The 56,041-nt window shown below is 52.3% G+C and carries 59 protein-coding genes and 1 pseudogene (1 of these 60 cut by a window edge); 15 read left to right on the plus strand and 45 right to left on the minus strand.

The window, feature by feature from the left end:
- Positions 1–231: 231 nt before the first annotated feature.
- The 14 genes and pseudogenes from FYJ52_RS06150 to rlmD form a co-directional block, all read right to left on the minus strand.
- Positions 232–1,221: an SIR2 family NAD-dependent protein deacylase gene (locus FYJ52_RS06150; RefSeq protein ID WP_154576356.1), complete on the minus strand. Its 990-nt coding sequence runs from the start codon at positions 1,219–1,221 to the stop codon at positions 232–234.
- Positions 1,222–1,298: 77 nt separating this feature from the next.
- Positions 1,299–1,919, minus strand: coding sequence for a 4Fe-4S binding protein (locus FYJ52_RS06155; protein WP_154576357.1), 621 nt, complete (start codon positions 1,917–1,919; stop codon positions 1,299–1,301).
- Positions 1,920–2,006: 87 nt separating this feature from the next.
- Positions 2,007–2,780: a nuclear transport factor 2 family protein gene (locus tag FYJ52_RS06160; protein ID WP_154576358.1), complete on the minus strand. Its 774-nt coding sequence runs from the start codon at positions 2,778–2,780 to the stop codon at positions 2,007–2,009.
- Positions 2,781–3,272: 492 nt separating this feature from the next.
- Positions 3,273–3,860, minus strand: a complete 588-nt coding sequence (locus tag FYJ52_RS06165; RefSeq protein WP_154576359.1) for a LysE family transporter — start codon at positions 3,858–3,860, stop codon at positions 3,273–3,275.
- 94 nt (positions 3,861–3,954) lie between these two features.
- On the minus strand, positions 3,955–4,914 hold the full coding sequence (locus FYJ52_RS06170; RefSeq protein ID WP_408003705.1) for a LysR family transcriptional regulator: 960 nt from the start codon (positions 4,912–4,914) through the stop codon (positions 3,955–3,957).
- Between the two features lie 353 nt (positions 4,915–5,267).
- Positions 5,268–5,471, minus strand: a complete 204-nt coding sequence (locus FYJ52_RS06175; protein WP_154576360.1) for a hypothetical protein — start codon at positions 5,469–5,471, stop codon at positions 5,268–5,270.
- An 11-nt stretch (positions 5,472–5,482) separates the two neighbouring features.
- Complete coding sequence (locus tag FYJ52_RS06180) at positions 5,483–5,686, minus strand: hypothetical protein (protein WP_408003706.1); 204 nt, start codon at positions 5,684–5,686, stop codon at positions 5,483–5,485.
- Positions 5,686–5,835, minus strand: coding sequence for a hypothetical protein (locus tag FYJ52_RS10215; protein WP_268892587.1), 150 nt, complete (start codon positions 5,833–5,835; stop codon positions 5,686–5,688). The genes FYJ52_RS06180 and FYJ52_RS10215 overlap by 1 nt, the downstream gene beginning before the upstream one ends.
- Before the next feature lie 21 nt (positions 5,836–5,856).
- Positions 5,857–5,937 (minus strand): annotated as a pseudogene (locus FYJ52_RS10220) (aldo/keto reductase); the annotation flags it as partial.
- Between the two features lie 44 nt (positions 5,938–5,981).
- Positions 5,982–6,317 carry an aldo/keto reductase gene (locus tag FYJ52_RS10225; protein WP_268892584.1) on the minus strand — a complete coding sequence of 112 codons (336 nt, stop codon included), beginning with the start codon at positions 6,315–6,317 and terminating at the stop codon, positions 5,982–5,984.
- On the minus strand, positions 6,292–6,738 hold the full coding sequence (locus FYJ52_RS10230; protein ID WP_268892585.1) for an aldo/keto reductase: 447 nt from the start codon (positions 6,736–6,738) through the stop codon (positions 6,292–6,294). Before FYJ52_RS10230 ends, FYJ52_RS10225 begins: the two co-directional genes overlap by 26 nt.
- 385 nt (positions 6,739–7,123) lie before the next feature.
- Positions 7,124–8,071, minus strand: a complete 948-nt coding sequence (locus FYJ52_RS06190) for a hypothetical protein (protein WP_154576361.1) — start codon at positions 8,069–8,071, stop codon at positions 7,124–7,126.
- A gap of 222 nt (positions 8,072–8,293) precedes the next feature.
- The gene (locus FYJ52_RS06195) at positions 8,294–9,304 is read right to left on the minus strand and encodes a Fic family protein (RefSeq protein ID WP_154576362.1); all 1,011 of its coding nucleotides are present in this window, start codon (positions 9,302–9,304) and stop codon (positions 8,294–8,296) included.
- Between the two features lie 7 nt (positions 9,305–9,311).
- Positions 9,312–10,691: a 23S rRNA (uracil(1939)-C(5))-methyltransferase RlmD gene (rlmD, locus tag FYJ52_RS06200; protein ID WP_154576363.1), complete on the minus strand. Its 1,380-nt coding sequence runs from the start codon at positions 10,689–10,691 to the stop codon at positions 9,312–9,314.
- Between the two features lie 145 nt (positions 10,692–10,836).
- Here rlmD and FYJ52_RS06205 point away from each other — a divergent pair, with 145 nt between their 5' ends.
- Entirely contained in the window at positions 10,837–11,796 is a 960-nt protein-coding gene (locus FYJ52_RS06205; protein WP_154576364.1) for a DUF3089 domain-containing protein, read from the plus strand.
- A 130-nt stretch (positions 11,797–11,926) separates the two neighbouring features.
- The gene (locus FYJ52_RS06210) at positions 11,927–12,334 is read left to right on the plus strand and encodes a BMC domain-containing protein (RefSeq protein ID WP_154576365.1); all 408 of its coding nucleotides are present in this window, start codon (positions 11,927–11,929) and stop codon (positions 12,332–12,334) included.
- 64 nt (positions 12,335–12,398) lie between these two features.
- On the opposite strand, the gene FYJ52_RS06215 is transcribed toward FYJ52_RS06210, so the two are convergent.
- The 6 genes from FYJ52_RS06215 to FYJ52_RS06240 all read right to left on the minus strand — a co-directional run bounded on the left by FYJ52_RS06215 (position 12,399) and on the right by FYJ52_RS06240 (position 17,694).
- A complete protein-coding gene (locus tag FYJ52_RS06215; protein WP_154576366.1) occupies positions 12,399–12,569 on the minus strand; it encodes a DUF362 domain-containing protein in 171 nt (56 codons plus the stop codon).
- Positions 12,570–12,665: 96 nt separating this feature from the next.
- Positions 12,666–13,877 (minus strand): PSP1 domain-containing protein, encoded by a 1,212-nt coding sequence (locus FYJ52_RS06220; RefSeq protein ID WP_154576367.1) that lies wholly within the window; start codon positions 13,875–13,877, stop codon positions 12,666–12,668.
- Positions 13,867–14,850: a DNA polymerase III subunit delta' gene (holB, locus tag FYJ52_RS06225; RefSeq protein ID WP_154576368.1), complete on the minus strand. Its 984-nt coding sequence runs from the start codon at positions 14,848–14,850 to the stop codon at positions 13,867–13,869. The genes FYJ52_RS06220 and holB overlap by 11 nt, the downstream gene beginning before the upstream one ends.
- Positions 14,843–16,264, minus strand: a complete 1,422-nt coding sequence (locus tag FYJ52_RS06230) for an aminotransferase class I/II-fold pyridoxal phosphate-dependent enzyme (protein WP_154576369.1) — start codon at positions 16,262–16,264, stop codon at positions 14,843–14,845. The genes holB and FYJ52_RS06230 overlap by 8 nt, the downstream gene beginning before the upstream one ends.
- On the minus strand, positions 16,261–16,968 hold the full coding sequence (locus FYJ52_RS06235) for a dTMP kinase (protein WP_154576370.1): 708 nt from the start codon (positions 16,966–16,968) through the stop codon (positions 16,261–16,263). Before FYJ52_RS06235 ends, FYJ52_RS06230 begins: the two co-directional genes overlap by 4 nt.
- Positions 16,969–17,040: 72 nt before the next feature.
- Positions 17,041–17,694 (minus strand): HD-GYP domain-containing protein, encoded by a 654-nt coding sequence (locus FYJ52_RS06240; protein ID WP_154576371.1) that lies wholly within the window; start codon positions 17,692–17,694, stop codon positions 17,041–17,043.
- A 167-nt stretch (positions 17,695–17,861) separates the two neighbouring features.
- On the opposite strand from FYJ52_RS06240, the gene ybaK reads away from it, so the two are divergent.
- Both ybaK and FYJ52_RS06250 read left to right on the plus strand, forming a co-directional pair.
- A complete protein-coding gene (gene ybaK / locus FYJ52_RS06245; protein ID WP_235901555.1) occupies positions 17,862–18,359 on the plus strand; it encodes a Cys-tRNA(Pro) deacylase in 498 nt (165 codons plus the stop codon).
- Positions 18,360–18,395: 36 nt separating this feature from the next.
- Positions 18,396–18,572: a hypothetical protein gene (locus tag FYJ52_RS06250; RefSeq protein ID WP_154576372.1), complete on the plus strand. Its 177-nt coding sequence runs from the start codon at positions 18,396–18,398 to the stop codon at positions 18,570–18,572.
- Between the two features lie 76 nt (positions 18,573–18,648).
- Here FYJ52_RS06250 and FYJ52_RS06255 read toward each other — a convergent pair whose 3' ends face one another.
- Entirely contained in the window at positions 18,649–19,608 is a 960-nt protein-coding gene (locus tag FYJ52_RS06255; protein WP_154576373.1) for a homoserine O-succinyltransferase, read from the minus strand.
- A 156-nt stretch (positions 19,609–19,764) separates the two neighbouring features.
- Here FYJ52_RS06255 and FYJ52_RS06260 point away from each other — a divergent pair, with 156 nt between their 5' ends.
- Positions 19,765–20,460: a lysozyme family protein gene (locus tag FYJ52_RS06260; RefSeq protein WP_235901556.1), complete on the plus strand. Its 696-nt coding sequence runs from the start codon at positions 19,765–19,767 to the stop codon at positions 20,458–20,460.
- Positions 20,461–20,499: 39 nt separating this feature from the next.
- Here the strand turns inward: FYJ52_RS06260 and ftsH are convergent, their stop codons facing one another.
- A complete protein-coding gene (gene ftsH / locus FYJ52_RS06265) occupies positions 20,500–22,374 on the minus strand; it encodes an ATP-dependent zinc metalloprotease FtsH (protein ID WP_154576374.1) in 1,875 nt (624 codons plus the stop codon).
- 168 nt (positions 22,375–22,542) lie between these two features.
- On the opposite strand from ftsH, the gene larC reads away from it, so the two are divergent.
- Together larC and FYJ52_RS06275 are read left to right on the plus strand one after the other, a co-directional pair.
- Positions 22,543–23,871 (plus strand): nickel pincer cofactor biosynthesis protein LarC, encoded by a 1,329-nt coding sequence (gene larC, locus FYJ52_RS06270; protein WP_154576375.1) that lies wholly within the window; start codon positions 22,543–22,545, stop codon positions 23,869–23,871.
- The gene (locus tag FYJ52_RS06275; RefSeq protein ID WP_154576376.1) at positions 23,868–24,635 is read left to right on the plus strand and encodes a metallophosphoesterase; all 768 of its coding nucleotides are present in this window, start codon (positions 23,868–23,870) and stop codon (positions 24,633–24,635) included. Before larC ends, FYJ52_RS06275 begins: the two co-directional genes overlap by 4 nt.
- Positions 24,636–24,709: 74 nt before the next feature.
- Here FYJ52_RS06275 and FYJ52_RS06280 read toward each other — a convergent pair whose 3' ends face one another.
- Entirely contained in the window at positions 24,710–25,057 is a 348-nt protein-coding gene (locus tag FYJ52_RS06280) for an ArsR/SmtB family transcription factor (RefSeq protein WP_154576377.1), read from the minus strand.
- Positions 25,058–25,198: 141 nt separating this feature from the next.
- Between FYJ52_RS06280 and FYJ52_RS06285 the strand changes: the two genes are divergently transcribed.
- Entirely contained in the window at positions 25,199–25,399 is a 201-nt protein-coding gene (locus FYJ52_RS06285; RefSeq protein WP_154576378.1) for a hypothetical protein, read from the plus strand.
- A gap of 11 nt (positions 25,400–25,410) precedes the next feature.
- On the opposite strand, the gene FYJ52_RS06290 is transcribed toward FYJ52_RS06285, so the two are convergent.
- From FYJ52_RS06290 to FYJ52_RS06310, 5 genes are read right to left on the minus strand one after another with little or no spacing between them, the layout of a single operon-like run.
- Positions 25,411–25,971: a 4'-phosphopantetheinyl transferase family protein gene (locus FYJ52_RS06290; protein WP_154576379.1), complete on the minus strand. Its 561-nt coding sequence runs from the start codon at positions 25,969–25,971 to the stop codon at positions 25,411–25,413.
- Positions 25,972–25,980: 9 nt separating this feature from the next.
- Complete coding sequence (locus FYJ52_RS06295; RefSeq protein ID WP_154576380.1) at positions 25,981–26,310, minus strand: arsenic metallochaperone ArsD family protein; 330 nt, start codon at positions 26,308–26,310, stop codon at positions 25,981–25,983.
- Positions 26,310–27,269, minus strand: a complete 960-nt coding sequence (locus FYJ52_RS06300) for a 3'-5' exoribonuclease YhaM family protein (protein WP_154576381.1) — start codon at positions 27,267–27,269, stop codon at positions 26,310–26,312. Before FYJ52_RS06300 ends, FYJ52_RS06295 begins: the two co-directional genes overlap by 1 nt.
- Before the next feature lie 20 nt (positions 27,270–27,289).
- A complete protein-coding gene (locus FYJ52_RS06305; RefSeq protein ID WP_154576382.1) occupies positions 27,290–27,691 on the minus strand; it encodes a secondary thiamine-phosphate synthase enzyme YjbQ in 402 nt (133 codons plus the stop codon).
- Complete coding sequence (locus FYJ52_RS06310; protein WP_235901557.1) at positions 27,688–28,689, minus strand: NYN domain-containing protein; 1,002 nt, start codon at positions 28,687–28,689, stop codon at positions 27,688–27,690. Before FYJ52_RS06310 ends, FYJ52_RS06305 begins: the two co-directional genes overlap by 4 nt.
- A gap of 147 nt (positions 28,690–28,836) precedes the next feature.
- Between FYJ52_RS06310 and FYJ52_RS06315 the strand changes: the two genes are divergently transcribed.
- Positions 28,837–29,529: a ferredoxin--NADP reductase gene (locus tag FYJ52_RS06315; protein ID WP_154576383.1), complete on the plus strand. Its 693-nt coding sequence runs from the start codon at positions 28,837–28,839 to the stop codon at positions 29,527–29,529.
- A gap of 136 nt (positions 29,530–29,665) precedes the next feature.
- On the plus strand, positions 29,666–30,499 hold the full coding sequence (locus FYJ52_RS06320) for a 5'-methylthioadenosine/adenosylhomocysteine nucleosidase (RefSeq protein WP_154576384.1): 834 nt from the start codon (positions 29,666–29,668) through the stop codon (positions 30,497–30,499).
- 145 nt (positions 30,500–30,644) lie between these two features.
- Here the strand turns inward: FYJ52_RS06320 and FYJ52_RS06325 are convergent, their stop codons facing one another.
- From FYJ52_RS06325 to FYJ52_RS06380, 12 genes are all read right to left on the minus strand, one after another.
- A complete protein-coding gene (locus tag FYJ52_RS06325; RefSeq protein WP_154576385.1) occupies positions 30,645–31,358 on the minus strand; it encodes a flavin reductase family protein in 714 nt (237 codons plus the stop codon).
- Between the two features lie 113 nt (positions 31,359–31,471).
- Positions 31,472–33,736 (minus strand): formate C-acetyltransferase, encoded by a 2,265-nt coding sequence (gene pflB / locus FYJ52_RS06330; RefSeq protein WP_154576386.1) that lies wholly within the window; start codon positions 33,734–33,736, stop codon positions 31,472–31,474.
- 71 nt (positions 33,737–33,807) lie between these two features.
- Positions 33,808–34,545: a pyruvate formate-lyase-activating protein gene (gene pflA / locus FYJ52_RS06335; RefSeq protein WP_154576387.1), complete on the minus strand. Its 738-nt coding sequence runs from the start codon at positions 34,543–34,545 to the stop codon at positions 33,808–33,810.
- A gap of 208 nt (positions 34,546–34,753) precedes the next feature.
- Positions 34,754–35,455 carry a Crp/Fnr family transcriptional regulator gene (locus FYJ52_RS06340; RefSeq protein WP_154576388.1) on the minus strand — a complete coding sequence of 234 codons (702 nt, stop codon included), beginning with the start codon at positions 35,453–35,455 and terminating at the stop codon, positions 34,754–34,756.
- 103 nt (positions 35,456–35,558) lie between these two features.
- The gene (locus tag FYJ52_RS06345; RefSeq protein WP_154576389.1) at positions 35,559–36,059 is read right to left on the minus strand and encodes a MarR family winged helix-turn-helix transcriptional regulator; all 501 of its coding nucleotides are present in this window, start codon (positions 36,057–36,059) and stop codon (positions 35,559–35,561) included.
- A 148-nt stretch (positions 36,060–36,207) separates the two neighbouring features.
- Positions 36,208–36,780 carry a cysteine hydrolase family protein gene (locus FYJ52_RS06350; protein WP_154576390.1) on the minus strand — a complete coding sequence of 191 codons (573 nt, stop codon included), beginning with the start codon at positions 36,778–36,780 and terminating at the stop codon, positions 36,208–36,210.
- Positions 36,781–36,791: 11 nt separating this feature from the next.
- Positions 36,792–37,658, minus strand: coding sequence for an HAD hydrolase family protein (locus FYJ52_RS06355; protein ID WP_154576391.1), 867 nt, complete (start codon positions 37,656–37,658; stop codon positions 36,792–36,794).
- Positions 37,659–37,753: 95 nt separating this feature from the next.
- Positions 37,754–39,949, minus strand: a complete 2,196-nt coding sequence (locus tag FYJ52_RS06360) for an RICIN domain-containing protein (protein ID WP_154576392.1) — start codon at positions 39,947–39,949, stop codon at positions 37,754–37,756.
- A gap of 175 nt (positions 39,950–40,124) precedes the next feature.
- Entirely contained in the window at positions 40,125–40,685 is a 561-nt protein-coding gene (rbr, locus tag FYJ52_RS06365; RefSeq protein ID WP_154576393.1) for a rubrerythrin, read from the minus strand.
- 168 nt (positions 40,686–40,853) lie between these two features.
- Positions 40,854–42,026 carry a S1C family serine protease gene (locus FYJ52_RS06370; protein ID WP_154576394.1) on the minus strand — a complete coding sequence of 391 codons (1,173 nt, stop codon included), beginning with the start codon at positions 42,024–42,026 and terminating at the stop codon, positions 40,854–40,856.
- Positions 42,027–42,060: 34 nt separating this feature from the next.
- Entirely contained in the window at positions 42,061–42,849 is a 789-nt protein-coding gene (locus FYJ52_RS06375; protein WP_154576395.1) for an MBL fold metallo-hydrolase, read from the minus strand.
- Positions 42,850–42,956: 107 nt separating this feature from the next.
- Positions 42,957–44,228, minus strand: a complete 1,272-nt coding sequence (locus FYJ52_RS06380) for a UDP-N-acetylglucosamine 1-carboxyvinyltransferase (RefSeq protein ID WP_154576396.1) — start codon at positions 44,226–44,228, stop codon at positions 42,957–42,959.
- Positions 44,229–44,490: 262 nt separating this feature from the next.
- On the opposite strand from FYJ52_RS06380, the gene FYJ52_RS06385 reads away from it, so the two are divergent.
- Both FYJ52_RS06385 and FYJ52_RS06390 read left to right on the plus strand, forming a co-directional pair.
- On the plus strand, positions 44,491–45,561 hold the full coding sequence (locus FYJ52_RS06385; protein ID WP_154576397.1) for a DnaD domain protein: 1,071 nt from the start codon (positions 44,491–44,493) through the stop codon (positions 45,559–45,561).
- On the plus strand, positions 45,527–46,501 hold the full coding sequence (locus FYJ52_RS06390; protein WP_154576398.1) for an ATP-binding protein: 975 nt from the start codon (positions 45,527–45,529) through the stop codon (positions 46,499–46,501). The genes FYJ52_RS06385 and FYJ52_RS06390 overlap by 35 nt, the downstream gene beginning before the upstream one ends.
- Before the next feature lie 303 nt (positions 46,502–46,804).
- Here the strand turns inward: FYJ52_RS06390 and FYJ52_RS06395 are convergent, their stop codons facing one another.
- From FYJ52_RS06395 to FYJ52_RS06415, 5 genes are all read right to left on the minus strand, one after another.
- On the minus strand, positions 46,805–47,845 hold the full coding sequence (locus FYJ52_RS06395) for a threonine aldolase family protein (RefSeq protein WP_268892586.1): 1,041 nt from the start codon (positions 47,843–47,845) through the stop codon (positions 46,805–46,807).
- Positions 47,846–48,133: 288 nt separating this feature from the next.
- Positions 48,134–49,966: a vWA domain-containing protein gene (locus FYJ52_RS06400; protein WP_154576399.1), complete on the minus strand. Its 1,833-nt coding sequence runs from the start codon at positions 49,964–49,966 to the stop codon at positions 48,134–48,136.
- A gap of 29 nt (positions 49,967–49,995) precedes the next feature.
- Positions 49,996–52,872 (minus strand): InlB B-repeat-containing protein, encoded by a 2,877-nt coding sequence (locus FYJ52_RS06405; protein WP_205960783.1) that lies wholly within the window; start codon positions 52,870–52,872, stop codon positions 49,996–49,998.
- A 4-nt stretch (positions 52,873–52,876) separates the two neighbouring features.
- Positions 52,877–53,731: an AP2 domain-containing protein gene (locus FYJ52_RS06410; RefSeq protein ID WP_154576401.1), complete on the minus strand. Its 855-nt coding sequence runs from the start codon at positions 53,729–53,731 to the stop codon at positions 52,877–52,879.
- 202 nt (positions 53,732–53,933) lie between these two features.
- On the minus strand, positions 53,934–54,554 hold the full coding sequence (locus FYJ52_RS06415; RefSeq protein WP_205960784.1) for a recombinase family protein: 621 nt from the start codon (positions 54,552–54,554) through the stop codon (positions 53,934–53,936).
- Positions 54,555–54,703: 149 nt separating this feature from the next.
- Here FYJ52_RS06415 and FYJ52_RS06420 point away from each other — a divergent pair, with 149 nt between their 5' ends.
- The 3 genes from FYJ52_RS06420 to FYJ52_RS06430 form a co-directional block, all read left to right on the plus strand.
- Positions 54,704–55,201, plus strand: a complete 498-nt coding sequence (locus FYJ52_RS06420; protein WP_154576402.1) for a methylated-DNA--[protein]-cysteine S-methyltransferase — start codon at positions 54,704–54,706, stop codon at positions 55,199–55,201.
- Positions 55,202–55,268: 67 nt separating this feature from the next.
- Positions 55,269–55,646, plus strand: a complete 378-nt coding sequence (locus FYJ52_RS06425) for a hypothetical protein (protein ID WP_154576403.1) — start codon at positions 55,269–55,271, stop codon at positions 55,644–55,646.
- 9 nt (positions 55,647–55,655) lie between these two features.
- Positions 55,656–56,041: the start of an ABC1 kinase family protein gene (locus FYJ52_RS06430; protein ID WP_154576404.1), read on the plus strand. 1,255 nt of this gene lie beyond the right edge of the window; 386 of the gene's 1,641 nt are visible here — the first part of the coding sequence; its start codon is at positions 55,656–55,658; its stop codon lies off the right edge, out of view.

Genomic DNA, 56,041 nt, shown 5'->3' on the forward strand with positions numbered 1-56,041 from the left:
TTACTGAATGCATGGCCTGTTTCTATTATTGCTATTTTACCACGGTTGTATGGCAACAGGTGAAAAATGATTGCGATAATAAACAAAGCCTAGAGCGTTTGCCCTAGACTTTGTCTACAGTCTGAAATGCCCCTAAACCATAATGGCTTAGGGGCATTTTATTGGGTTGTCGCTCCCCACCGCCGCTTGATGGCAGTGTGGGCGCCTGATTTTTCTTTTAAAGCCCTTTTGTTATTTCATCTTCATCAACACATCACCAATGTCCCCATCAATGCAGATGCTTCTGTTTGCAATCTCGCCCGGACAATACGCCTCGCCATAATTGATGCAGGCATATACTGCTTTCTCATTTTTAAACGTCATCTGCCAAAACGGATATTTCACAATAACAGGCGTGTTGGCGCCCACGCCAAGTTTCAGATAAAGCACATGAAGGTGCTCAGTCTTAAGCAGAAAATCCGCATATGCCGCGGACGCGCTGTGCCACCCTTCATCCTCGACAAAGGAATCATCCGCACGAAGATTCATCGTCACATCCGAATCATCGTCCGGACATTTCGGAATGAGAGATGCCGGGATCTTCATTTTCAGTTCACCACTTTCAGGAACCTGAAACCATCCATTCTCGTCCTGTGTGAACCCTTGTGCTTCCATTGCTTTCATGACCCATTCTTCATTATCATAGGTTTTCTGCACAGACGGATTGACGCTCTGAAAAAGGCCATAGTCTCCTTGGGTGTAGAACAGTCGCTTTTTATCAAAGCCTGCTCTCTGAAACTGGTGATCCACATTCGTTGTAACAACAAAATAATCCTTATCTTTCACAAGTGAGCGCAGCTCCTGATAGACAGGCTTCGGCGCATCAATATATCGGTTGTAATAGATATGCCTTGCCCACCACGCCCAGCGTGTTTGTGCATCGGGGAAGGGATAGAACCCGCCGGAATACATATCCCGGATGCCGAAATGCTCCTTGAAATCTGAGAAATACCGATCAAACCGCTCTCCGCTATAGGTCAGTCCGGCAGAAGTGGAAAGTCCGGCACCCGCTCCGATCACGATCGCATCTGCCGCTTCGATCTCTTTCTTTAATCTGGCAATTCGTTCCGCCTTAGAGCCTGTTCCCAATGACATATTTCTGCTGAAATACCGCACCGCACTGAGTCCCTTCTGAATGCTCTCCAGATAGCCGTTCGGCATTTTATCGTATATGTTCTTCATAATATTTTTTGTCCTCTTTAAATTCCTCTACGAGGTGATCCAGGCGCTGCTCCTGTGTCATTGTCTCGTTCATGCTATTACCTTCTTTCCACCGCACCTACAGGACATGCCGTCACGCAGTTCCCACAATGCAGACAGTGTGCCTGCTCGATAACATAGGGAATACTGTCTGTCATGATACAGTTCTGCGGACAAACCGCTGCACAGCTTCCACAGCCAATACATGTGCCAGTAATAAAATATCCCTCTGCCTTTTTCTCCACGCCTCCAAAGGTAAAGGAGTCACGCTCTATCGGTTTCTTTGAAAGATCAAACCACTCCCCACTGCCCGCATAGATTTGAAAAACGGTCAGCGCCTGCATAGACTCCTCTGTGGGATATATCTTGCGCATATACGGATTTTTCTCGAACAGTTCCGGAATCTTATTGTATCCAAGCTCCCGAACCTTTCCACGGATAGACACAGCCACACTGCTCATGGTATCCTCACCCTTCATCGCAGTCAGGGCAAGAAACCCTCTTTTCTTCAAACGGTCGTAAAAGCCTTTGCCTTTTGCCGTAAGGAAATACAATCCCTTTTCATCACTGTCCATCATATCGATTGCTGCCGTCACCGGGAGACCTTCGTCATCAACGGTGGCCACAATCGTCCGATGGATTTCATTTGCGATATAGTCAAGATAATCTTTTGCTTCCATGTTCAATGCCTCCCTAGAAAAGGACTCCGGAACAGTCTGCCCCGGCTATCATGTTACATCACACCCGTTATAATTTTAACGGTTATATTAGAATTTGCCGTTCTGGTTCTGCCAGGTCGCTTTGTCAGCAATGGTTTCCATGACATCCCAATGCTCTGCCACCTTGCCGTTCTCAATTCTCCACAGATCGTAGTAAGAAGTAGGCGCCCCGCCAAAGGTACCTTCGGAAACAGCCAAGACATAATTGCCTTGTGCAAGAACCTGATGGATATTGTCATAGATCATCTGAATGCCCTGCTTACCAAGCGCTTCAAGCGCAGCACCGAGACCGGAAAGGCCATCGGCAATTCCTGTGTTGTGCTGAATGTAGGTGTCACCATCAAAGTATGAAGGTGTCTTTTCAGGCGCTTTGCCCTGCATGACATCATGAAGGAAGTTCTTGATGATCTCACGGTTTTCCTCCGTCTTATCGAGGTCTTCCAACGAGTCGTAACCGTCAACCTGCGTATGACCGGAAGGATTAGGCGCAGCCTTGTCAGCGATATTATCCCAATGCTCTGCAATCTTGCCGTCTGCATCGAAGCGGAAGATGTCAAAAGCGACCTGCTCACCGGCTCCTGCAAAGTTATAGATCGTCTGCAGGAATACCTTGTCTCCGTCCTCGAAAACGCGGATATTATTGACTGTGGTCTTTACAGGAGCAGATGCAAGGGAAGCAACGCTGCCCACGAAAGCCTCAGCGCCTGTGCCATAAGCGAGGTTGTGTTGAATGTAGCCGGGAGCAAGAAGTTCCTTTGCTTTTGCGGTATCACCGCTTGCGAATGTGCCGATGAGCGCCTGTGCCTTTTCTTTGTTTGTCATGGTTGTATCCTCCTTAAAAATCTGTAATTGGTCTTCTAAATGTAACTGTCATTATTTCATCTGATGGCGTTAGTATAACACGTTGTAGATGTAATGTCCATAGTTATATCAAAATTTTTTCATAAAAATTCCGGACACCCTTTTAGCATCCGGAATATATATTTAATTCTGACATCTATCTCGCAGCCACAACTCCCTAACATCCAACTCGGCAACGGGGCATATTGACATCTATCGTGCCTTTTTCAGTATTCAGCCCTTTTGCGTTTATCACGAGAGGTATATCGTATGTTTTCGACTGTTGGCCGTGTATAAGATTGTAGTGCCACAGAATACAGCTGCAATATTTAAAGCTATCCGTTGTCTTTACTCGGTTACGGCAGCATTGTTCTTCAGGATTTCTTCATTGAAATCAAAGCATAAGAAAGGCTCCCCGCCGCCGACGTATTTGCCGGAAGTGAGGAGCCTTGGTCTGTTTATGAAACTGGAATTTTACACTCGCAACATACTCCATATGCATTCAAGCAAAGTCAGTGCCAGAATGATATTGATAATCTGGTAATGCTTTATGTAGAATTTCTGTATCAGAAGTCCGGCACCGATCCAAGTTGAAGTTGCCATCGTCCCGATCGTTGCGATCAGAAGTTCAAACCCGATCAGCGTCCACAATGCCTTATTGTATGGCGTGATAAACCCTGTCAGCGCTGTGATTCCGAACATATAGATCTTGATATTTACAAACTGCAGCAGGAAGCCTTTCATGAAAGATGCGGAACCCTGCTCTTCGCTGACTTCAGGCTTGCTTATGGCAATATGGATCGCAAGCCAAAGGATGTAAGCAGCTCCGATATACTTCATGACCCGCAAAGCATTAGGAAGAAATGTCCCTACTCCGTACACAAAAACGGCACAGATAATCTGAACCACATAGTACCCTGTGAATATTCCTAAAAAGAGCGGTTTCCCTTTCTTCCACCCATAATTGGTCACTGTATTGAGTGCCAGTATGTTACCAGGCCCCGGTGTAAATGCATTTACAATCGCATATACTAAAAAATTAGTCAGCACATATCCCGGCATAACCAAATCTCCTTTCGCAGCATTGATGTTATCATACCGCAAAACGGAGATTTATAGGTAACACTTATTTTATATGCTTTGTCATAGTTCCTATCTATGTTTGTTGCGGAGCATATTTTTTCAATGCATCCACATAGATCGATCCAAGTTCAGACAGAGTCTGACCCTTACAAAGCACATATCCAATATGCATTTTCTCCTTCTCTGCAAGCGGCACTGAAACAATCTGCCGTCCCTGCAGATATTTCGGAAAGATTCCGCTTGATATGGTATATCCGTCAAGTCCAATCATCAGATTTACGATGGCCGCCCGGTCGCTGACACGGATCTCCTTCTCCGAAAGCTCCGTGCTGAACGGTTCCTCGGAGAAATCCGCTGACTCGTAGCTTCCCTGAAGAAAATTCAATCTCGGATAGGCCTGCAGGTCTTTCAGCGTGACAGATTTATTCCCGGCCAGAGGGTGCTTTGCCCGAAGAAATACATGCGGATCAGCAGAAAACAATTCATAAAAACTAAGCCCCATCTCATCCATCGTTTTTTTTAGAAATGTCTTATTTCTGTCGCACAGATAGATAATACCCAAATCACAGAAGCGATTCTTCACATCTTCTAATATCTGGTGAGTCTGGGTTTCATTAAGGATAAACTCAAATCGTTCCTGCCCAAACTTCTGAACCATTTCAACAAATGCATTTGCTGTGAAAGTGTAATGCTGGGTTGATACACAGAAGCGCTGTTTTTCCGGCTTACTCAATATGAAGCGGTCTTCCAGAAGATTCATCTCCTGTATCACCTGCCTCGCATATCCAAGGAATTCTACGCCTTCTTTCGTCAATGCAATACCGCTGCGGTTTCTTGTGAATATCCCGAATCCTACTTCTTTTTCCGCTTTCTTCAATGCTGCTGATAAACTTGGCTGAGAAATATGAAGTTGTTTTGCCGCCTCCGTGATAGAACCGATCTCCGCGACAGCGACGATATATTTTAGAAATTGAATTGTCATAATCTCACCTTGCAAATACCTACTTACCACACTGACATCTAAAGCATTCATTCAGCCCTATCCAGCTTGTGTCCATGAGAAAATCCGGGAAATACAACACTTTTTTCGGCGTTCAGTCCTTGACCCTCGTCATCAGTACCACGGTTTCAATATGCGCCGAGCTTAGCGTATAAATATCACCAATTTCCGCCCGTCAAAGGGAAATGGTCAATGCAAAAATAGGCGATTTTTTACACTTGCCTACGACTTCGGAAAATGGTCGAAGGGCCGGGATTCCGCTTATAATCAAAGTTAGTTTAACACAGATTCCGAGCTGTCTCCACCCAATATAGGCGCACTTGATTGATGGGAGATGACGTCTCGGCCCTATAGTTTTTTGCCATCATAAAATAACCTCAGCCATTTTATCGCTCGGAAATCCCTGTATTCTGATTGTTGTACTGCTGTTCTTTATCTTCACTATCATTCGGTTCCGTATCGGTATCCACCCGATCTGAGGCTTGGGCAGGTGTGCTCTCTGTAGTTTCTTTCACGGAACTGCCGCAGGCTGTCATGCACAGGAGCATTGCAACAGCAAGCATCCCTATGAATAACGTCTTTATCTTCATTATCATCACTCCTATTTCAGTCTGCTGTAATCTTCATCAGACACCGGCTCCAGCCACTCGGCACTTGTATCCTCAATAATACACTTGGTTTTGACATCTATCGCATCTTCGTTCCATACCTCTCCGAAAAGCACATCATCGTTAAGGTGTGCGAACATCGGCGCAAAGTCTCCCAGCTGCGCTCTTCCCGCTGTCTGTACGATTTTCTCGCTCATTATTTTTGCCCTCCTATCTTCTGATCTCCCGTGGACCATACATGTTTTTCCTTAGCTGCTGCCGGCTTGTTCTGTGCCATCACGCCAGCCAGAGGGTGCGGTACATAAGGTTCTTCGAGATATGTAATTTCTTCTGCGGTTAAATTCATGTCCACCGCCTTTGCCGCTCCTTCGATATGGTGAAGTTTCGTAGCTCCGACTACCGGAACTGTGACCTTCGTAAGAAGCCACGCAAGGGATATCTCCGTCATGCTGACATCGTGCTTTTCGGCAAGTTCCGCCACACGGTTTATGATCAGATTATCCTGATCTGCCGTGCATCGTATTTGAATTTTGCATAGGTATCTTCTGCGGCGCGCTTCGTGTCACCGTCTCCCGGCTTTCTGGAAAGCCTGCCGCTTGCCAATGCACTGTATGGTGTAAGGGCGATATTCTCTTCCTCACAATATGGCACCATTTCCCTCTCTTCCTCACGGAAGATCAGATTGTAATGTCCCTGGATGGATATGAACTTTGCAAAGCCTTCTTTCTCAGCCAGCGCATTTGCTTTTGCAATCTGCCATGCAAAGCAGTTGGATATACCTATATATCTTGCTTTTCCAGCTTTAACGATACGATTCAATCCGTCCATGATATCGTAAATATCCGTCTGCCAGTCCCACATATGATAGATATAGAGATCCACCATAATCCATACCGAGATTTTTAAGGCTCGTGTCGATCATGTTCTCTATATGCTGCTGACCTGAAATTCCCTGTTCTATCTCTTCGGGCGTTCTCGGCAGGAACTTTGTGGCAATGACCACATCCTCGCGCTTTGCGAAATCCCTGATCGCTCTTCCGACATACTGCTCACTGGTTCCGCTCTGATAGGCTATGGCCGTATCATAAAAATTCACTCCAAGTTCAAGCCCACGTTTAATGATCTCTCTGGAATGCTCTTCATCGATCGTCCAGCTGTGCTGCCCTCTTGCAGCATCGCCGAATCCCATACAGCCCATGCAGATACGGGATACTGTTAGGTCTGAATTTCCAAGTTTTGTATATTTCATTATGTTGCACTCTCCTTTTTCTTATATTTGATCAGCAGCATGGCAAAATTGCCTCCTGCCGCTATAACCGCTCCTACAAGGAAGCAGTAAATGTTATCTTTTCCAAGGGACATGACCGCTGCTCCCAAAGCAACAGCAGCAGCCGATATGGCAATATCCTGTATGCCAAATCTGTATCTTTCTTGATAATAAATACTGCCCGAATAGATTGAGATAAATCATAACCACCGGCTCAGCCGGTGGTTCTTTGATTCTCCTCGTTCCTCTTGTCGAATCCTTTGCTAAAGCATTACAAAACAAACTGGATGCCGCCTGTAAGGTACAGGTCAGCATCCAGTTGTTAAATGGCGCCGCTAGTCAATGTGTTCAGGATTCTGGGGACCTCTCATTTTCCTGTTTGTTCTTTTCTCATCATATCGCGGGCTTTCCAAATCGCATTCCAGTCCGTCTCGCCTTCATCCGTAAGGCCATTTTCTTGCGCATATTCATGGTTGTTAGACCATGTACTGTTCAAACCAAAAGAAACCTCCGAAAGACCACCTCCGGCAAAAGTGACATATACGTTCTGTCCATTTGCTAATTTGCCGAGATCTTTTACAGCACCGTTGTTTTTGGGCCAAGGATTATCCGCTGCAACCACAATGACAGCTTCTCCAACCGGGTGATTATTCGGCTTGTATTCAAGCTTCCACTTCACGCTATTGATCTGCTCCACGCTCCAATCGCTTGATGTCCAGTCATCCGGCACATCAATATAGAAATAGTCGTTGCTGTAAGCGTGCCCACTCGAAGATGCAGCTGTTTTTTCAGCCACCGCATCATCTCTGCGTGTCTGCGCTTTTTTCTTGAGCGTATTCAATTTAGAAGTGCTGATTCCGCTGTCTTTCGCCGCATCGCAGGCTTTTTTGATTTCTTCGTCCGTCACTTTTTCTGCGGCAATCGGTGAGATTGTGATTTCCGACTTAACTGAAACTTTGCCGTCTTTGGAAATGCTGGTATCTGTGCTTGCGCCATCGACATTATATATTGTCCCATCTTTTGCAATAGGAGAATGGCTCACGGTGAACGTGTATTTTCCAGGTTTAAGTGCAATATCAGATGACGATGTGCCGCCATAAAAAGACTTGTTAACAGCGTTCCCCCGGACATCCTTCCCTTTTACGCGTATGGGAATTTTCGTCCCCTGCTTCGTATCCAGCCCTTCTGCGTTGATCACGAGGGGGACACTGTAGGTTTTCGACTGCCGACTGTGTATATACCAGATTGCACCGCAGCAGAGTACAGCTGCCGCTATCACGGCCACTATGATTTTTATATTTCTGCTTCCGTTCACTTTTGCTTCCTCTCTATGCTTTTATTTATGATTATATCACATATACGCGGAGATTTATAGTATCTCTATTCGTACTCTATCTGCCAAAACGTCATCCAATACGCCACCATTTGGGCGTATTGGCGTTTTGAATCGTAAATTTCGTTCACTTTTCCCGTGTCATCAGCGCCACGGTTTCAATATGCGGCGTCTGGGGAACATGTACACGCACTGCGCAGAATGTCAAACTCTTGGTTTTACGACTTCCCAATGACCGTAGCGTTTCCCGCCAACACGTGCAATAAGACCCTGCTCCTGAAGTTGCTTCATGTATTTTTGAACAGATCGGTAAGAAATTCGTAATTGTTTTGCCAGATCTCGCTGTGTAATTTTCGGATTTTCTTTCAGGACTGCCATTATTCTATCTGCCAAAACATCATCCAAAACATCATTTGGCTGATGTTTTGGTGTTTTGGAACTTTGAGTTTCTCCGACCACAGTCGTTTCTTTTAACGTATCTAAAATGATATTAAGCATCAGTTCTACAAAAGCCGCACTGTCTGCTTCTCTGTCGGCCTGTCCGAGCGCGTGATAATATGCCTGCTGACGATTTCGTATCAGTTCTTCAATCGGCAGCCAGTAAAAGAGTTCATTCCATTTGCCGAGCAGCATGCTGTGCCACATTCTGCCTATGCGCCCATTGCCGTCCGCAAAAGGATGAATAAACTCAAATTCATAATGAAAGACCGCACTCTTGATCAGCGGATGCATTTCCGATGCCTGATACCAATCGAATAAATCTTGAATTTCTTTGGGGACCAAGTCTGCGGGCGGTGCCATGTGGACTAAAGTTTCTCCGTCAAATATGCCAACACCTCCCGTCCGAAATCTGCCGTTTTCAGAAATCAAATCCTGCATCATCACTTTATGGGCTTTTAATAAATCTTTGACTGAAAATGGGTTCAGCGCGAGCATCATCTCATAAGCGTCGTAGGCGTTTTTGACTTCCCGGATTTCATTTGGATTGCCGAGAATGCGTTTACCATCCAGAATAGCCGTCACTTGATCCAAGGAAAGTGAGTTGTGCTCAATCGCTAACGAAGAATGAATGGTTTTGATTCTGTTTTCCCTTCTGAGATGCGGATTCAGGCTGCCACGTGACAGCACCGTGATGCGCCCGACTTGTTCGCTGATTTCGGCCAGCCGGTTGACAATTTGATCTGTCATATGAAAGGGTGGCTTGTATGTGCTCATTTTTCGTTCACTTTTTCCGTGTCATCATCGCCACGGTTTCAACATGCGGCGTCTGCGGAAACATGTCAACGCACTGGACGGTTTCAACGGTATAGCCAGCGCGGACGAAAAAAGGCAGATCTCGGGAGAGGGAGCTGGCCTTGCAGGACACGTAAACAAAAACTGGCGGTGCAAAGGAGAGCACATCGCCCATGGCCTTGGGCTGGATGCCCTCCCGGGGCGGATCGAGGACGATGACGTCCGGTTTTTCCGAAAGTTTACCCACCTCAGTTTTGACGTCCCCGGCGATAAATTGGCAGTTGGTCAAGCCGTTGGCGGCGGCGTTGACTCTGGCCGCCTCGACGGCTTCGGGAATCAATTCGATGCCGACAACTTTCTCGGCAAAGGGCGACAAAATCTGGCCGATGGTCCCGACGCCGCAGTACAAATCAAACAGCACAGGCTTTTTCGCCATCCCGGCCGTTCCCTGGCGGACGGCGTCGCGCACAGCGGTGTAAAGCACCTCAGCGCCCCGAGTATTGGTCTGGAGGAAGGAGAACGGGGTAATTTCAAAATCGACGTCGAGAATGCGGTCGTGGATGACGCCGTCGCCGAAAAGGATTTTCATGGACTCCGCCTTGGCCACGTCAGCGACACTGTCGTCAAGGCTGTGGATCACCGTCGCAATGCGCCCCTCTAATTTTAAGTCAAGGAGCGTTTTTAAATAGCCGGCTTCGTCGATTTCGCCCTGGGTCGAAGTAATCAGATTGACCATGATGTCGCCGGTGGCGGTCCCCCGGCGCACGACGAGATAGCGCAGTACCCCTTCGTGGCTGCGCTTGTGATAATAGGGTACCCCTTGGAAAAAATCCCGGGTTGCAGCGACGATGGCGCCGAAATCTCGATGGGCGAGCACACAGGCGTCGGCATCCAAAATATTATAGAAATGGCCCTTCTGGTGAAAACCTAAGGTCAGCGGCCCACCAGGTTCGCTGTCGCCGAAAGAAAATTCCATTTTATTCCGGTAGCCGAACACGTCAGGGCTTTCGATCGGCGGCAAATGGGTAAAGCCTTCGACGCCGGCCTGATCGAGCAAATCCATCACCCAACCGTCCTTGACCGCGAGCTGCGCGTCAGCCGGCATCGTCTGATAGCTGCAGCCGCCGCATTTCCCAAACACTGGGCATTGCGGTGCGAGGCTGTCCGGCGCCTCAGACACCACTGCCAGCATCTGGCCCTCCGCTTTGCCGCGGCGCTTCTTTTTAATGCGCACCTTCAAAGTCTGGCCGGTCACCCCGCCCTTCACGCTGCACGGGATCGTGCCGTCGCCGTTGGGAAGTTCGCCAACCCCCTTCCCCGGATACACCATCCGGTCGATTTTCAATTCGACGATGTCGCCTTTTTTCATCGCATTTCTCCTTTTTACGTCACATGATTTTATCTGCTATTATACCAAGAATGCCACGACCTTTAACATCCATATCGGCAAAATTGTGATAAAATAATAAAAATAACTTGTGTCCGACAGATCTAAGAATGTGAGGTGCTGCATCATGAATCGACAATCTGTTCCGTCACCCGATTACAGCCAGGACGACGCCTGGCTCTTAAAACCCGATCCGCCCGTTTCCGCCGTCGACGTCTTCTACATCATCCCGACGGAATATCACCGCAGCGGCGAGCCGCCCGTCTGCGTCATGACCGACACCGAGGTCCGGCGCCTCGGCATGCGTCATCTCCAGCACAAGGCTTCCGCCTTCTTCCCGTCGGGTAACGTCTACGCGCCCATGTACCGCCAGAGCAACGTCGAATGTCTCGTCGGCGCTGCCAAAAGCCCGCGTCTGCGCCGAGCTCTGATCGACGGACCCGTCGCGTCCATTGGCGCCGCCTTTGACTATTATATGACCCATCTCAACGGCGGCCGGCCTTTTATTCTCGCCGGCCATTCCCAGGGCGCGCTGATGGCAAAGTTTCTCCTCGAGTCGGTCTTTGTCCGCCATCCCGAATACCACGATCAGCTCATCGCCGCTTACCTGATCGGCTTCAGCATCACCCGGTCTGAGCTCGCGCAAAATCCCCACCTGCGTTTTGCGACCGGCCCCGACGACACGGACGTAATCATTTCTTACAACACCGAGGCTCCGGGGGTGACAGCCCGCAACATCACACTGATGCCCGACGCGCCGTGCATCAACCCGGTGAACTGGCGCACCGACGCGGTGCCGGCGCCGTCCAGCGAGAGCCTAGGTGCCCATCTGGTCCGCTTTAGTCCCATTGGCCGCCTTTGCGGCGCGGCCGACCGGCCGGGCTACGCCGACGCGGCGGTCGATCCAAAACGCGGCGTTGTCGTCTGCACCACCGCCAATCCCGACGACTTCCGCGTCATCGGCGACGAGGGTGATTATTTTCCAAAAGGGGTGCTTCATACCGGCGACATCCCCTTGTATTATTACGACCTCCGCGCCAACGCGCTGACCCGGGCTGCGGCGTGGCTGAACGCTCATCGCCGATAGCCCCGCGGCCGGGATAATCTGTAAAATTTCGGTAATAGGCAAATTATTGTCTTTATTCTGCAATGAAATCGTGTTATATTCTAAATAGGTTATTCCGCACGAAAATCCATTGATGAAATGAGGCAGATTCATGGCTGATATCAATCAAATTACACAAAATCACGACAGCGACGCGCTGAAAACCAACGACGGGAAACTGCGTATTATTCAGGAAACCGTCCCTGGCAAACAGGTCACGCTGGCGCACATTATCGCCGGGCCTGAAGCGATCGTCTACCAAAAACTCGGTCTGAACCCGGCCGTGGACTATTCTCAGGCCGCCATCGGCATTTTAAGCATGACGCCCTACGAAATCGCGATCATCGCGGGGGATCTTGCCTGCAAGACCGCCCACGTCGATATCGGATTCATCGACCGTTTTAGCGGCACGCTGATTTTTACCGGCCGCATTTCCGACGTCACCTCCGCTGTCAAAGCGATCCTCAATTATCTGAAAAACAAATTGGGCTTCACGATTTGCGACATCACGAAGACCTGATTTCAGACAATAAAAAAACTTCCCGAAATCGGGAAGTTTTTTTATGCTTCAAAATCAGTTTCGATTATTCAGCAGGAGCAATTGCGCCCATCGGGCACTGATCTGCACATGAACCGCAATCGATGCAGGTATCTTCGTCGATCACGTACGGTGTTCCTTCAGAAATTGCTTCAACTGGGCACTGATCTGCGCATGCGCCGCAGCCAATGCAGTCATCAGAAATATGATATGCCATGATACGTCTCCTTTCAGCTCTTTCTTTGATACAGTTTTATTATACTCCTTAAGCGTTTTAAATCAAGTTCTTTTCGATTTTTTCTCATCCCAAAAATCAGGATTTCCCGCTCTGGCCATTCCCCTCGCGCTTCGGCGCATTTTGGGCTTCGCGGCTCTTGTCGCCGCCCTTCGCCTTGCCTTGACGGTTGTTATGCTTGCGGCCGCCGCGATGGCGCCGCTTCCGATGGCGGGGTTCCCGGCTGCCGTCGCCCTTTCCGCCGGATTTGTCTTCGTCGGCGCCGCCGCGATTCTGGGACTTCGCAGCTTTGGACGAAGCGTTTTTATTTCTGGTGTGCTTTCTGTTCGGTTTGTTGTGTGCCGGTGCGGCTTTTTCGCCGCCTTCAGCCTTGCCTTCCTCTGCGGTGGTTTTGCTATTTTCGCCCTTCTGCTGCTCTTTTTGGCGTTCTTCTTTTTCCCGTTGCTGGCGGCGGTTATTGGCAAGTACGTGCTTGTCGCCGGACTTCACCACTTCGTCGACGCCGAAGGTCTTGATTTCCGTTTCATCGTCGTCGGTCTGCATTTTGACCACAACCTTTTCCTCGAGGACGTTGAGCCGATAGACCTGTCCCTCGCCTTCGGGCGTCGTCACCCAATTGCCGACCCGCGGCATTTTGCGGGTCACCTCGTGATAGAACGGGTCCTCGTAGGTCAGGCAGCAGAGCAGCCGCCCGCAAACGCCGGAAATTTTCGTCGAGTTCAAAGACATGCCCTGTTCCTTGGCCATTTTGATCGAGACCGGACGAAAATCGCTCATCCAGCTCGAGCAGCAGGTGGTGCGGCCGCAGATGCCCAAGGTGTGAAACATCTTCGTTTCGTCCCGGACTCCGATCTGCCGCAGCTCGATGCGCAGATGGAAGGTCGAGGCCAGATCCCGAACGAGCTGTCTGAAATCCAGACGGCCGTCTGCCGTAAAGTAGAAAATCGCTTTCCGGTGGTCAAAGGTGAATTCGACGTCGACCAAATGCATGTCCAGATGATGGGTTTGGGCCCGGTCTTCAAAAATCTGGCGGGCCTGATTTTCCTTTTCCAGCAGCGACGCGTGGGTGCGTTCGTCCTTTTCCGTCGCCACCCGTTTGACCGGCTTGAGCGCGCGCTTAAACGTCGCGTCATCGATGTCCCGCGGTCCGACGACGACTTCGCCGTACTCGATGCCCTGGGCCGTTTCGACGACGACGTGGTCGTGGAGGGCTAAAGCCAGCTCGCCGACCTTAAAATAATAAATCTTCGCAGCGGGGCGGAACCGCACCCCGACAATCTTAATTTTCATTGGCATTCTCCTGTATTTCAGCAATCTGCAGCAGCGCCGCCTCCCACTGGAGGCGCGGATTGGCGTTGGTGCCCAGACGCCGGCACAGCCCTTCGGCCACCTGAGCCATAGCGGTGAGGGCCCCGGCATCCGACTGTGCCGCAATCTGTGAGGCCGAGCCGCCCGAAGGCTGGCCCGCCTTTTCGGCGGCTGCCTCGACAAGCACCCGCATCAGCCAATTGGCTGCCTCAAGACTTTTATGTTTATCCTTGCCGGCTTTTTCGGCAAAATCGAAAATCGGCATGGGGTTGTGTCTCAGTATATCATAAATCACCGGGAGCAATTCGGTTTTTATCGGCTGCCCTTCGTCGGACAACGTCAAGGCCAGGGCCTGTCCCGGCAGGCCCCCCGCAGTGGGCAGCACGTCTTCCTGCTGTTCAGGGGTCAAATCGATGTCGTGGGCTGCCAGCACGTCGAGGATTTCCCGATCGGTCAGCGGCTCCAGCGGCAGCTGCTGACAGCGGGAGCGGATCGTCGGCAAAAGCTTCCGCGGGTTATCCGCCGTCAGGATGAAGACGTTGCCCGGCTCCGGCTCTTCCAAGGATTTGAGCAGCGCGTTCTGCGCGTCCGCTGTCATCCGTTCGGCATCCTCGATGAGACAGACCCGGCCGCCGCCCTCGAGGGGACGGGTCCCCATCACCGAGATCAACGTGCGGACCTGATCGATTTTGATGGCACCGTTCTCCGGCGGCGCGATGACAAGATAATCGGGATGGGTGTCCGATTCAAAATGCCGGCAAGACGGACAGAAACCGCAGGGGCGGTTGTCCGGCGCCGCGGTGCAGAGGACCGCCTTGGCAAAACCCCGGGCGAGACTGCGCTTTCCGATGCCTGCGGGGCCGGTGAATAAATACGCATGGCTGACCTGATCGGCGGCGACGGCCCGGCTCAAAAGCTGCCGCGCCCGGCTTTGTCCCACAATTCCTTCAAACATCCTGCTCTCCTTTATTCGATTTGTGATTGAATGCCAGCACTTGAATCTGATCCTGTTCGACCCCGAGCACCGGCACGCCCTGACGCACCAGGGCTGTAAGGGCCGACACCATGTCTGGGCTCAGCGTATCCCCGGGGAGCGCGGCCGGCACACCCGGCGGATAAGGAATCAGCATCTGGCCGGCGATTTGTCCAGCCGCCTGGGTGAGCGGGCAGGACCGTTTCGGCAGATCGGCCGCGCGCCAAAAGGGGACACGCTGATTGAAACGCCCGGCGGACAAAGTCGCCATTTGAACCGGCGGGACAGGGTTCTCCGGCGCCGGACCGTTGACCCGGGCCATCGCCTCTATCAAATTGCCGAGGTCCTCCGCTGTCGTGCCGATGCCGGTCATCGCCAGAAGAATCTCCGGTGTTTCCATCTCGAAATACAGGCCGTACCGCTCCCGCAGGGTTTGGGCGATGGCGAGGCCCGAGCCGTCCCGGACGCCAAAGACCCATTTGCTTTTGTCGTAAAGGGACGCGGGGCCGTCGATCAAAAATAAATTGGACGCCGGGTCTGAAAACCGCTTGACTGCCCAATCGTGCGCCTCCGCAATCGCATGAAACACCCGCTCACTTGCCTCAGCCCCTTCGACGACCGCAGCTTCGATACCGGCCATGAGCAGGTAACTCGGGCTGGAGGACTCAATTTGACTCAGCCAGTCGGAGATGCGCCCGCTGTCAATGCGCTCGCTGCCGATGAGCAGCACCGAGCCCATCGTCGGTGCGCCGAGGATCTTGTGGGTGCTCGAAACGACGACGTCGGCGCCGCAGTCGAGCGCGGCCCGCGGCCCGCCGTTCCAAAAAGCCAGATGGGCCCCGTGGGCTTCGTCGACAATCAGCCATTTTCCGCGGCGGTGGAGCGCTCCGGCGATGGCCGCAGTATCGCTGACGGTGCCGTAATAAGTGGGGCTCGTCAGAATCATGCCGCAGATTTCAGGATCTCGATCGAGAGCGGTTTCGACCGCTTCGACACTCACCGATTTTGGAAACCAGGGTTCGTGCGCGAACGCCGGATCGATAAAATGTCCCGAAAGCCGGCCGATGTGCATCGCTGCAAACACCGAGCGGTGCGCGTTGGTCGGGATGAGCACCCGGCCTTCAGGCCCCGCGCCGGCGAGCAGCGCGGCGAGAATCCCCGCGGTCGTGCCGCCGACAAGGAGACGGCTCTCCCGCGCGCGGTAGAGTGACGCGATGACCCGCTGACTTTCGGCGATGACCCCCTGAGGATCGTGAAGGTTATCCGCGCCGGGAATCTCGGTGATGTCTTCAGCGAAAATCCGATGTCCCCGTCCCTTGTGGCCGGGCATGTGAAAACGCAGGCGGTCGCGGCCGGCGTTATCCCGGAGCATATCGCCAATGGGCGTGCGGCTCATGGGTTGCCCTCCCCTTGAAGGGCGTCAAGCACCGCCGCCGTGATTTCTTCGCCGATGTCGTCGACGCTGCGCAGCTGTCCGCTGTTGTCCAGACAGTGGACGATGCGCCAATGGCGCTCCTGAGCGAGGGCCCGGGCACAGGCCGCTGAGCGTTTCAAATAGTCGGCATCCCGCTCGTGAATGTCCTTGTCGGCGGCTCCGGTGATTTTATTGGCCCGGTCCGCCATGAGCTGTTCACTGACAGTCTCCGGCATGTCGAGAAAAAAGACGAGATCGGGACGCGGCAGGCCGAGCAGATGGTATTCGTAATCCTCGAGCCAGCGGACGAAGGCGTCCCGCTCAGCCGCATCCGCGATCTTCCCGGCTTGGTGCACGAGGTTCGACGTGGTGTAGCGGTCGGCAATGACGACGCCGCCCCGGGCGAGAAACGGGCCGGTCTCCTCCTGATAAGAGGCGTAGCGGTCCGCCGCAAAAAATGTGGACGCGATGTAGGGACTCACGGCGTCAGGGTCGCTCCCAAAATCCCCGGCCAGATAATGCCGGGCCATGGCCGACGAATCCTTTTCGTAGCGCGGGTAGGACACCCGAAGCACCGGCACCTGCCGTGCAGTCAGTTCCCGGGCCAGCCGCTCGGACTGGGTCTGCTTGCCTGTGCCGTCGATGCCTTCGATAACGATTAATCTGCCGTTTCGTTCTGTTTTCATGGTGCCCCTCCTGCAATTTTCTCTATTATAACAAAAAAAGACAGCAGGGTTGATGCTGTCTGTACAAAACCGTTAAAAACTGAAATGATGGGATTCGATGATATCCAGCTGACGGACCAGCTGCTTTTCCATGAGCTCCTCTGTCGTGCCTTTGACGAAAATCTCAACAATGTCCGGATCGAAAAACGTCCCGGAATAGCGCTTCAGCGCGTCGAGGCTTTCCTTGATGGTCCGCTGGTACATCGGGCCGCCGGCGTTTTCCCTGAGCCGTGTGTAGACGTTGGCCACGGCGCACACCCGGGCCAGCAGCGGAATATCACGTCCGGATAGGCCGTCGGGGTAGCCGCTGCCGTCGAAGCATTCGTGGTGAAAGAGCACGATTTCTTCAGCGGCGGCGCAAAACATCCGCGCGTCCGGCTCGATTTCGGCAATCTGCTGAAAGACACCGGTTCCGTAATCGACGTGGGCCATCATCAGAAGCTCCTGATCCTTCGTGTAAATCGTCTGCTCTGCCATCAGGTCCTGATCGAGAAAAGCCTTGCCGATATCGTGATAATCAAAAGGGGACAGATGGTGCCACATCAGCTCGGATTCAAGATTCTCTTTTCCCATCAGCCTGAGAATGATGCGCATGTACTGCCCGGTCACCATGTTGTGGTAAGCTTCCTGCCGGGGCAGACGCATCATCACTTTTTTCAGCATGGTCTCGCCTTTTGATGCCGTCATAGGGGTTCCCCCTTCCTTTCATTTCTTTTCCCTTGTATATGATTGCGTTACTCTTTTTAATTTCACCTATATTATACAACACCCTCTCCGAAATCAATGTAGAAAAATTTACACAATAGGAATAAATCTTGTGATATAATGCCATCAAAAATAACGAGGAGGCAAAAATGGCAAAGAAAAAACATAAAAAAGACCCACAGAAAACCAATGTCATGCGGATCCTCGAACAAGCGCACTTGACGTACGATCCCAAATACTACGACGCGGCGGACGGCAACATCGACGGCGTGTCCGTGGCTGAAAAAATGGGCGAAGACCCGGACGAAGTTTTCAAGACCTTGGTCTGCCGCGGACATTCCGGCGAATTCAAGGTTTTCGTCGTACCGGTTGCTGAAGAGCTGGATTTAAAAAAGGCGGCCCGAGCCGCCGGCGAAAAATCCGTCGAAATGATCCACCAAAAAGAGCTTCTGCCCAACACCGGCTACATCCACGGGGGCTGTTCGCCCGTCGGCATGAAAAAACTTTACGCCACGGTGATCGACGCTTCCGCCGAGGATCAGGATATCATTTACGTGTCGGGCGGCAAAATCGGCACCCAGGTCGGCGTCGACCCGAAGGCCCTGGCTGCGTTTATCGGCGCGTCCTTCGCCGATATCACCCGCTGATACTGCAACCCGCGACACCCACACAAAGGAGAACCCATGAGCAAATCATCCCTTTCTTCCGGCCGTCCCCACACCGACGCTTATTACAGCACGCTGGACGCGATTATCCGGGACATCAACCACAAACTGCCTGACGAAGACATTCACGACGGCGAAACCCTCGAGCGGCTGCTGGACGACGTGCTGATGCACTTCAAGTACGAAAGCTTCTAAACTGACATTGAAACCACTAAAAAAACCGCATTCTCATCCATTTTAGAATGCGGTTTTTAATTGCGCTACGCGGTTTTTATTTCTGCTCATCGGCGCAGCAGGTGTAGCTGTCGGCCTCGATCGGGGCAATCTGTGTCAAATCGTAAGGCGTTTCCTGGTACATGAAATTGAGCCAATTGGTGTAAAGGCAGTTGGACGTCGCGCGCCACAACAGCATCGGCTCCTTCGACGGGTCGTCGTTAGGGTAATAATTCACCGGAAGATCCGGATGTTCGCCGCGGGCCACGTCCCGTTTGTATTCCGCGTCCAGTTCCATCCGGTCGTATTCCGAATGTCCGGTGATGAAAATCTGCCGGGACGAGTAGGCGAGAATCACCGTCGGCCCAACCTCGTCGCCCTCCGCGCAGACGTAAAGCTCCGGATTGTCGGCGACGGCTTTTTCGTCGATGCCGGTGTAGCGGGAATGGGGCATATAAAAATAATCGTCCATGCCGCGCATCAGCATTTTCTTCCGGTGGACGACCCGATGGCGGTAGACGCCCGAGAGCTTTTTCGGCAGCATGTATTTCTCGACGCCGTGGTGGTAATACAGTCCGGCCTGGGCGCCCCAGCATAAATGCATCGTCGTAAACACGTGAGTCTTGGACCATTCGAAGATTTCGACCATTTCCGGCCAATACTGCACTGCTTCGAAGTCCATTTTTTCAATGGGCGCACCGGTGATGATCAGTCCGTCAAAATACTGATCCTTCAAATCCGAAAAGGTTTCGTAAAATTTATTGAGATGGGAGGCCTTCGTGTGCTTTGCTTCCCAGGTCTCGGTCTTCATCAATGTAATCTGGGTCTGAATGGGGAAGTTGGACAGCACCCGCAGCAGATCCAGCTCTGTCGCTTCCTTCAGCGGCATCAGGTTCAGGATGCAGATGTTCAGCGGACGGATTTCCTGAGTATGCGCCCGGCGCTCGTCCATCACGAAAATATTTTCCCCTTCGAGAATCTTTTTCGCCGGCAAATCATTTTGAACTAAAATCGGCAAACGTGCTCCCTCCTTTTCATACATTTTTACAACTTGCGTTTGGCTTTTATCTTACCACAAATTAAAACCTACGGACGATTATTTTAAGTTTAAGCATTCAACATTAGAATAAGAGACATTCCGAAAGGGTTCGGAATCCAGAATGAGAGGTTTAATTTGAAATTATTTCAGCCGAAACATAAAATGAAAACAAAACGAAGGCCGCTGACCAAACGGGGTCGGCGCATCCGCACCGGGATTGTTTTTCTCGCGGTGATCGTCGGGCTCATGGCTTTTTGGCAGTACGGTTCGCTGGAATACCTCCTCGACACCAGTGCCCTCCAAGGCAAGCGCACGACACGCCACGTCCGCCAGTACCGCGCGACGATTCAGAAATTCACGAAGCGCTCCGGCATCGCCCATTTCGATCCCGTCATTGAAGCCATCATGATGCAGGAAACCAAAGGCTACGGCACCGACCCGATGCAGGCCAGCGAGTCGCCGATGAACACCTATTACAGCAACGCGCCCAACGCCATTCAGGATCCGAAATATTCGATCAAAGTCGGCGTCGAGCATTTCGCCGACTGCCTGAAGGCGGCCGGCTGCACCTCTCCGTCCCAGCGCAGAAAACTGATGCTGGCGCTCCAGGGGTACAATTTCGGCAACAACTACATCCAATGGGCGCAAAAAAATTACGGCGGCTATTCTGAAACTAACGCCAAAATATTCAGCGCGCGGATGCAGGCCAAGCTCGGGTGGAGCGCCTACGGCGATCCGGCCTACGCCAAGAAAGTCATGGCGTATTACGACTACAACCGCACGGCGGCCTCCGCCAAATTTTTCCAAAAATTAGAGAACCTCGGCCTTTAAAGAGCCAAGGTTCTTTTTTTTTGTTTTGATATTTTAATTTTACTCAGCCACCGCTGCGAGACCCGCTTCGTCGGTGAGTTCTCCTTCGTTCTGGTATTTCGCGAGGAAGGCCATGAACTCGTCGCCGGTGATGGTTTCCTTGTCGTACAAGTACATCGCGAGCTCGTCGAGCACCTTGCGGTTGGCCTGAAGCAAGTCGACCGCCTTCTGGTGGGACGATTTGACGAGATCGACGACTTTTTCATCGATCACTTTCTGGGTATCCGCCGAGCAGGCCAGCGAGGTATCGCCGCCGAGATAGGCGTTTTCGACCGTTTCCAACGCCACCATATCGAAGGTGTCGCTCATCCCGTAGCGGGTGATCATCGCCCGGGCCATCCGGGTCGCCTGTTCGATATCGTTGGAGGCGCCGGTCGAGACCGAACCGATGGCCACTTCTTCAGCGGCGCGCCCGCCGGTGAGGGTGACGATTTTTTCGGTGAGCTCTTCTTTGGACATCAGGTTCTTTTCCCCTTCTTCCACCTGCATGGTGTAGCCGAGGGCCCCCGACGTTCTCGGAATGATCGTGATTTTCTGAACCGGTGCTGACTGGGTCTGGAGGGCCGCCACGAGGGCGTGGCCCGTTTCGTGATAGGCGACGATCTTCTTTTCTTTCGGCGAGAGGATCGCGTTCTTTTTCTGATAGCCGGCGATGACCACTTCGACACTTTCTTCAAGGTCGGACTGGTTCACGGCCTGGCGATGCCCGCGGACTGCGCGCAGAGCCGCTTCGTTAATGATGTTGGCCAGCTCTGCCCCGGAAGCACCGACGGCCATGCGGGCGATGGCGTTGTAGTCAATGCCCGGCATCGTGCGGATTTTCTTCGCGTGGACTTGGAGAATGGCTTCCCGACCTTTGAGATCCGGCAGGTTGACCGGCACACGGCGGTCGAAACGCCCCGGCCGGGTCAGCGCCGGGTCCAGAGATTCCGGACGGTTCGTCGCCGCCAAAATGACGACGCCGTTATTTTCTTCGAAGCCGTCCATTTCGGTGAGCAGCTGGTTCAGCGTCTGTTCCCGTTCGTCGTTAGAGCCGGAGAATTTGCCGCCGGCACGCTTTTGGCCAATGGCGTCAATTTCGTCGATAAAGACGATACACGGCGCCTTTTCTTTCGCCTGGCGGAACAGGTCGCGAACCTTCGAGGCCCCCATCCCGACGAACATTTCGACGAATTCCGACCCAGAAATCGAGAAAAATGGGACGTTGGCTTCGCCGGCGACTGCCTTGGCGAGCATGGTCTTCCCGGTTCCCGGAGGGCCTACGAGGAGTACGCCCTTGGGCATGGTCGCGCCGATGGCCGCGTATTTCTTTGAATTGTGCAGGTAGTCGACGATTTCGGACAGATTTTCCTTCGCTTCATCTTCGCCGGCGACATCCGAAAAGTGAATTCCCGCTTCAGATGGGACGTAAACCTTGGCATTGCTCTTGCCGAGCCCGAAGCTCATCGAGTTGGCGCCACCGCCCATTTGATTGATCATCCGGCGGTTCAGCCAGCGGCCGAGGAGGATGAAAATCACAATCGGCAGGACCCAATTGAGCAGGAAGGAGACGATCGGATTGCTCGTCGAGCTGATGTTCTGTCTGAAATTGGCGCCGGCTTTGTAGAGCCGTTCGGTCAGCTGCGGATCGTCGACCTTGGTGGTTTTGTAAGTCTGGGTTTTCGCCTTATTGGTAAAAACGATTTGCTGATCCTGAATTTCGACATCGCCGATGTTCTTCTTCTCTGTCATCGACATGAATGTATTGTAATTGACGCTCTTGGTCTGCCGCTGATTCATCAGCGGCGCTGCCAGCAGGTTGAACGCGATAATCGCGATCAGCACGAGCAGGTAGTAAAAGATCATCGGGCGTCTGGGTGATTTGACCTCTTTCATCTTTTTATCCTTTCTTGATATTCTTTATTGTCGATTATTTGACGCGCCTATTATAGCAATTGCCATCTTGGTTTATGCTTAAAAAAGGGAAACGCATTGCGCCGATTTCTCTCAATTGATAAAATTATTGTAAAGCAATCGATACTCAAGACGAAAAGAGGGACATTTATGGCAAAGCAACTTTATTTTGAATGCAGCTCCGGCATTTCCGGGGACATGGCTGTCGGCGCGATGCTCGATCTCGGTGCCGACCGCGAAATCCTCCAGCAGGTGCTCGACAGCCTGCCGCTGGACGGCTACGCTGTCACCGTCGGCCGCCGAGCCATTGCAGGAATTGACGCCTGTGATTTTGACGTGAAACTCGACGCCCCCTACGAAAACCACGATCACGACATGGCCTACCTCTACGACGACGGCAGCGAGCATGCCCATCATCACGGCCACCACAATCACGATCATGATCACCACGGCGATCACGCTCATCATCACGGCCACCAGCACCGCACGCTGGCCGACGTCAAAGGAATTTTAGACGGCGCCACCATGACTGACGGCGCCCGTGCTCTGGCCAAACAGATTTTCAACAACCTCGCCGCGGCAGAAGCCAAAGCCCACGGCACCGATATCGACCACGTCCACTTCCATGAAGTCGGCGCTGTCGATTCCATCGTCGACATCACGGCGGCCGCAGTCTGCTTCGACAATTTAAAGAACCAGCTCGGCTTTACCGACGTCGTCATTCCCGTGATCAACGAAGGCGGCGGCCACGTGCGCTGCGCCCACGGCCGGATGCCGGTGCCGGTGCCGGCGGTCGTCCACCTTGCCGAAGCCCACAGCCTGCCGCTGTGTCTGGCCGGCCTTCAGGGAGAACGCATCACCCCGACGGGCGCAGCCATCGCCGCAGCAGTCATGACGACGAAAACCCTGCCGCAGCCGTTCACCATTTTGAAAACCGGGATCGGTGCCGGCAAGCGCACCTACACCGATGCGGCCAACCTGCTGCGCCTGTTTTTAATCGAAACTGAGGGGGGTGTCCGCCCTTTTGACGCAGACTCCGATGCACAAAACGTCGTTCAGCTTGAAGCCAACCTCGACGACAGCACCGGAGAAATGCTCGGCCGGGCCGTCACCCACCTCTTAACCGCCGGCGCCCTCGACGCCACTGTCACACCGGTGGTCATGAAAAAGAACCGCCCGGGGGCGGTGCTCACCGTCCTCTGCCGCAGGGCAGATCAGCCGGCTCTCGAAGCCCTGATTTTCGCCGAGACGACGACCATCGGTATCCGCTCCTTCCCGGTGGACCGGGCGGTGCTCCCTCGATCCTTCGAGACGGTCGCCACGCCCTGGGGGCCGGCAAAGATCAAAGTGACGATTCGGGACGGCCAGCGCCGGGGTATTCCCGAATTTGACACCGTCGATCAGCTCGCCCAATCCGCCGGCGTGCCCTTCCCCGACGTTTACGCTGCGGTCCTTTCAGCTTGGCAGGCGCAAAAATGAGCGGTGCCTACAGTCGGGTCTTCATTACCGGCGACATTCACGGCACCATCGACATCCAAAAGATTCAGCTTTTGATCGCACAGCAGGGTAAAGCCCTCAGTGCCGATCCCGACAAGAAGCTGATGCTCGTCTGCGGTGATTTCGGCGCGGTGTTTGAAGTCAAACCGGACGACTGGGAACGTTCCGTCCGGGCGATGTACCGGGCGCTTTACGAGCAGTACGGTCTGCAGTTCGCAACCTGTCTCGGCAATCACGAAAATTACGACCGTATTTATCACGAGCTCGGTGAAATCGACTGGTGCAGCGACAGGGTCTACACGATGGACGGGCGCCGCGGTCCACTTTACCTGCAAAACGGCGGCTATTACACGATTTCGGCTGCTCAGGGACCCTTTACGCTCCTCGCCATGGGCGGCGCGCCGAGCGCAGACCGCAAGACACGCGTTCCCAACAAAAGCTGGTGGCCCCAGGAAATCCCCGACAAAGCCATGATGAAGCGCGCGCTGGCCAACCTCGACGCTCACGACCGCTACGCCGACTACATCGTCACCCACACGCTGCCCTACAAGCTGCAGAAGGCCATTTTCGTCAAGCCCTTTTTGCCCCGGGGCATCCGCACGCCGACTGTCGCAAAAATGCTCCAGAAAATTGCCGACCGGGCCACCTGGCGCCAGTGGTTCGCCGGCCACCATCACAAAGACCTTACCTTAAAAGACCACAAGACGACACTGTTGTACAACACGATCCTGGAGCTCAAGGTTTAATATCGCAGAGCATAAAAAAAAGAGCGGCACTTCTCTCAATTCGAACTTGTTTTTGAGAAGAAGCGTCCGCCTTTTTAATTTCTCGGAATTTTACCTTCGGCCATTCGGTGGCTGATGTGCTGAAGGGCTTCCTGGAAAATATCGAGGACGTGCTTGTCGTCGAGGGAATAAAAAATATTGCGGCCGTCCCGCCGGGTGCGCACCTGGCCGTTGTCGCGCAGAATGCGCAGCTGGTGAGACACCGAGGACTGGCTCATCTCCAGAGCATCGACCAAATCGGTCACGCACATCTCGCGCTGGGACAAGGCGTACAAAATCCGCAGCCGGGTTTCATCTCCGAGCACCTTGTAGAATTTAGCCATTTCCCGGACGTAGACCGCCTCTATCTGCGTCGGTTTAGTTGTTTGGGTCTTGTCTATCATGGAATCTCCTAATTGTTTTTCATTTTTTTATGCGTTTTTACACAAGTTTTCTGTTTTGTTCTGTACATTTCCCGTCTTTTTCGTTACAATAAAGGAACATTAAAGATTAATGCGAATCACCCGATGCAAAGGAGATACTGAATGAAACTGAAGATCGTTATCATCATACTCATCGCAGTCATGCTGATCTCCGGCTGTTTTCTGGCATGGTCGCTGGGTACGCGCAACCCATCCCCCAATTCGACGGAGTCCATCAATTCTTTCGAGCAAATGGAATGGTTCACCCATTCAATCGGTCACAGCGACAAAACGGCGCACCCCCGCACCGTCATCGAAAAATAATTTTTGGCTTCTCAATCCCGAATCAATGTGATTCGGGGTTTTTCTTTATATTGGCCGCAAATCCACGCCGCGTACCGCCGGCTGTCAAACCCGGGAATCGCAAACAAAGCGAGACCGACGGGCAGATCTGGTCCATAAGGGATGTCGCCGTCGATCTTGATCGCAGACATCGGCAGGTTAAACCCGCGGCCGCTCCACTTCATCACAGCCTCCCGCTTGGCCCACCCCTCGGCAAAAACGCGGCTGCGCCGGCGGATGGGCACCTTTTCGAGGGCGTCCGCTTCGGCGTCTCCAAACATCCGCCTGGCTACGCCGAGGATGCGCCTATCTGCTTTGACCTGCTCGAGATCGACGCCGATCGGGCGGTCTGCAAAGGCGCAAACCACCCACGCGCCGGAATCGGCACCGTTGAAATACAGCGGCGCCCCTGTTTGAATGAGTTCCGGCTTGCCAAATTTGCCAATTCGAATCGGATCGCTGCGCTTGTACACGGTCTTAAGCAGATATTCCGCGTAAGCCCGCACCTCATGGCGCATGCGTTTTCGTTCTGTCATGTATACTTGAATGTCCATTTTTCTTTTTTATGCTCCGTGACACACCGCGCTTCCCGGGCAGCCGGAACAGCCGCCTGCTGCACAGCCGCAACTGCGGGGCAGCGCATCAAAATCAATCCATTTGCGCCATTCTTCCGCTGTCGGATATATTCCCGCGCATTTCACCTCACGGTCGATCATCAACGCCGGAAGCGTACTGGGGTCGATCCTCAGACCCTCCGGAATGCTCAGCGCATCCCAGCGCTCGACGTCAATGCCGGCCTTTTCGAGCCGCTCGAGCAAAAGAGTCAGGCGAGTTTCTTCAACGGGATCGCTCCCTTCGTCCAGAGCGTCGATCCAAATGACCTTTCGAATCATCACTTGTCGTCCGGCCGGTGGTAAACCTGAATGCCCTCGAGCCCCCAGACTTTTTCGGAGAAACCGCCCGGCTTGGTGTTGGCCTGAATTTTTTCCATCGTATTCATGCGGGCGTCGATCACATCCAGATAGTGCAGCATTTCGGCTTCAGCGAACATGGGCTTCGTCGGCGAACCGTATTCGGGTTCGTAGTGATGGGACAAGACCATATGCTTGAGCTGGAGGACCAGTTCGGGATCAGTGCCGAGCTTTCTGCCGTATTCGTCGATAGCGACGACACCGGTGATGATGTGGCCGAGGAGCTTGCCTTCTTTAGAGTAATCCGAAACCGACCCATTGGGATCGGAAAGCATCTCGACGGATTTGCCGAGGTCGTGGAGCATGACGCCGGCGTAGAGCAGATCGGCGTCGAGGAAGGGGTAGAGCGGGGCCAGCGCCTTGGCATCCCGGAGCATCGACCAGGTGTGGAAAAGCAGCCCGCCCTTGTAGGCGTGGTGCATCCGCTTGGCCGCCGGAAAATACATCAAAGCTTCGCGCTTGTCCTGAATCATGGCACCGACAAGTTTTTTGAGATCGCTGTTTTTAAAATCGTTGATCGTGTCGATCAAATCGTTGTACATGCTCTGAATATCCGCTGGCGCCGATTCGACAAAGTCATTGATATTGACGTCGTCGCCTTCGTTGGTCAGGCGCATCCGATTCACGATGATCTGCAAGCTGTTGTTGTATTCCTGGACCTTGGCTTTGATCTTCACCAACGTCCCTTCGACAAATTCGTCTTCGTCTACGGGCTTAACATCCCACATTTTGGCGTTGATGCCATTAAAATTGCGGTCAGTCAGCGTCATGTTGAAATACCGGCTGCCGTTGGCCGAGGTTTTGACCGTCTGGGATTTGATGAACAAATATCCCAGCAGGTTGTCGCCTTTTTTTACTTTAGATAAATCTATATTCTGCATAATCTCTCTTTCTCAATCCATTAGCCTTCGACGATCTTGATACAGACCTGTCGGGTCCGCGGACCGTCAAATTCCGTAAAATACACGCCCTGCCATGTACCCAGCGCCAATTTCCCGTCTTCGACGAGAATCGTCTGGGAAACGCCAAATAGTGACGATTTCAGATGAGCGGCCGAATTGCCCTCGAGATGACGGTAGTCATCTTCCCAGGGGACAATTTTATTTATTTCCCGGGAAATATCCAGACACACGTTCGGGTCGGTGTTTTCGTTGACCGTCACTGCGGCTGTCGTATGCGGGATCCAGACAACGGCGAGACCATCCGTGATGCCTGCCTCTTTGACCGCTTCCGCAACGGTATTCGTAATGTCGAGCATCTGGGTGTGCGCCGTCGTACGGATGGTTTTCTTTACGATTTTCATTTTTTATCTCCTCTCGCTTTGCGGATCACCGCCCGGCTGCCGTGGCTGTCATCGACGATGTCGACGGGGCGGATATGCTGAACAAATTTCGAGAATTTCGAATAACCTTTGTCTTTCCAGCTGAATCCCGGGAAATTCGTGTGCACGAGATTGCCGAGATAACCGAGCTCAATGCCGTTTCGGCCGGCGCCTTTCACTTTTCCGACAATGTAAGCGGTCACTTGGCGCTCGGTGCCGTCTCCTTCAGCGAGGGCGACGGTTTGTGAGCGCCCCGTCTTATTCACGGTGAAACGGCTGGATTCTTCTAAAAATTTAGACAGCAGGGAATAGCCGTAGTCTCGGACGTCGAAATCCGGGTATTTGTTGTTGAGCCGGCTGCCCACTTCGCCGAGGCCGGTGGCCTTGCCCTTGTTGGCATTCTCAGTAATGATGTTGGCAATGGTGTTCTCGACGGATTTTCGCGGGGTGCGGCGGTCGACTTTGTCCGCATTGCGGTCTGCCGACGCGATGGGCTCGTCGATTTCCTGTTCGTAGGTGTCGAGAATATTTTCAAGGCTGATGAATTTGGTGCAGGCGTTTCTAAACGAGCGGGGCGTCTTGTCTTCGCCCATGCCGATGACCCGCATCCCTGATTCCCGAAGGCGGCTGGCCAGCCGGGTAAAGTCAGAATCGCTGGACACGATGCAGAACCCGTCGACCATGCCGCCGTAAAGAATGTCCATCGCGTCGATGATCAAGGCGGAGTCGGTGGCGTTCTTCCCGGTGACGTTGGCGAACTGCTGAATCGGCGTGATGGATTTCGAGAGGAGTTCATCACGCCATTTGGCCGAGCCCGGACTCGTCCAGTCGCCGTAAATCCGCTTGTAGGTCGCCACACCGTAATTGGCCATTTCGTTTAAGATGCCCTCGATGTACTTCGCTGAAATGTTGTCACCGTCGATGAGAATGGCAAAGCGCAGATCCTCGGCGCCCATTGCTTCGTAATGTCTGATATCCATGGGGCTCCTTTCTATTTGATTGATGTTTTGATTTTAATTTCAGATGTTTCTATTTTACCATATCTTTCCAAATTGTCTGCAATTTCTGTTATAGCTGTTTATTAAGGATTCTCTTTTATAATGATCTAAAAAAATGGGAGGGCTATGATGAAACTTTATCCAACCTCAATCTCGCAAATTGTGAAAGAAACCTCTGACACGTACAGCTACTTGCTCGAGATTCCGGACGGCTACACCTGGACGGCAGGCCAGCACGCACTTTGGCGTTTCCAGGATTACACCGTCAATCCCGACGAAAAACCCGGCCGTGTTTTCACAATTGCTTCGGCACCGGCAGACGGTTTTCTGATGTTCACAACGCGCATCGCTGAACCCCATTCAGATTTCAAGGACATTCTGCTGAACCGGGTGAAGCCCGGCGACGTCATGCTCGTCGCCAACGCCCTTGGCAGCTACACCTTCCATGACACGACGGACCGTGCGCTGGTCATCGCCGGCGGGATCGGCATCACCCCGATCCGCTCGCTGCTCAAAGACATGGCCGCCCGCCGCGACACGTCGAAAAAAGTGACGGTCCTTTATTCCGACGACCGCGGCGAATTTGCCTACGGTTCGTTCTGGGATGAAGTCCGGAGCACACTGCCTAACGTCGACCTACAGCTGATCTCGAACCGCGACGCCTTTACCGATGGGGTCAACGCCTACGCAAAAGCCAACGGCAGCGATGCCGAATACCTGATTGCCGGTTCGCCAGGCATGAACAAGGCCTTCGCTGAAACATTAACCGGTCTCGGCGTTGCGGCGGACCGCATCGTTACGGACGATTTCAGAGGATATTGATCCCGCGCCAACCTTTCGGCACGCGATCGGCACAAGGGGGCAGCCGCCCCCTTGTTTGCGTTTATCCGCCATTTGATTTAAAATCCAAAGGATCCTGCGATCATCAGGACCATCACTAAAATTAAAGGAGAAAAGTATGAAAAAAAATCCAGCAAAAGTAATCGGCGGCATTGCCCTCGGCGCCGGCGCGGCGATTGGCGCGGGCGTTGGGTTTATTAAAGGGATGCACAAGGCGATCCAAAGTGACGACAAGACGATGCCGCTGTTCGGGCTGATCTGCCCAATGGAAGAGGAGACCGCGCCCTTCCGAGAAGCCATGGATATTCGGCAGACAACGGTCATCTCGGGGCTGACGTTCACCGAAGGCACCCTCTGCGGCCAGTCGGTGGTGCTCGTCCAGTGCGGCGTCGGGAAGGTGAATGCCGCGGTCTGTGCCCAGGCGCTGTGTTCCCATTTCCCCATTGACGCGCTGATCAACGTCGGTGTCGCCGGCACGACGGCTGACGACATCCACCAAGGGGATATCGTCGTCTCCTCGGATGCCGTCCAGCACGACTTCGACGTGACCGTACGCGGGTTTGCCCCGGGTGAAATTCCGGATCTGCCGGTTTGGGATTTCCAGGCGGCGACGTCCTTAATCGATCTGGCCGCACGAGCATACGAAGCCTGCCAGGATGAAATGGACGGTGCCAAATTCAGTGTCGGGCGCATCGCCAGCGGCGACCAGTTTATCGCCGGCGGTCCCCGGGCGAACGCGATTCAGAACACCTTTAAGCCGGCCGCTGTCGAAATGGAAGGCGCGGCCATCGCTCATGCTGCCGCGCTGAACGATGTGCCCTTTGTCATCATCCGCGCGATTTCGGACAACGCCGACAAAGACGCACCGACGCTGACCTACGACGAATTCCTGCCTCTGGCCATCCGCCACAGCTTCACCCTCGTGTGCCGAATGCTCGCGATGGCGGAGTAAAAATCTTCACTGCATAAAAATGGCACCGTCATCTGTCAAAATGACGATGCCATTTTTTTTACGCCCTCGGCCGCCTTCACAGTAAAGCCGCTCAGCCCACAAACTCAAAAAAATGACAACCGGCAAATTTGTGGAAAAGTGGATATCAATGGGGATAACTGTGCTTGCGCTTTTGAGTTTTGCGTTTTGCGTTTTTTGCCTTGCGGCGGCGGGTGCCTTTGGTGCGTGATTTTGCCTTATGCTTGGATGCGGCGGCATGCCGCTTCTTTTGAGCGCGGGCCTTTTCGCCCAGAGGCTTCGCCTTTCTCACCGAATAGCCGAAACGCCCAAGGCAGTCGCCCAGGGCGAAATACCCGCCGTGAGAATAGGCGATGAGATGGGCCCGATCCAGATCAAATCGGCCTTTCTCGTCTAAATACTGCGGGTCCACATCGGTGGACACGACCTCGGCGACAAACATGTCGTGGGAGCCCAGCTCGAGCACCCGGGTCACCTTGCACTCGAGACAGACCGGACTCTCGGCGACACCTGGCGCCTTCACAATCCGCGACGGGCTTGGGTGGAGGTGCATTGCCGCAAATTTATCCACATCCCGACCTGATTTCACCCCGCAGTAATCGGCCGCCCGCGCCAAATCCTCCGTTGTCAGCGAGAGGACAAACTCGCCGGAGCTACTGATCAATTCGTGGGTGTATCGCGATTTCCGAATCGACACCGACACCATCACCGGATCGGAGCACACCGTCCCGGCCCAAGCCGCCGTCATCACGTTGGACCGCCCTTCTGCGTCCACTGCGCTCACCAACACCGCCGGGATCGGGTAAAGCAGGTTTGCTGGTTTCCAATATTCCCTTGCCATTCTTCTATCTCCTTTGACGCGTTTTTCGTTGTGTTGAATTGATTTTATCATAACGAAAAAAAGGGACGGCTGCAAGCCGTCCCAAATTCCGTGGTGCTCTCTCTTATTCTTCCTTACAGTGCGTGATGGGCGTTTCTCGCAATGACGTCCAGCTGCTGTTCTCGAGTCAGGTCGATGAATTTCACCGCGTAGCCGCTGACACGGATCGTGAAGTTCGCGTATTCCGGTTTTTCCGGATGTTCCATCGCGTCCTTGAGTTTGTCGAGTCCGAAGACGTTGACGTTCAGATGATGGGCGCCCTGGCTGAAGTAGCCATCGAGCACGTTGACCATCTTGCCCTTGCGTTCGGCGTCATCGTGGCCCAAAGCGTCCGGATGAATCGTCTGGGTGTTGGAGATGCCGTCGAGGGCGTATTTGTACGGCACCTTGGCGACTGAATTCAGCGACGCCAGCAGACCGTTTTGTTCGGCACCGTATGACGGGTTGGCCCCTGGTGAGAACGGAGTGAACGCTGCGCGGCCGTCCGGCAGCGCACCCGTCGCCTTGCCGTAGACGACGTTGGAGGTGATGGTCAGAATTGACGTCGTCGGTTCTGAATTGCGGTAGGTGTGGTGTTTCTTAATCTTATCCAGGAAGGAATGGAGCAGCTTGACCGCGATGGCGTCCGCTCTGGGGTCGTCGTTGCCGTAGCGCGGGAAGTCTCCTTCAACCTTGAAGTCCGTCGTCACGCCATATGCGTCGCGAATGGCGGTCACCTTCGCGTATTTGATCGCCGACAGGGAATCGACCACGTGGGAGAAGCCTGCGATGCCGGTGGCAAAGGTGCGGCGCACGTCGGTGTCGATCAATGCCATTTCTTCCGCTTCGTAGTAGTATTTATCGTGCATGTACTGGATCAGGTTCAGAATATTGACGTACAGCCCGGCCAACCAGTCGAGCATCTGGTCGTATTTGTGCGCCACTTCTGCGTAGTCGAGAACGTCTGAGGTGATCGGCGCGTATTCCGGACCGACCTGCATCGGCGAACCGTCTTTGTTTTTGAATTTTTCGTCCTTGCCGCCGTTGATCGCGTAGAGCAGCGCCTTAGCCAGGTTTGCACGCGCGCCGAAGAATTGCATTTCCTTGCCGGTCTGAGTCGCTGAGACGCAGCAGCAGATGCTGTAGTCATCGCCCCAGAACGGTTTCATGACATCGTCGTTTTCGTATTGAATGGCCGAAGTGGTAATCGAAATCTTCGCGGCGTAGCGTTTAAAGGCTTCCGGCAGACGCGGGGAGTAGAGCACCGTCAAATTGGGTTCCGGCGCCGGCCCCATGTTTTCCAAAGTATGGAGGAAGCGGTAATCGTTCTTCGTGACCATGGAGCGGCCGTCCAGACCCGTGCCGGCCATTTCCAGGGTCGCCCAGACCGGATCACCGGAGAACAATTCGTTGTAGCTCGGGATCCGGGCAAATTTCACCATTCTGAACTTCATGACCAAGTGGTCGATGAGTTCCTGAGCTTCGCTTTCCGTCAGTGTCCCTTCTTTTAAATCCCGATCGATGTAGATGTCGAGGAAGGTGGAGATGCGCCCGACAGACATGGCCGCACCGTTTTGCGTTTTGACCGCACCGAGATAGCCGAAGTACAGCCACTGCACCGCTTCGCGGGCATTGACAGCCGGTTTCGAAATATCGTAGCCGTAAATTTCAGCCATCGCCTTCAGTTCCTTGAGAGCGTTGATTTGATCGGTGATTTCTTCGCGCAGACGGACAACATCGTCAGTCATCGTGCCGTCGCCGCAGTTGAGCTTGTCTTCTTCTTTCTTGTCAATCAGATAATCGACGCCGTAAAGGGCCACGCGGCGGTAGTCGCCGACGATTCGGCCGCGGCCGTAGGTATCCGGCAGCCCGGTGACGATGTGCGCGTGGCGGGCGCGGCGCATTTCCGGCGTATAAGCATCGAAGACCGCCTGGTTGTGGGTCTTGTGGTATTCGCCAAAAATTTGATCGTATTTCGGATTGATCTGATAGCCGTACGTTTCAGCGGCTTCCTTCGCCATTTTGTAACCGCCGTAAGGCATGAAGGCCCGTTTCAAAGGCTTATCCGTCTGCAGCCCGACGACTTTTTCAAGGCCTTTGGTGTCAGCGCCAATGTAGCCCGGACCGTAAGCGGTCAGACCTGAGACCACTTCTGTTTCACAATCGAGCACGCCGCCCTTGGCCCGTTCTTCCTTCTGAAGGGCCTGAACCTGATTCCAGAGTTCAGTGGTCGCGTCCGTGGGACCTTCGAGGAAAGATTCATCGCCGTCGTAGGGGGTGTAATTGTTCTGAATGAAATCCCGGACGTCAATGTCTTCCTGCCACAAATTGCCTTCAAAATTGCGCCATGCGTTTGCCATTTTAATTCTCCTTTTCACAAAAACCTAAACCATTTGAATCTGCTTGAGCTTTTATATGCATCGTCTGTGTCTTATTTTCCTGGCACGAGGATCGCCTCGGCCGCCTGCACCTGCTCCGGTGTTGGCGGTTTGACACCTTCGAGGGGGTAAACCCGCCCGAGGGCTTCCCATTTGTAAGCCCCCATGGTGTGGTAGGGGAGCACCTCAACTTTTTCGACTGTTTTCAATGTATCGATAAAGGCCCGCTCCGCCTTCAGTCCCTCGGGATCGTCGGTAACCCCGGGCACCAGCACTTGCCTGATCCACAGCGGCACCCCGAAATCTGAAACTGTCTTGAGCATCTGATGGATGTTGGCGTTGGACACGCCGGTGAGCCACTTGTGATGATCTGCGTCCATTGTCTTGATGTCTGCAATCACGAGATCGGTGAGCCCCATCAATTCAACAAACTTGTCGTACCAGGGGCCGTGGTCAGTGAAGGGCTGCCCCGCGGTGTCGATCGCGGTGTGGATGCCTTCGGCCTTCGCCAGTTTAAACAGTGCCAACAGAAAATCAATCTGCAGCAGCGGTTCGCCGCCTGAAACGGTGATGCCGCCGTCGGTGCCCCAATAGGGCCGGTAGCGCTTGGCCTGGGCGATTAAATCCTCAGGGGTGCGCAGCGTGCCGCCGCTGCAGTCCCAGGTGTCCGCGTTGTGACAGAAGCGGCATCGCATCGCACAACCCTGAACAAAAATCACAAACCGGATGCCCGGCCCGTCTACCGAACCGAAGGTTTCGATGGAATGAATCCTGCCTTGTAGCTCTGCCATATCGCCGCCTCCTTCATTTTCTAAATTAAAAAAAGTGCTTGTCTTTCAGACAGGCACTTTTTTGGGATGTCTCATCTTTAAGACACCCCTAATGTAACACCTTCATCGAGTTCATTCTTTGATTGAAATCAAATAAAAAGCAAAATTTTATTTTTTTGTGCAAAATTTTTCTCGTATCGTCCTGTTTTCATTGTTGTGCAATCGAATCTCATTCGGTTTCCACATAGGCTGACAGGGCCTGACGATCTAAAACCCGCAGTTTCCCGCGGCCCATTCGCCGAATATAACCGTCCCGCTCCAACTGCGTCAAATGGCGGCTCACGGTCTCGACCCGGAGATTGACCGACGAGGCGATATCCTCAAGCTTCAGCTCGACGTCCCGGTCGAGGCACCGCGCGTCCCGATAGAGCAGAAACTGGCCGATGCGCCGGCGCGGGTCCCGAATCGACAAAATGATGACTTTCTTTTCGGCCTCGTCAAGTTCTGTAGAGAGCATCTCGATCAGGTGGACCACCGTCTCAGGATGGCGTTCGAGCACGTCGGTCAGCGCGTCCCGGGGAATTTCACAGAGGGACACCGGTTCGAGACAGATCACATCGTAATGGTAAATGTGATCTTTCAGAAAGATCCCGTGCCAAATGGCCTGTCCGTCGTGAAGGACATCGAGAATATGCTCCTCGCCTGAGGCGTCGGTGCTGGCAATTTTAACCTTGCCGCGCTGAATAATGAGCACCGAATCAATGGGATCGCCCTCCCGAACCAGCGCACTGCCCCGGGCGTGGGCAGAATGCACCGACCGGGCGACGAGCTGGCCTTGAATGGCCATCGGCAGCCGCTCAAACAAACGGATATGGGAAATACAGAAACGACGCTGATCCGTGTACGGACATTGACATTTATGGGCAGACATGTCGCCCTCCTTTCAATCAACAGAATGGACTGACTTTTAAAGCACGCATAAAAAAACAGACCCCGAGGAACATCCTCGAGATCTGTCAAATTGTAGCCGCGGTTTACGCTTCCGCTAAACTAGGGGAGAGCAGATGGGTGATCATGCCCATCGCTGATTTCAGCTTTTGGCAATCGTCGGTGCTCAGCCCTTCAATCTGAGAGCTGACCCGGCTGTCCATCATCGAAGCCAATTCTTCGACGACGCTCTGGCCCTTTTCAGTCAGCCGCAGGGAATAGGCCCGGCCGTCCCCTGCGCAGGGTTCCCGGGACACCAGTCCCTTTTTTCGGAAACGTTTGATGATCCGGCTCATGTACCCCTGATCGACATACATCGCGTCGGCCAGTTCGTTCAGCCGGCATCCGTCTCGTTTCTTCAGCTCGAACAGCGTTCGGCATTCGGTGATCGAAAATCCCGAATCCAGATAGCCGTCGTTGAGCATGCCCATGTACACCGTGTAAAATTCGTTAAAATCACAAATTTCATGAACCGTGTCGCTGAAAACTTCCGCGTTTAAATCTGCCGTCTCTAGAGGATCCGGCACGTCCTGTGCTTCTAATTTCATAGATTGATTAAGTCCTTTCTGTTTGTATAAACTTTTATAAAACAATCGCTAATCATCTATGTTTATATCACAAATGCTTGACCGGGTCAAACTTTCCAGTGTGATTTAACAAAGCATGGGACTTAACCCATCTCTGCTTTATCTTCGCTTAAGTTTCAGATAAATAATCGCCGGCGCTCATCAGTTCACACTGAAGCGGGGCAAGACCGGAGAGCACCAGTTCTGACGCCGCTTCCTTCGACCGATCCAGCCCCGAGACCGCGTCGGTCAAATAGAGGACGTGGCAGCCGAGATCAATGGCCGCACAGGCTGTCCACAGCACACAGCATTCGGCGACTACGCCGGTCAGAACGACGCGCCCGCCCCGCTCCCGCGCGCGCAACGCTGCCGCCCGAACCGACGGATGGTCGAGGGCGCTGTAAGTCGATTTGGGGCAATAGGGGTGTGTTTGCGCCAAGGGCACGATCTCATCGGCCAGCGCATTCAGCCACGGGTCGGCGTTGATCGCCGCGTATTTCTCATTGTAATGCTGCCAATCCCCTTCAGGTAATGCCGGCGGAAGAAAGGCCGTGACCATCAGCTCAGCGCCCATTTGATCCGCAGCTTCAGCGATGTCACACGTCCGCGCCGCTGCGCCGTCGAAATCCCGGCAGGCCCATTCCTGACCTTCCCGGTAAACGTTCTGCATGTCGATGACGAGAATTAGATCTTCTTTTCGCATCAGCTATCCCCTCAAAAATCCGACGGAATCAGTCCGAGGTGTACCATCGCCTTGGCGATTCCGTCGTCGTCGATATCGTCGGTCACCCAATCGGCGAGGGCCTTGGCCTCCGCAACGCCGTTGCCCATGACGACACTGGTCCCGGCTGTTTCGAGCATCTCGAGATCGTTGGGGCCGTCTCCAAAAGCGATGGTATCGGAGCGATCTGCGCCGACGGCTGCGATGAGCTCGTCGATGGCGGTGCCTTTATCGACACCGATTCGGGTGATTTCGCCGGCGCTGGGATCCCCTGGCTCCAGGCTGCTGGCGGTCACGCGCAGGTTCACCGGCGCGAGCCAATCGCCAAATTCGTCCCGGGTAAAAGGCGCCCCGGTGTAGACTACCATATCGGCGTCAGGGTAATGGTCAGCGTAAAGCCCCCGGGCCACATCAACCTCGATTTCGCCGATAGCCCGCGTGATCACATCGTAGACCGATTCCTGTGCATTCACCTGAAACAGGCGGTAGCGCCGAAAGGATTCCAGCGCGTTGGGGGAGATGATGCCGACGTGCGCCATCTGAATCAGCATCGGCACGTTGCCGCGGTTTAACATCGTCATGACCCGCTGCATCCGTTCTGCGCCAAAAACGTGCCGGCCAATTTCTTTTCCGCCTGCCATCACGTGTGCGCCAGAGCCGAAAATGTAGCCGTCAAAGCCGAAATCCATCAGAAACGGATACACCTCCGCTTCGCTGCGCCCGGTGCAGAGCACCAGCTTGTGGCCGGCTCGCTGCGCCGCTTTCAGCGCACGCCGCGCTGAGTCAGGCAGTACCTTGTGAAAATTGACCAGGGTACCGTCCACATCAAAGAATAATATTTTCGAGTTTTCTGTTTTCATGGGTCTATCTTAGCCGATTTAACGCGGGATTTCAAAAATTTTTGCCAAAATAAAAACAGCGCCGAAGCGCTGTTTTCAAATCATCATCTATTTCATTAACTGTATACGACTACTCGTGTATTTCTTGGAATGTTATCGTAAATCCATTTGGCATGATTGAGTGCAAGCCGGACGCAGCCATGGGAAACGCCTCTGCCCAGTGTTCCGTCTTTGACCCTTGACGGCGTATTTGCCGGATAATACAAAACCGAATGGAAGAGATAATTGCCGCTGAACTGCGTAGCGTACCAGCATCTATAAGAACTGCTGCCAAAATACCTCTGTTTGCTGCCAACTGTAAAGACGCCTTTTTTCGTCGGCGTGCTGGCCTTGCCGTCGCCGCAGGAATACCGCTGGATGCGCGTCCAATGGTTTTGATACCCCGTATAAATCGAAACAAGATGCCTCGAACAGTCCACAAGGATCGCATAACCTGTGCTGCTTGTGTAGCCCTGAGCTTTTCGATCCATTGCATCCAAATGAATGTACACTTGCGTGCCGTAATCCATCGCCGCGTAATCTGTTCCGCTCGTTTTGACTAAAACAAATTTCTGCGCCTTAGAATGATTGAAACTGTACAGCTGAATATTCGTGCCATTGCCGGTTCTGCCACCGGCCGCATCTAAAACCAGACTGCTGTTAGCATTAATGAAGGTATAGCTGCCATCTGCGTTTTGATGTACGATCCAACGCTGCGCCATTGTCCCATTATCGCGATACTGCTGCACGTTGGTCCCATTCGTTGTTCCGCCGCCGGCCGCGTCGAGCATATGACGAGATTTTTCATTTCGAATTTTAACAAATCCATTACCAAGATTCACAATCGTAAATTTCTGTGCACAAGTGCCATTTGAGCTGTAGAGCTCTAGATTCGCCTGCATTTTTCGAGAACCGCCCTGAATATCCAACACAGCTGAGCGATTATTAGTATTTTGAAAGACGAACTCACCGGTTATCGGATTGTACACGACAGCTTTTAAATAAAATTTCTGTGCATTTGTGCCGTTGGCCGCATAAACCCAAAGATTAGTGCCGTTGGCCGTTTGTCCACCACTGACATCCAAAACGTTCGCACTGTTATTGCCTGCCACAAAATAGCAAGTACCGTCGCCGGTATTTCTCAAAAACCAACGCTGAGCTGCCGTGTTATTGTTGAAATACTGGCGCACATTTGTTCCAGACTGTTTTAACCCGCCGGCAATATCCAGTGTCATTCCGGAATTCAAAGACGTAATACGATAAGCACTGCCTGTTTTAGTGATGATAAATTTCTGAGCATCCGTCCCGTTTTGACTGTACAATTGTAAATTGGCGCCAGAATTCATTGAACCGCCGGAAATATCAAGTGCTTTCTGGTCATCGAGCTTGGAGATAATCGTGTAAACACCGTCTTTAATCTCAATGCTGTCGGCCGCCTTGAGAAAGTTAAATTTCTGAGCTTTCGTCCCGTTTGGGCTGTACAGCCAGATGTTCGTACCATTTTTCATGCTGCCGTACTGAACATCAATCGCTTTACCGTTCTTTTTTGAAAGGATGTAATATGCGCCATCCCCAGTTGGAAGAATCTCCCATTTTTGAGCGTCTGTATCGTTCCCATCGTACTGCCAGATGTTCGTCCCGTTGGTATCCGCACCGCCGCAAATATCGATCACTTTGCCTGATTTCCGGTTAACAATGAGATAATATCCGCCATCCTCATCATCGGTCGCCACCCATTTGACATCAAACTTCTGCGCATCCGTCCCATTGGCTTCGTAAAGCTGAATATTAGCCTTACTCTGTGTACTGCCGCCTGAAACGTCGACCACTTTGAAGCCATTTTGATTCGACGCGATGACGTATGTCCCGTTTTCAACGGTCTTGACGTATTTGGGCGCCACTGGTTGTGCGTGCTGTATCGCATTTCCTGCAGCATTCGAATCTGCTTTTACATTCTTCTCAACGTCTGCTGCCTGAGTTTTTTTCACGGACTGTGATGATGATAATGCAGGTTCCGCAGACAGCTCTGATCCGACTTTCGAAGGCTGTTGAGCTACATTTTCTTTTTCTTGCCCAACAGTCGCTGCACTTGCCTGATCCGTTGTCGCTACGTTTGGCGTTTGAACCGTCTCCGCAGCGACCCTCGCAGGTGTCTGAGCATTGACAGCCGCCTTGTTCACATCCGCCGCAAACACGGATTGGGGTTTCATCAAAAAAACAGCGCCGGCCATTAGGCATACTGCAAAAAGCCATTTCCATTGCCTCAACTTCATATATCCCTCCCTCTTCAAAGAATATTATCCGTTCGTAAATTTCTTCTTATGAAAAAACAATGTTGCTAATCGTTTACTATCATTGTAACCCAAACAAAGTAAATTGTATATATCAAAAAGCGTAAAAAAAACAGCGCCGAAGCGCTGTTTTCACATGAAGCTAATGGAGTCGAAATTAGTAATTCAAAGCCTGAATTCTGAAATAGCTCTGCGGATGTGCGCAGACCGGGCAGATTTCCGGTGCTTTCGGGCCGACGACAATATGGCCGCAGTTGCCGCACTGCCAAATCTGGTCGCCGTCTCTTGAGAAAACGACACCGTCATTAATGTTCTTGAGCAGTTTTTTATAGCGTTCTTCGTGATGTTTTTCGATGTCCGCGACCATCCGGAACAGGCGGGCGATATCGTCAAAACCTTCTTCTTCAGCTTCTTTTGCCATTCTCGGGTACATTTCTGTCCATTCGTAAGCTTCGCCGTCTGCAGCTGACTGCAGGTTGTCCGGTGTGTCGCCAACGCCGTAAAGGATTTTGTACCACATTTTAGCGTGTTCTTTTTCGTTATTTGCGGTTTCGGTAAACAATTCAGAAATCTGAACATAGCCGTCGCTCTTTGCCTTGCTTGCAAAATACGTATATTTATTGCGTGCCTGGGATTCACCTGCGAAGGCATCCTGTAAATTTTTTTCAGTCTTCGTTCCCTTTAATTCTTCCGCTCTGCATCTTAAAAAATCTGCCATTGTAAAAACCTCCTTTGATGGTTCATCTATAAGCATATATTCTCACATTTAAATTGAGAACAGCTTTATCTTATCGCACTCCAGGTATTGAGTCAATGTTAATTAGAGTCGTTCTAAAAAAAGAACAGAGATAATTTTAATTATTTGTTATGATTTGAACGTCAACTTTCAAGGCGCAACGGCGACTTCAACCTCAATCTGTTCGTCAGCGCTGCCTGTTTTAGCGCCGGCCCGATGCACCGTCAGCGCCGTCTTGCTGCCTGGATGCATATCAGCCAGTGTCGCCGCCATTTCCCGGGGATTGTTCACCGACTTGCCGTCCACCGAAGTGATCACATCGCCCACGGCGATGCCGGCCTTTTCCGCGCCCGATCCCGGCGCCACGGATAACACGGCGATGCCGTGATCAAAAGGCGCCGTCTCTCCGGTGCGCATCTTGTATTGATCGGCACTTTCGCCGGTGATGCCAATTGTGCGGGGCACGTAAGCTCCCGTCATGATCACTTGATCGAGCACCGTTGAAAGCGAATAAGCCGGAAGGGCGTAAGTGCCGGATGCGTCGGTTTTAACCGTCATCCCGATAATCTGCCCTTCACTGTCACAAAGGGGACTGCCAGCCAAACTGTTTTTCGACGTTGCATCGAGCTGAATTAAATCCCGTACGGCGTAGCCGCTGCCGTCAGCCGTGGGTACATTGGCATCCGGATTCAAAATCGTCGTCTTGTTCATCGTGTATTTCTTGCCGCTGCGTCCAAGGCACATCACCGTTTCACCCTTGTAAAACTGATCATCGTCGGACAAAAGCGCCGGTTTTAAGCGGCTCCCCGAAATTTTAATCAGCGCCAAATCTAAATCGGCGTCCGACCAGATCAGCCTGGCGTTGTGCCGCTTCTTTTTCTTATCGGTAACCTGAATCTCCCCAGCCGCAGTGACCAGATGAGCCGCCGTCATGATCATGCCGTCTGTGGTCACGGCAAAGCCCGTACCGGATGCTGCGCCGACGTTCACGCGCATGACTGCAGCGTCCACGGTACCGGCCGCCTGTTTCAAGCGCGCTTCATCTGCCGATTCGGCTGCCGTCTCTTTTGAAGCTGTATCGCGCATCATTCCCTGATGCGAATAAACCGTAAATAAAACCATCACGAGTGCCAGCCCGATGATCACAGTATCCATCATGAACCACCAGGACCGGCTGTGGTTGCCGATTCTGGGCTGACGGCCGACGCCCTCAATGTTTTTCGGAAGGCCCGCCGTCTTTTCATCGCCTTCCGGGAAAAGATCATTTTGAAATGCCGGAGACGTGTCAATGGGGCGGTGTGTATCTTTGCGATGCTTCGTCATTTCAAAACTCCTTTTATTTTTCGTTCAAAACCGATTATCCTAAATCAAAAATGCTGGAACGTTCGTGGCGCCGGGCCACGGCGACCCGGGTATCTTTTTCCGAAATGCCAGACTGTTTAAAACAATTTTGTGTCGTCTGATAGGCTAGAATCGGCAGATTGTTCTCATGGCTCAAATGGGCCAGCACAATCTGTTTTACGCCGCTTTCCGCGAGATTCACAGCCATTTCGCCGGCGGTGTCGTTGGACAAATGCCCTTTGTCTCCGGCAATGCGGTGCTTCAGCGCGTAAGGATAGGGGCCGGTTTCAAGCATCCCTGCGTCGTGGTTGCTCTCCAGCACTACCAGATCCCGTCCCGCCAGCGCCTGGGCGATTTCCGGCGAGACGATGCCCGTGTCAGTGGCGATGCCAATCGTGTGGGCGCCGCTGTCAAAAGTAAAGCCAACAGGATCAGCTGCATCGTGGGAAATGCCGAAGGTCGCAATCCCCAAATCGCCGATGGCGAAGGGCACACCGGTTACAAACATGCGAATGTTGTGGCCGGCGATCTTGCCGATGTCCGGCGCCATCGCTTCCCAGGTGGCTGCGTTGGCGTAAATCGGCAAATCGTACCGGCGGGACAGCACGCCAGCGCCGTGAATGTGATCGCGGTGCTCGTGCGTAATTAAAATGCCGTCGATTTGTGCCGGCAGCTCGTCAATGGACATCAGGCCCTGTTCAATCTTCTTTCCTGACAAACCGGCGTCGACGAGGAGCCGGGTTGCGCCATGGGAGACAAACAGGCAATTGCCTGATGACCCGCTGTACAGACTACAAAATTTCATAATGAATGCCTCTAACGTTTTTTATCTTAATGGGTAAATCTTAAAATGACTCTAAAAAACAAAAGCCCCAAAATGGGGCGTAAAGTATTACTTAAGATTTAATCTTCTCAACGATTTTCGACCGCGACCCGTTCAATGTGGGCGCCCAGGTTCCGGAAATTTTCTTCAAGATTTTCGTAACCTCGATCGATGAATTTCAGGCCCGTGATTTCCGATCGGCCTTTCGCCACAAGCGCGGCGATGACCATTGCGGCACCGGCGCGCAAGTCCGTTGCCACAATTTTAGTCCCGGACAGCTCCGGCACCCCTTCGATTAAAGCGGTTCGGCCGTTGATCGAGATATTAGCGCCCATTTTTCTGAGTTCATCGACGTATTTAAACCGGTTTTCAAAAATGCTTTCGTGAAGGCGGCTGTTGCCTTCAGCGATGGACATCAAGACCGCCATCGGCTGCTGAAGGTCCGTGGGGAAGCCCGGGTAGGGCAGGGTCTTCACATGGCAGTGTTTCAGGCGGCCCTGATGGCTGACCTGGAGGCTGTCGCCGCCAACGTTGACAACTTCAGCGCCCATTTCCTTGAGCTTGGCCGTGACGCTTTCCATGTGCTTGGGAATGACACCTTTGACAAGGACATCGCCGTTTGTGGCGGCAGCGGCCATCATGTAAGTCCCCGCTGTAATTTGGTCGGGGACCACCGAATACGAACAGGCTTGGAGTGCCTCTACGCCGTGGATGCGGAGGGTGTCTGTGCCGGCGCCTTTGATGTTCGCGCCCATTTTATTGAGGAAGTTGGCCACATCGACAATGTGCGGTTCTTTCGCAGCGTTTTCGATGACCGTGCGGCCTTCGGCAAAAACCGCGGCGAGCATGACGTTAATCGTCGCGCCAACGGAAACGACGTCCATGTAAATATCCGCTGCCTTCAGATGTTCGGCCTGCATTTTGACACAGCCGTGTTCAATGACGACATCAGCGCCGAGGGCTTCAAAGCCCTTGATGTGCTGGTCAATCGGGCGGTCGCCGATGTTGCAGCCGCCGGGCAGCGGCACAATCGCATGGCCGTAGCGGCCGAGCAATGCGCCGAGCAGGTAATAGGAGGCGCGCATTTCGCCGATTTCATCCTGATAGGGGGCGCAGTCGTAGGACAATTCTCCTCGGGAATCGATGGTCAATACGTCGTCCTGCCAGTCTACCTTCGCGCCAATGCGGCTCAAAATATCGACCATTTTGCGGACGTCATCAATTCTCGGCACGTTGTCAATCGTTACAACGTTGCGGCTCAGAAGGGCGGCGGGAATCAATCCCAGCACGGCATTTTTTGCTCCGGTGATCTGTACTTCTCCTTTTAAAGGATGACCGCCTTCAATGATAAATTTATCCATCTTTTTTTCAATCCTCTCAAATCTATGTCCTTTATGCAATCTCACATTGTATTGCAAAAAAGCGGGTAAATCAAACCCGCTTATTCTGCTGAAAATCGTATCAAAATCCGTAATTATTTTAATGTGTTTTGCATTCACTTCTTATCCATTTTTAAACTGGTGATATTATATCATAATGTTTCAAATTATCAATGTATTGCGTGGATTTCTTTTTCATTAAGCTGTGTTATAATAGTCAAAAATTAAGGATGGTCTGAGGATAATGGATAAGCGACATTCGACGAAGTTCGTCTTCGACAGCGGCAACGAAAATTACGGCATCACCCCGGTGGAGAACGCCTTCATTAATATCTACATGCCCCCGGCCAACGGCGACTACGTCAAGGTTTACCTCTACGGCCTCAAACACTGCTTTTCGAGCGCGTCGGTGCCCATTGACAACGAGCTGTTGTCCGAAGAGCTGCAAATCACTGAAGGGGATGTGCGCAAAGCCTGGAACTACTGGCAGGAACAAGGCATCCTCTCGGTCAGCTACAACAGCAGCGGCCGGGCAGAGGTGCACTATTTCAGCATTCCGTCGCGCATTCTGGACAATTACCAAAAACCCGACGCGCCAGCCAACGCCAACGACACGTCGCCGAAAAACGAGCAGGAAGCCAAAATTCAGGACATGTTCAAAAAAATCGAGGAGATGTTCAGCGCCACCTTATCGGTCTCGACGATGCAGCAGCTTTCGGAATATTTAAAGGACTATCATTTTGAACCCGAAACAGTTATTCTGCTGGCCGAGTATTCGCTGAACAATATCACCGCCAAGGGCAGCCACTTTACCCAAAGCCAGGCTGTCCGCTACATGAACAAAGTCGCCGACAGCTGGCAGGACGCCGGCGTCGTCACCTCAGAAGACGCTGAAGTCTACATCGCCGAATCCCGAACCCGTCAGAAGTTATATTACAGCGTTCTCCGCGAGATCGGACAAAACCGCGGCCCGATGTCGGCGGAGCGGGAGCTCATCGACAAATGGTTCGACACCTACCATTTCAAGCCCGAAATCGTCAAGGCGGCGCTGCGCCGAACCGCGAAACCCAATTTGAAATACGTCGACGGCATCCTGACCCGATGGCACGATGCCGGCATCACCACCCTCGACGCCGTCCGCCAAGAGGCTGCGGATTTCCGCCAGAGCACCGGCTCAAAGGGATCGCCTCAGCCGGCAACCGACGCGGACACCCGCGAACGCGAAGATTTGATCGACGCCCTCGCCGATCAGGATACACAAGCTTTATGGAGTCTAATTGATGAAGAAGAATCTAAATCCCGAGACGATCATTGAGGATTTCCTCAACACTCGAAAGCGCCATCTCTTCCTCGAGAACCAGCGCATTGTCAATATTTACAACTGCGTACCGGAACTGAAGACCATCGAAAACGAACGCAACAAAGCCGGCGCCCAGCAGGTTCAGGCCCGACTGGCCGGCGATCCCGACGCCGTGCCCCATTATCACCAGAAACTCTCCGAGCTGAACGCGCGCCGCACAAAAATCATGGAAGCCCACCATCTTAGGGCTGCCGACTTCGAGATCCACTACCTTTGCCCCGACTGCCACGACACGGGGTATCAGGGCCGGGCGGTCTGCCACTGCCTGAAACAGGCCCTGACCGACGCCGCTTTTTCCCGTTTCGATCTAAGTCCCCAGGCACGGCTTGAAAATTTCGACACCTTTGAACTCAAGTACTACGCCGACGCCAAACCTGTCCACGGCCCCAGCCCGAGGCGCTACATGGCGGCGATGAAAAAGCTCATGGAGGGCTACTGCGCCGATTTCGAAAGTCATCACGACAATTATCTCTTCTACGGTGCGCCGGGTCTCGGCAAAACCTTCCTGTCTAACTGCGTGGCCAACGCCTTAATCGAAGCGGGGAAAAACGTGATCTATATCACCGCCGAACACCTCATCGATTTAGTCCGCGAGGCCGTCCAAAACGGCGACAGCCACACCTTATCCGACAGTCTTTCCGACTGCGACCTGCTCATCATTGACGATCTCGGGGCTGAATATCAAACAGCCTTTTCCGACGATCAGCTCTTTCAGATCATCAACGACCGCATTTTAAGCAACGGGCGGATGCTGATTTCTTCAAACCTTTCGCCCAAGCAAATCCAGACCCGGTACAACACCCGGCTCGCTTCCCGGATGATCGGCCACTTCAAGGCGCTGCATTTCGTCGGCACCGATATCCGCATGATCAAGAAGGGGATGGCGGCAAAATAAAGCCGCCATGAAAATTTTCGCCATTTTCTTGACATTTTGGCTTGACAACGCCCGGCCTTATCACTTATAATGATATCCGTATTTGACGCAGGGGTATCGCCAAGCGGTAAGGCAATGGACTCTGACTCCATCATGCGCAGGTTCGAATCCTGCTACCCCCGCCATTGATCAAAACATCCTAAATCGGGTGTGATTAAACAGACGCAATCGCGTCTGTTTTTTTTATTGTCCAAAGCGCTATGCGGCGGACACAAGACGGCGGCCCGCTGCCCTGCGTCCCATTGCCGCGCGCTTGATTTCTTCTCAAAGGATTTTCATCAGCGCCGCGACGTCTTCTTTCGGTGTCGCCCAGCTGGTCGCAATCCGCATGATGACGTGCGATGTGTCTTGATTTTCCCAGAACCCCAGTTCGACCTGTTCAGCCAGAGAAGCGGCCTGTTCCTTTTTTAATATAACAAAAATCTGATTCGTCGGAGCGTTGACCGCCAGTTGGTAGCCTTTTCGGACAAGGCCAGCCCGAATCTCGTCAGCCCTGTCCACTGCATTTCGGCCAATGCTTTCGTAGAGATGATCCGAAAACAAAGTGTCGAACTGAATGCCGGCGATGCGGCCCTTGGCCAGTAGGGCGCCGTGCTGTTTGATAATGGTGAAAAAATGGGGAATGAGCTGATGCTTCGGGATAACGACCGCCTCTCCAAACAACGCGCCGCATTTGGTGCCGCCGATGTAAAACGCGTCGCACAGCCGCGCGAGGTCCGGAAGGGTCACGTCGTTTTCCGGGCAGGCGAGGGCATAGGCAAGCCGGGCCCCGTCCACATAGAGATACATCTGGTACCGGCGGCAGACCGCGCTGATTTGCTCCAATTCGGCAAGCGAGTAGAGGGTGCCGTATTCTGTAGGCTGGGACAGGTAGACCATACCGGGCGCGACCATGTGCGCGCGGTTGGCGTCGTGTAAATAGCCCTTGGCGGCAGCCGCAATCGCTTCCGCCGAGATTTTGCCCTCCTGGTGGGGTAGGGCGAACACCTTGTGGCCGCCGTGTTCAATGGCGCCGGCCTCGTGAACGTTAATATGGCCGCTCTGCGCCGCGAGGACCCCCTGGTATGGACGGAGCAGAGCATCGATCATCACCATATTGGCCTGTGTACCCCCGACGAGGAAGGCGACGTCCGCCTCCGGCGCCTGACAGGCGCTTCGAATTTTATCCCTCGCCGATTCCGAAAACTGGTCGTATCCGTATCCGGCCGTCTGCATCGTATTCGTTGCGATAAGCCGTTCTAAAATCGCCGGATGGGCCCCCTCCATATAATCCGAAGCAAAGGACAGTTTGGGCTGTTTTTCCAATGTGTGGCTCCTCCTTGTATAAACACGACTCTCCGCGGTTTTATCCCGAGAGCCCGATGTTGTGTTCTATCATGTATTTTCTCTAATAGATTCATTATACGCATCCTTAAAGCCAAACACAAATGTTCATAAAGCTTTTGCCACCCGAGGCGGTGCTTCGCTTGTAGGCAGACAAAACGCGCTGCATAAGCAAAATAGGCCCGGCGGCCAGTAGATAACTGGCTGCCGGGCCGTTTGTTCGCCTCTAATGGGCAGCACTTCTATTTTGGAGGGTATTCATCTGCCCTTTTATTCATGACTTTTCGCTTTTTTTCTAAGTCTCAAACTGACTGCGAGCGCCGCCGCGCCACCTGCCATAATCAGGGCGTAAAGCGCGGCATTCGAGTTGTCGCCGGTTTTAGGCTTTGTCGAAACTTTAGCGCTCGCATTTTTGGACGTCTGCGGACGCGCTTGCTTTTCGCCACTCGGTTTCTGAGGCTTGGTGTCCGGCGCTTTAACCGTGTAGGTGACACTCGGCTTTCCAAATAATTCCACATCTCTATCGATAGTGCCGCCGCCTATCGGCTTTGCAAATGCTGTCACATGTGCGCCTGTGCTGCTCACCGGACTCAATCCAGCGGCCACGTTCGTGTAAAGTGCTTTTTGGGGGTCTACAGGTGTCTGAGTGCCGTCGATGATCCCATCTCCGTTCAGGTCCAGCTGACCGTAGGTACCCGGTGCCGACTTTGGATTCATCAGTTTCACTGTATAGGTCAGACTGACGTGCGAAAAATTCGAGACATTCACGTTCATCGTCCAAACAAAATGCTCTTGTTCTTTCTTATCACCCGGCGTGTACGTGACCTCGTAGCTGTATTTACCATTGTCCAGTTTCGGGCCAAAGCCATAATGATTTTCACCGATCTTGACAGCCTTATATGTCTGGGTGCCACCGCCATTTGATTGATCGATCGTGATGACCATTTTGTCTGGATCTTTTAAATCAAAGTTGTAATCCGCTCCGCAGCCTATCTTGTCTGTAATCGAACTGCCTGCGCCTACAACGTAAAGAATGTTGTCTTTCATCTGATCGAAACTAACCGCTTGATTGCCGGAAATCCCATTGAGCGCGCCCATAAACGCTTGTCCGAATCGAGATGTGCCGATGTTCACCGCGTAGCAGCGATAACCTTTCTTTACAAGATCACTGTACGCGTTGTACGCTTCATAAACTGCACGGTCCACCGCCATCGCATGATCGCTCGCGGCATCTACTCCGGTGTCTGTGAGATAATGATCGGGTCCATTCGAACCGGCATCGTTGCCGTATTTCAAGAAATCACTCACATATTTGTCACCATCTGCTGCAACCCACTTCTGCACCTGTGACCAATAAGCGCCCCATGTCCAATTTGGATTGTTGCAATACGGATCGTAATTATCACCTTTTGGAATATTGGCACCAAAGCGCACCTGATCCCACTCATCGATCATGCCGTAGAAATGATTGTAGGAGTACTGTCCCTTGTAATAGATGTCCTTCACTTGCCCATTTGTGCCAAAGAGCCGTGTCAAGCCATCTGAGACCAAAACAACGTATTTTCGATTGGCAGAGACACTGCTGTCTCCGTTAAGAATCCGCTTCGCGCGATCTAATCCAGCCTGCATGTTCGTGCCGCTAACTTTTTCAGGCGTCGGAATACTGTTCTGATCCGCGCATTTCTTAATCGTTTCGATTTGCGGATTAGAACCGTTATACTTCGTTAATGGATAAAGTGTATGATCAGTGCCATCGAATGCGATCATCGCAATCTTGACAGTCGCATCCGAATTTTTCAATGCCGTTTGAAGCTGTGTTAACAATTCCCCCATTTTATCCGCTGTTTCCGCTTTACAGCTGGATTTATCCATTATAAACACAATATCGGAACTCAGTTTTTCTTCTTTCGACGGCAGAGACAAGGTCACGTTTGACGTGTACTGACTGTCCAAATTGGTCGCCGTCTTGGATTTCGAATGATCCCATTGGATGGCATCACTACCTGACGCGAATGACACGCTCGTCAAACCAAAGGCGAAGGTTGTGAGGATCACTAGAGTGCCCACAATTAACCGCTGGATAATGTTTTTCGTTATTTTCATCTCTTCATCCTTTTCAATCTTTTCTCAATTTATTCATGAGTTTTTGCCTTTTTTCTAAGTCTCAAACTGACCGCGAGCGCCGCCGCGCCGCCTGCCATAATCAGGGCGTAGAGCGCGACATTCGAATCGTCGCTTGTTTTCGGTAAATGCGAGAAATGTTTGATCACACGATTTTGAGGGACATACGGAGGCAAAATCTGTCCGCCCTTTTGTGCAGTGCTAACACGTTCCCATTTGGCGTAAACCCGGTTGCCGTTTGCCTTCAAATTGTCGACCATCATCTGGGTGTAGGGGCCGTCTGTGCAGGCTTGATCCAAATACCAGCCTTTGAAAACGTAACCGGCGGGCGCGTTGCGGAACGCGCTGATGTCCTTCAGCTCGACTTTGCTGTTGTTCTTCAAAGCGTTGACTGTTTTGGACGTCACGCCATTATCGACAATGCCAAACGACTTAAAGTTGAAATCATAGGTCAGGCTTGTCGTCTTGTCGACATCGCCCCACTGTGCGGTCAGGGTCATGCCGCCATAGGCCATCGGCACTGCCGCATTGGGATAATAGATTTGACCGTCATCGCTGCACTTCCATCCTAAAAAGACTTTTCCTTTCGGTGCTTGAATGCGGGCCGCTGAGGCAGCCGTTACACCGGCATCTTCGTAATACTGATTGCGGTCTTCGGGGACGATGCCGCTGCCGCCGTTAAGGTCGTATTTGACAGACCAAGCTTTGATGCTCCGCCATTCCGCCTTCAGCGTGATATCCTGGGTAACGCCGGAAGCGAAACTGTAGGGTCTACCGTTCAAGGTCCAGCCTAAAAAGACGTGGCCGGTATATTTTGGATCCTCTGGACTGGCCACCGTATGGCCGTATTCGATGCCGCTCACCTTACCGATTGACGAGCCCTTTCCGGTGTCGAAGTTGACAGTGTAGGTTTTTGGCACCCATTTAGCGTAAAGATTCAATTCATGCGCCGGCATCGTGCCCTTGAAATCAAATCTATTCGTCAGCTGCTTGTCGGTATACCAGCCGCCGAACACAAAGTTTTCGTTACCAGTGGTCTTGGTGGTCTGGTTGACGACGTAATTTGACGGCTTGTACTGGCTCAAATCGTCTTCGTAGAGCACCGAGTGGCTCTCGAGTTCCGAACCGCCTTCAGTGTGAAAATTCAGAAGGTAGCTGTTGCGTGTGTAGTAGAACCGCATGGGGTCACTTGCACCATTGTACATGTGCTGAGTGCCGTCTGCGTTTTTGGCAACATGATAATTTTCGCCTGGATTCTGCTGAGAAAACCAGGCTTCCGGGTATCGAAACCAGACTTGAGCGTCGGTATCGTTGAACAGATGATAGTGCCCATCTGAATAAGTCATCACAGGCGTAAACCCTGGAAAATCTTCGACGATAATGTCTGTTCCGCCAAACCAACCACTGGAAAACTGATCCTCTTTTTTTAGATAATAGGTACGCGTATCACCAGCCGCTCTAAGAGAGGTATTTTTGACCACAGTTTTTCCCGCCGGCGCTTTTCCGTGCAGCGTCTCTAAATAGCACTTGTAAAACGAATTATCGCCGCCATATTGCTGCCAATTCAGTACAATGTTTTGACTTCTCATAGTACTGACCTCAGAGGGGGATTCAACAAAATCAACGCCACCATTTTTGTAACTAAAAACGAATCGATGGGTGCCGTCGAACAACTCCTTCTCCGGCCGGATTGCAAAAACTGTCTGCCAGAAATGGGCCAGATCTGAAGAATACTTGATGTTTTTGTACGATAGATTCTGCGTCGTGCCGTCCGCCTTTGGGACATTGATCGACAAATTGTAGGTCTTGCACCGGTAGTACACGTTGAGCACGGTGGAGCCGTCGGCTGCGATAGTCGGACGAGCCGGATCGTCGCGCTTAGCCGTGGTAAGGTCTGTATTCAATTCGTATGCATCGCGGGATTTGTCGAAAGGATTGGAAAAAATCAGGTTGGTGTGAAACCCAGCCTTGTCTCCGGTCGTCCCTTTTATCACCTCTTCATCGATCATTTTGTAATCCCAGGTACCATCTCCGACGCCACTGCCTGGCGTCTTTTGGTATTCGATCCAGTATTTAACAGTGTATTCGGTATCTTTAGCCGGTTTGTATCCGGCGTAGAGGGTGAGAGGCTTTGTCACCTTCTGGGTGAAATCGTAGGGGGTTTTCAAATCCGGGTCACTGTACCACTTATCAAAGACGTAGCCCTGCTTGACCGGGTCAGATGCGGGTTTTTTGACCTTGGCGTCATCGCCTTCGGCCTTTCTTGAAATGAATTGTTTGGCGATGGAGGCGGAACTGTTGGTCTGGAACGTGACCCAATAACCTTCTTTCAGAATAGGGTAGAGGTTCACCGATGCCGTTCCCACTTGGAATTTTCCGGACACATCTTTCGTGTCGTTTTTGGTCGTGCTCCAGCCATCCTGACACTCGGTGAGCGGCTGGACCTGAACGAGAGGACTATCCTTGTCGACTATTACCGTCGTATTGGGTTTGACCGATTGGCTCTTGATCAAATTGCCGTACTGGTCGTGATAATAGAGATAGACCGCGTCCTCATAATGAGCGTGCAGCTGAATGGTTGTGCCGTCTTCAGCGATGACGCCCACCTTCCCAAATCCTTTAAAGGCCTTTCCGGAAGCATCGACCCATCCGGTAAAGATCTTGCCGTCGACCGTCTTTGGGACCGCCGGTTGATACAACGTGTCGCCCTTCTTGACAATTTGGGACGCCACTTGCTTGCCGTCCGAATCGTAAAAAGTGTAGGTCGCCGTATTCACGCCGGCCGCGCTCACCCTCATCGGAAGGACACTGATGAGCACCAGGCAGGCGCAAACGATGCCTAAAATGCCAATCAGCGACCTGCCCATCCATTTTGTTTGACTTTTCATCTGGTCACTCCTTTTCACTTTTTTCATATTTATCTAAAAAAGGTTTGTGGTATTTTTCAAACCCTTGTTCTCTGGCTGCAATCGCCTCCGCCAAAGTCGGATAAGTCCCCAAATTGTGGCGGACTTTATTCAGCGTGATGCTCGCGCGGTAAGTGCCGTAAGGCGTTCGGTAGACGCCGGTATGACCCGTTTTGTTATCGCTACGTTTTTTTCTCTTCAGAAATTCGACACAGCTGTTTTCAACGAAATGCAGGTTTTTATGCAGTTTCTTGCCATTTTCCTCCCGGACATGGCCGCAGCTGACCGTATTGCCGTGCAAAAGCACATCCTCAGAAAAATCCTTTTCTCTCCCGCAGGAGCAGCGGCAATGCCAAATCAGACTGCCTTTTTTATCTCTTTGATCGGTGGGGTACAGCGCCGTGAGTTCACCAAATGTTTTGCCTGTCAAATCTACGGGGTGGCCTTTTCGCTTTTCTTCTGACTTTTTGCTGCAGCCGCATCCACAGTCCCGGCGATAGCCGCGCACCAAATACCTTTCGTTCACTTCGCAGATCCGCCCGCAGCGGCAGCGGCATTTCCAGATGATCGCGCCGTCGGGTCCTCTTTTTTCTGTGGGCGCTAAGGCGAGAAGGGCACCGAACTGCATGCCGGACAGGTCTCTGTACTGATGCTGGTTTTCTTTCATCAGGCAACCACAGCTTCTGGTTCTTCCGCTGACAAGATTGCTGTAATACACCGTCGTCTCCTTGCCACAGTCACAGCGGCAACGGCATTGTTTCGCACCTTTCTCCGTTCGAAAGACCTCCAATACCGTCAGCCTTCCGAACTTCTTCCCGATCAATTCCTGATCCTTCGCCATATACTCGTTTCCTTTCAAAAACGCTGATGCTTTGATTGCGCCACGCATAGGCAATGTGTTAAATAAAGTAGACGTTTATAAAAAAGGGTGATAGAATGAAAAATGAAATAATTTAAGAAAAATTTAGGACTTCGTATAGGAAATTTCGAAAAATTTAAGACCAAATGACTGTGTGCACAAAGGTCTACCTTTTTGAACAACTTTATGAATCTGCGCTCTTTTGCGCTTTCATCCAATTCCGCAGGGTGGTATAGCTGACGCCGAGGATTCTGCCGCCCTGGCGCAGGCTCATTTTATTATTTCTAATTTTTTCCGCCACTTCGTCGAATCGTTCCGGGATGGGGATTTTCGGCCGTCCGAACTGAACGCCGCGCTTTTTTGCTTCCCGAATCCCTTCCAGCTGACGCTGGTGCGTATTTTCCCGTTCGATCTGAGCCACGTAGGAGAGAATCTGAAGAACCAGGTCGGAGATAAACGCTCCGGTCACGCCGCCAGTTGATCGGCGCGTGTCGAGCAATGGAAAATCCAAAACGATCACGTCAGCTTGCTTCACTTTCGTCAGATAACGCCATTGTTCCAGTATTTCATCGTAATTGCGTCCCAGCCGGTCAATGGATTTGATGTACAATTCATCCCGTGCCTGTATTTTTCGAATGAGCCGCTGATACCCCGGCCGGTTAAAATCTTTTCCTGACTGCTTGTCGATGAAAAGATTCTGCTTTTCAATCCCAGCTTGCATTAAGGCACTGATCTGTCTGGCCAGTTTTTGATTTTTGCTGGAGACCCTCGCATATCCGTACTGCTGTGTCGTCTGTTTATTCAATTTCCTCAAACCTCCTGTCTTTCTTTTTCAAAATGATCAAAACACGTCAATTTATTATCCAATCTTGTGCTGAAATCGCTTGCCATTTCATTGTAAATTGTTTATTATATATACTAGACCTATAGAGTTTTTCCTGAGGAGGAAAGGAAATGAGCGAACATTACATCAATTATTTTAAGCCCCCGTTTGGATTGCTGCTTCTCGAATCCACGGAAGATGTGCTGCTGCGGGTTCAATGGGTGAAGAACAAAGATATTCCAGAAACAGAAACCCGGCCGATTCTGGAGGAAACAAAAAAACAACTCCAGGAATACTTCGACGGCGAACGGGAAATCTTTAATTTATCTTTCAACGCGCGGGGGACCGCTTTTCAGAAAAAGGTGTGGAAAGTACTGCGGACCATCCCCTACGGGGAGATCAAATCCTATAAAGATATCGCAGACGCCATCAACAACCCAACTGCGCCGAGAGCCGTCGGGCGGGCGAACAATAAAAATCCGCTGAATATCATCATTCCCTGTCACCGGGTAATCGCAACCAGCGGCCTTTTAACCGGATACGCCGGCGGTATCGAAATCAAACGCAAGCTGTTGGAAATGGAACGGCATTATCTGCGCAATTTCGCCGCGATACCCCGACCGGATTAAATTTTTTTTAAACATATCGACGTAAGATATTTTTATCAAGATCATAAAAAATAAGGAGGTCAACATCATGGCCAATCGTTTTAATTTTGGAGATGAATTTAAAAAAATTATTTTAGCCGGTGTCGGTGCAGCTGCCGTCACAGCAGAAAAAGCTGAACAAGTCGTCAACTACTGCGTTGAAAAGGGTGAACTCACCGTTGAACAGGGAAAAGTCGTCAATGAAGAGCTCAAGCACAGCGTCAAAGAAAAAGTCGACGCGACCAAAGAAAAATTCAAGAAAAAGACCAATTTCGACGACGTGTTAAAGGCAGTTGATGATTTATCCGACGAACAAATCGCAGCGCTGAAGGAAAAATTGGAAAAAGCCAAAGCGGAAGACGTTGAAGATGCCGACGTCGAAGATGCACAAACAGAAGAAACAGATTCGGACGCGAAAGCCGAATAACGGACAGCGATGAGCGACTCCAAAAAACTGCCGAGGGGCTACCGCCGCAGACGCGTGCGGGAGATCCTCGGCATTTTATCTAAACACAACATCAGAGAGGGGATTACCCCCGAAAAATTCCGGGCCATTGTCGAAGAACTTGGCCCGGTTTTTGTTAAGGTCGGCCAGATTTTATCGATGCGCCAAGACGTGCTTCCCGAAGCTTACTGCCAGGCGCTGGCGAAACTGCGGACCGATGTGGCGCCGCTGCCTTTCCAGACCATCGCTGAAGTGCTGGAATCGGCTTATCATCAGCCGCTGAGGCGCATTTTCACCCGCATCGATCACGAACCGCTGGGCTCTGCATCCATCGCGCAGGTGCACCGCGCCGTGCTCTTAGACGGCACTCCGGTCGT

The organism is Pseudoramibacter porci (assembly GCF_009696145.1).
GTDB lineage: Bacteria > Bacillota > Clostridia > Eubacteriales > Eubacteriaceae > Pseudoramibacter > Pseudoramibacter porci.

What these genes read in the sequence shown, in the direction of transcription:
- FYJ52_RS06150 (WP_154576356.1), bottom strand. Translation starts at nt 1,221, where the DNA reads ATGAAGAACATATACGATAAAATGCCGAACGGCTATCTGGAGAGCATT.
- FYJ52_RS06155 (WP_154576357.1), bottom strand. Translation starts at nt 1,919, where the DNA reads ATGGAAGCAAAAGATTATCTTGACTATATCGCAAATGAAATCCATCGG.
- FYJ52_RS06160 (WP_154576358.1), bottom strand. Translation starts at nt 2,780, where the DNA reads ATGACAAACAAAGAAAAGGCACAGGCGCTCATCGGCACATTCGCAAGC.
- FYJ52_RS06165 (WP_154576359.1), bottom strand. Translation starts at nt 3,860, where the DNA reads ATGCCGGGATATGTGCTGACTAATTTTTTAGTATATGCGATTGTAAAT.
- FYJ52_RS06170 (WP_408003705.1), bottom strand. Translation starts at nt 4,914, where the DNA reads ATGAATGCTTTAGATGTCAGTGTGGTAAGTAGGTATTTGCAAGGTGAG.
- FYJ52_RS06175 (WP_154576360.1), bottom strand. Translation starts at nt 5,471, where the DNA reads ATGAAGATAAAGACGTTATTCATAGGGATGCTTGCTGTTGCAATGCTC.
- FYJ52_RS06180 (WP_408003706.1), bottom strand. Translation starts at nt 5,686, where the DNA reads ATGAGCGAGAAAATCGTACAGACAGCGGGAAGAGCGCAGCTGGGAGAC.
- FYJ52_RS10215 (WP_268892587.1), bottom strand. Translation starts at nt 5,835, where the DNA reads ATGAATTTAACCGCAGAAGAAATTACATATCTCGAAGAACCTTATGTA.
- FYJ52_RS10225 (WP_268892584.1), bottom strand. Translation starts at nt 6,317, where the DNA reads ATGGACGGATTGAATCGTATCGTTAAAGCTGGAAAAGCAAGATATATA.
- FYJ52_RS10230 (WP_268892585.1), bottom strand. Translation starts at nt 6,738, where the DNA reads ATGAAATATACAAAACTTGGAAATTCAGACCTAACAGTATCCCGTATC.
- FYJ52_RS06195 (WP_154576362.1), bottom strand. Translation starts at nt 9,304, where the DNA reads ATGAGCACATACAAGCCACCCTTTCATATGACAGATCAAATTGTCAAC.
- rlmD (WP_154576363.1), bottom strand. Translation starts at nt 10,691, where the DNA reads ATGAAAAAAGGCGACATCGTCGAATTGAAAATCGACCGGATGGTGTAT.
- FYJ52_RS06205 (WP_154576364.1), top strand. Translation starts at nt 10,837, where the DNA reads ATGAATCGACAATCTGTTCCGTCACCCGATTACAGCCAGGACGACGCC.
- FYJ52_RS06210 (WP_154576365.1), top strand. Translation starts at nt 11,927, where the DNA reads ATGGCTGATATCAATCAAATTACACAAAATCACGACAGCGACGCGCTG.
- FYJ52_RS06215 (WP_154576366.1), bottom strand. Translation starts at nt 12,569, where the DNA reads ATGGCATATCATATTTCTGATGACTGCATTGGCTGCGGCGCATGCGCA.
- FYJ52_RS06220 (WP_154576367.1), bottom strand. Translation starts at nt 13,877, where the DNA reads ATGAAAATTAAGATTGTCGGGGTGCGGTTCCGCCCCGCTGCGAAGATT.
- holB (WP_154576368.1), bottom strand. Translation starts at nt 14,850, where the DNA reads ATGTTTGAAGGAATTGTGGGACAAAGCCGGGCGCGGCAGCTTTTGAGC.
- FYJ52_RS06230 (WP_154576369.1), bottom strand. Translation starts at nt 16,264, where the DNA reads ATGAGCCGCACGCCCATTGGCGATATGCTCCGGGATAACGCCGGCCGC.
- FYJ52_RS06235 (WP_154576370.1), bottom strand. Translation starts at nt 16,968, where the DNA reads ATGAAAACAGAACGAAACGGCAGATTAATCGTTATCGAAGGCATCGAC.
- FYJ52_RS06240 (WP_154576371.1), bottom strand. Translation starts at nt 17,694, where the DNA reads ATGACGGCATCAAAAGGCGAGACCATGCTGAAAAAAGTGATGATGCGT.
- ybaK (WP_235901555.1), top strand. Translation starts at nt 17,862, where the DNA reads ATGGCAAAGAAAAAACATAAAAAAGACCCACAGAAAACCAATGTCATG.
- FYJ52_RS06250 (WP_154576372.1), top strand. Translation starts at nt 18,396, where the DNA reads ATGAGCAAATCATCCCTTTCTTCCGGCCGTCCCCACACCGACGCTTAT.
- ftsH (WP_154576374.1), bottom strand. Translation starts at nt 22,374, where the DNA reads ATGAAAGAGGTCAAATCACCCAGACGCCCGATGATCTTTTACTACCTG.
- larC (WP_154576375.1), top strand. Translation starts at nt 22,543, where the DNA reads ATGGCAAAGCAACTTTATTTTGAATGCAGCTCCGGCATTTCCGGGGAC.
- FYJ52_RS06275 (WP_154576376.1), top strand. Translation starts at nt 23,868, where the DNA reads ATGAGCGGTGCCTACAGTCGGGTCTTCATTACCGGCGACATTCACGGC.
- FYJ52_RS06280 (WP_154576377.1), bottom strand. Translation starts at nt 25,057, where the DNA reads ATGATAGACAAGACCCAAACAACTAAACCGACGCAGATAGAGGCGGTC.
- FYJ52_RS06285 (WP_154576378.1), top strand. Translation starts at nt 25,199, where the DNA reads ATGAAACTGAAGATCGTTATCATCATACTCATCGCAGTCATGCTGATC.
- FYJ52_RS06290 (WP_154576379.1), bottom strand. Translation starts at nt 25,971, where the DNA reads ATGGACATTCAAGTATACATGACAGAACGAAAACGCATGCGCCATGAG.
- FYJ52_RS06295 (WP_154576380.1), bottom strand. Translation starts at nt 26,310, where the DNA reads ATGATTCGAAAGGTCATTTGGATCGACGCTCTGGACGAAGGGAGCGAT.
- FYJ52_RS06300 (WP_154576381.1), bottom strand. Translation starts at nt 27,269, where the DNA reads ATGCAGAATATAGATTTATCTAAAGTAAAAAAAGGCGACAACCTGCTG.
- FYJ52_RS06305 (WP_154576382.1), bottom strand. Translation starts at nt 27,691, where the DNA reads ATGAAAATCGTAAAGAAAACCATCCGTACGACGGCGCACACCCAGATG.
- FYJ52_RS06310 (WP_235901557.1), bottom strand. Translation starts at nt 28,689, where the DNA reads ATGGATATCAGACATTACGAAGCAATGGGCGCCGAGGATCTGCGCTTT.
- FYJ52_RS06315 (WP_154576383.1), top strand. Translation starts at nt 28,837, where the DNA reads ATGAAACTTTATCCAACCTCAATCTCGCAAATTGTGAAAGAAACCTCT.
- FYJ52_RS06320 (WP_154576384.1), top strand. Translation starts at nt 29,666, where the DNA reads ATGAAAAAAAATCCAGCAAAAGTAATCGGCGGCATTGCCCTCGGCGCC.
- FYJ52_RS06325 (WP_154576385.1), bottom strand. Translation starts at nt 31,358, where the DNA reads ATGGCAAGGGAATATTGGAAACCAGCAAACCTGCTTTACCCGATCCCG.
- pflB (WP_154576386.1), bottom strand. Translation starts at nt 33,736, where the DNA reads ATGGCAAACGCATGGCGCAATTTTGAAGGCAATTTGTGGCAGGAAGAC.
- pflA (WP_154576387.1), bottom strand. Translation starts at nt 34,545, where the DNA reads ATGGCAGAGCTACAAGGCAGGATTCATTCCATCGAAACCTTCGGTTCG.
- FYJ52_RS06340 (WP_154576388.1), bottom strand. Translation starts at nt 35,455, where the DNA reads ATGTCTGCCCATAAATGTCAATGTCCGTACACGGATCAGCGTCGTTTC.
- FYJ52_RS06345 (WP_154576389.1), bottom strand. Translation starts at nt 36,059, where the DNA reads ATGAAATTAGAAGCACAGGACGTGCCGGATCCTCTAGAGACGGCAGAT.
- FYJ52_RS06350 (WP_154576390.1), bottom strand. Translation starts at nt 36,780, where the DNA reads ATGCGAAAAGAAGATCTAATTCTCGTCATCGACATGCAGAACGTTTAC.
- FYJ52_RS06355 (WP_154576391.1), bottom strand. Translation starts at nt 37,658, where the DNA reads ATGAAAACAGAAAACTCGAAAATATTATTCTTTGATGTGGACGGTACC.
- FYJ52_RS06360 (WP_154576392.1), bottom strand. Translation starts at nt 39,949, where the DNA reads ATGAAGTTGAGGCAATGGAAATGGCTTTTTGCAGTATGCCTAATGGCC.
- rbr (WP_154576393.1), bottom strand. Translation starts at nt 40,685, where the DNA reads ATGGCAGATTTTTTAAGATGCAGAGCGGAAGAATTAAAGGGAACGAAG.
- FYJ52_RS06370 (WP_154576394.1), bottom strand. Translation starts at nt 42,026, where the DNA reads ATGACGAAGCATCGCAAAGATACACACCGCCCCATTGACACGTCTCCG.
- FYJ52_RS06375 (WP_154576395.1), bottom strand. Translation starts at nt 42,849, where the DNA reads ATGAAATTTTGTAGTCTGTACAGCGGGTCATCAGGCAATTGCCTGTTT.
- FYJ52_RS06380 (WP_154576396.1), bottom strand. Translation starts at nt 44,228, where the DNA reads ATGGATAAATTTATCATTGAAGGCGGTCATCCTTTAAAAGGAGAAGTA.
- FYJ52_RS06385 (WP_154576397.1), top strand. Translation starts at nt 44,491, where the DNA reads ATGGATAAGCGACATTCGACGAAGTTCGTCTTCGACAGCGGCAACGAA.
- FYJ52_RS06390 (WP_154576398.1), top strand. Translation starts at nt 45,527, where the DNA reads ATGAAGAAGAATCTAAATCCCGAGACGATCATTGAGGATTTCCTCAAC.
- FYJ52_RS06400 (WP_154576399.1), bottom strand. Translation starts at nt 49,966, where the DNA reads ATGAAAATAACGAAAAACATTATCCAGCGGTTAATTGTGGGCACTCTA.
- FYJ52_RS06405 (WP_205960783.1), bottom strand. Translation starts at nt 52,872, where the DNA reads ATGAAAAGTCAAACAAAATGGATGGGCAGGTCGCTGATTGGCATTTTA.
- FYJ52_RS06410 (WP_154576401.1), bottom strand. Translation starts at nt 53,731, where the DNA reads ATGGCGAAGGATCAGGAATTGATCGGGAAGAAGTTCGGAAGGCTGACG.
- FYJ52_RS06420 (WP_154576402.1), top strand. Translation starts at nt 54,704, where the DNA reads ATGAGCGAACATTACATCAATTATTTTAAGCCCCCGTTTGGATTGCTG.
- FYJ52_RS06425 (WP_154576403.1), top strand. Translation starts at nt 55,269, where the DNA reads ATGGCCAATCGTTTTAATTTTGGAGATGAATTTAAAAAAATTATTTTA.